This is a genomic window from Roseovarius sp. EC-HK134 (assembly GCF_902498815.1).
Classification (GTDB): domain Bacteria; phylum Pseudomonadota; class Alphaproteobacteria; order Rhodobacterales; family Rhodobacteraceae; genus Roseovarius; species Roseovarius mucosus_A.
In genome coordinates this window covers 538,963-594,471 of record NZ_LR701544.1, presented here as the reverse complement: position 1 = coordinate 594,471, position 55,509 = coordinate 538,963, and the positions used below count along the sequence as shown (strand labels likewise).

Here is a 55,509-nt window from a genome sequence, read left to right as displayed (position 1 = left end):
GCCAGATCCCATATTCCTTTTCGCGATAGGCCGGTCTATCGGCAAATCGCGTGGCGTTACGTTGCAAGAGCGCCGGAACGGAATCCATCCCGTCCGTCGCTTGTGACGGCTGTGCCAAGTTATATCCTCCCTTTGCTCGCCTGCGCGAACATCCGACCGCCTAGGGGCGATTCTTCTTCCCCCAGAGGGTGCGAGAATCACACTCGCCGTCAACTTTTTCCTGAACATTTCGCAATCCTTACGAATTGTAACAGGCCCAAGATTGGCCTTTGCGGACCGGTTTTCCGGTGTTAGCCAAGATGCGGGAGGAGACTGTAATGGGTACAAGCCGCGCCGATCATGACGCCATGACGATGGCCGGCCTGAACCTCATTCAGCAGGCGCTGACGATCTATGACCGGGATTTGCGCCTTGCGGTCTGCAACCGACGGTTTCAAGAAATGTTTGCCCTGCCTGATGTGCTGGTGACACCGGGCGCCGATTTCGCGGATACGATCCGCTATCTGGCAACGCGCGGCGATTATGGCGACGTGGGCGATGTGGAAGGATTCGTAACGACCCGCGTCGATATCGCCCGCGCGTTCGAGCCGCATTACATGGAGCGCACGCGCGCCAATGGCCGCACCATCAGCGTCGAGGGCACGCCGCTGCCGCAGGGGGGATGGGTCACGGTCTATACCGACATCACCCGTGCCAAACGACAAGAGGCGTTGTTGCGCGCCCGTTCAGAAGAGTTGTCCGATCAATTGGTCGGTTATTCAGAAGAGCTGTCTGCCACCAACCGACAGTTAGAGGCCACAATCACGGCCCTAGAAGAGGCCAAGCGCCAGATTTCCGAGGCCGAGGCCCGCACCAGAATGACCGCCGAAATGATGCCCGCCCATATCGCGCATGTCGGCCCAGACCGTTGCTATACCTATTCCAACCGGCGCCTGACCTCGGTCATGCCCGGATCACGCGCCGACCTGATCGGGGTGCACGCGGCGCAGGTGCTCGGACCACAGCCGTGGTCGATTATAGGTCCCGAATTGGACAAGGCCTATGCCGGACAGGCTTCGGTGTTCGAATTCACCCATGAGCCCAGTTCACGGCGCATCCGGGTCGCGCTGACCCCGGATCACACCAGTGGCGGGGTTTACATCCTGTCGATGGACATCACCGAAGAAAGCCAGACGCGCGCCGCCCTGCAACAGACGCGGCGGCGGGAAATGGCGGCACAACTCACTTCGGGCCTTGCGCATGATTTCTCAAACCTCTTGACGATCATCCTTGGGATGCAGTCGCGCCTTGGCCGCATGGGCCTAAAGCCCGAGGCGCAGGAATTGATCAACGCCACCCTCGCGGCGGCGCGGCGAGGTGGCGGGCTGCTCAATCGTATCGCCGACATGACCGGCCCGCGCGAGCATGAACCGGTGCCCACCGATCTTGCCGCCTTTCTCGACGATCTAGAGACACTGGCGCGCTCGGCCCTGCCCACGGGTATCGCTTTTGAGATCATCTGCGTCGGCCTTGCGGATCGCTATCTGCTGGATCCCGGCATGTTGCAGGACTCGCTGCTCAATCTGGTGCTGAACGCCCGCGATGCCTGCGCCGGAAGTGGTGCAATCACCCTTACAGCCCAGCCGGTGCAGGATACATGGCTCGAGCTTGCCGTGGACGACACCGGGCCCGGGTTCAGCCCCGAGGCGCTCAAACATGCGCTTGATCCGTTTTTCACCACGAAGGGTGGCGAGGGATCTGGGCTTGGCCTGCCCATGGTCTATGACATGACCAAGCTGGCGGGTGGGCGTATCCTAATGGGCAATACCGACACAGGCGGGCGCGTGGCGCTGCGCTTGCCCCTGCGCCGCGCGGCGGCGGCGCGTCCTCCGGGCCTTGTTCTTTTGGTCGAAGACAGCCCCGATCTGCGCTCTACCCTGCGCGATATGTTGCGGGGCGCAGGCCATAGCGTGATCGAGGCCGCCAGCGTGGACGAGGCCGCAGCGCTGATCGCCAATCTGCCGGAAATCTCGGCCGTTCTGTCGGATATCGTGCTTGAGGGCAATCGTACCGGGATTGATCTGGCGCGACTGCCCCGACGCGGTGATTGCGCGCTCGTGCTGATGACCTCGTTGCCCCCAGACGATCCGCTACACCGGCAAGCGGCAGACCTTGCCCCGGTGCTGCGCAAACCCTTTTCCGCCGCACAGCTTGACGCGGCCCTCAACACCGGAGCGCAGCCATGACAGCGCCGCTTGTGGCCATTCTTGATGATGAACCGGCGATCCGTTCAATGCTGGCGCAGGCGCTTTCCGAGGCGGGATTTCGCACCATGGCCTTTGGCCGCGCCACAGAGTTCGAGGCCGCCTTGCGCAGCACCACGCCCGATGTTTGCCTTGTCGATCTGTCGCTGCCAGATCGTGACGGGCTGAGCCTTGTGCATCGGTTGGCATTGGAGCAGGGGGCAACGGTGATCATCATCTCGGGCCGCGCACAGGTGCAGGACAGGGTGACAGGGCTGGAACTGGGCGCGGATGACTATATCATCAAACCGTTCGATCCCGCCGAAGTAGTGGCACGCGTCCGCGCCCGACTGCGCCGGGGCATTCCCAGTACACAAACCGGCGAGGTGGCGCGGTTCAACGGCTGGGTCGCACATTTTGACCGCTACATGCTTGAAGATGATACGGGAACGGAAACGCCCTTTTCCCATGCCGAAGGAGAGGTGCTGCGCCTCTTTCTGGAACGTCCCAAGCGCTTGATCTCCCGCCAGACAATGCAAGAGACGCTTGGCGGCGCGGCAGGCGAAAGCTTTGACCGCGCCATGGACGTGCGCATCTCGCGCCTGCGCACCAAACTGCGCGAAGACCCCAAGAACCCGCGCCTGATCAAAACGATCTATGGCGCGGGCTATATTTTTCTGGGGGATGTAAGTTGGGGCTAAGGCTCCGTTACGGGTGCCGCCCTTCCATGATCTGATTGGCAAAGCCGTGGTTGGTGTCACGGTGATGCGCCTCATCAGCACGCACAGCGATGACGACGTCGCGCAAGCGCGCGTCTTGGGACAGCTTCCAGTAGTCGATCGCGATTTGCGGTGCCGGCACATTGTCCTGCCGTCCGGCATCAATCTCTGCCAGATATTGCGTATAGCTGACCACCGCCTCTTCCTCGAGGTAGCCCACAATCCGATGCGCCGTGCGCGGAGCAAGGAGGTAGGTGAAGAAGAACACGTTATAGAAAATCGCCTGCGCTATCATGATCAACCACCGCTCGCCGCGTGACGGCTGCGCGATTTGGACAAAGGTCATCAAATGCATGCGCTCATTCTCGGCCTCATCTAGCAATTCGCGGATCCAACCCTGATCTTCGCGGATGTGCCGTAATGATTTGAGATGCTGCAAGAGCCCCCCCACCATCCCCGGCACGGCAGCCACAGTTTCAAGCACCACAGCACGATGCCCGTAGCGCTTTGAGAAAAAGGCGTCGGCAAAAACCCGCATGATTTTCACAATCCGCAGCGCGATCCGATCATGGATATCGCGCGGACTATGGTGAACCTCCAGTGTTGCGGTCTCGTCGGTCTCAAATTGCCTTTCGGGTCTCATCTTTCACTCCATTCATGGCTAACTGTCAGATGGGGATGAAAGATGACTCTTGAATGCGACATATCGTGCCGCCCACAAACGCGTCAAACGTCAGCCAGCGCGCTGCCCTAGGCCGTCGCCCTTCAGAATGCGTTCCAACCCAAGCCGCGTTTCCTTTGTCAATTCGATGGCTCCACGGGTGCAGACATCGGCGCAGAGGCCACATCGGCCGCAAGCGTCAATCGCGGTCACAACTGGCAAAACCTCTTTATCAAGGGCGACAATCGCCTTTGGGCACACCGCAACGCAATCGCCGCACCCCGTGCACATATCGGCCAGCCGCCATTCCCGCACCGTTCCGGGCGGGCGCGGCAAGACAGCATGACCTTCGGAACTTGGCAGGGAACGATCCCGCAATTCGTACCACATGGCCTCCAGCCTCCTCCGTCCAGACCGTCAAACCTCTCAACCTCGTCAAAATGAAAAAACAGGACGACCGACTCGCCCATGATGTAGATCAATCCATACTGCGGAAAAAATTTGATCTGTCACGCGGCGGCGCGGCGTTTGCGATACCACAGGGCGTATAGCGCTTGGATGTTCCTAACCTTTGCCGCCTGCGTTAGGTAAACTAAAGTCTTTTCAGGGTCAGAGAGGCGTTGTGATGGATGATTTTGCGAGCGATGTCAGCACCACCGGACGTATTGAACCGGGGGAAGCGTAACCGGCACCATTGACAACCAAGACGACCGCGATTGGTTCGCCATTAGCCTGCAAGAAGGCACCGCCTACAGGTTTGGTCTCAAAGGCGCGCCCTCGGGGCAAGGAACATTGCTCGATCCTTTTCTGGGGCTGTACGATGCGGATGGACACCCGCTTGTCCAACCGCTCGCAGCCGTCAATTTGATCGGCAGCGATGATGCCGAGACGCTGACAGGCGGCTTGGGGATGATGCGTTGTCGTGACTTGACGGCGATGGGGATGACAGTATCCGCGTCGGGCAGGGCAATGATTTCGTATCAGGCGGCGAGGGCGCAGATCGTATGTCTGGCGGCGCAGGCCGGGATATTGTCTTGGGTGGCTACGGCAACGACATGATCGGTGCCGGTTTTGACGCTGATCTTGTCCATGCCGGACGTGGTAACGACAGCGTTGGCGGCGGTTCCGGGGGTAACATCCTGTTTTTGATCGCGGGCAATGACACCCTCACCGGTGGCCAGTCTTCTGATGTGTTTGTCTTCAATACTGTCACTGCGGGCGAAATCGACACGATTACGGATTTCAATCCAATCGCATTTAACACCAGCGCTTTCTTTACTCCGCCATCAAGCCGGTTGCAGTTTCATAACGGCGGCGATCCTGACGAACTTGATCCGTTGACCGCACTCGCCAGTCTTGACATCAGCGACGCGGACACAGGCGCGACGATTGCGATCGCGGAACATACAGTTATTCTTGAGGGCGTTTTTGCCGCCGACATTTCGGTCGGAGATTTCATCTTTTTATAGGGTCCGATGGACGCGGGCATCTTGGAAAAACCCATGCTCCGGGTGCCAGCGCCGAACGGGGCGGATGTTGGCACTCACATGGTTTTCAGAGCCGGGGGAAACATCCGCTTTCGGGGCGCCGATTTTGGCGTTCATTGCCGTAACCATTCCCTGCCCCTGCGGGCAAGTGGCATGATCGCGGAATTTACTAGATTTAACTGGTGCTGCTGGGGAGGATTGAACTCCCGACCTCGTCATTACCAATGACGCGCTCTACCACTGAGCTACAGCAGCACGTGTGGCGCGCTGATTAGACGCTAATCGCTGATGGCGCAAGGGGTAACTGGACGGTTTTTCACACCTCCTGTAAGAGAGAGCCATGAGCAAAAAACAAACACCGGATAAAGGCGCGAAACAGAGCCCAAGCCGCGAGGACAGGCTGAAATCGGCGTTGAAGGCCAATCTCGCACGGCGTAAGGCGCAGGTACGCGCCAAGGCGGACGGCCTGTCCACGCCAAAGCCAACCGGTACAAAGGATGAGGGGTAGAGCAGATGGATTCGATCGTCGTCACAGGCAATGGGCCGCTTGAAGGACAAATTCCCATCGCGGGGGCCAAGAATGCCTGTCTGACGCTGATGCCCGCCACATTGCTCAGCGATGAGCCGTTGACCCTGACCAATGCGCCGCGTCTGTCGGATATCAAGACAATGACAACGCTGCTGCAATCCTTGGGCGCAGAGGTGGTGCAGATGCAGGGTGGTCAAGTTTTGGCGCTGTCGTCGCATAATCTGAACAACCACGTCGCCGACTATGACATCGTGCGCAAGATGCGGGCCTCGATCCTCGTGCTGGGGCCAATGCTGGCGCGGGATGGTCATGCTGTGGTCTCGCTGCCGGGCGGATGCGCCATCGGAGCGCGGCCCGTTGATCTGCATTTGCGCGCATTGGAGGCGATGGGTGCCGAACTTGACCTGCGCGAAGGCTATGTACATGCCAAGGCCCCCGGCGGCCTGAAGGGGGGAATGTTCGAATTCCCCATCGTCTCGGTCGGGGCCACGGAAAACGCCCTGATGGCGGCGACCTTGGCCAAAGGTACGACCGTGCTCAAGAATGCTGCGCGTGAGCCTGAGATCGTTGATCTGGCCCACTGCCTGCGCCGCATGGGCGCGCAAATCGAAGGCGAAGGCACAGGCACGATTACCATTCAGGGGGTAGACCGGCTGGGAGGTGCGACGCATCCCGTGGTGGTCGACCGGATCGAGCTTGGGACCTATATGTTGGCCCCGGCGATCTGCGGAGGTGAGGTAGAATGCCTCGGCGGACGGCGGGATCTTGTGGGCGCTTTTTGTGACAAACTTGAAGAGGCGGGCATCAGCGTCACCGAAACTGACGCGGGTCTCAAGGTCAGCCGCAAGAATGGCAAAGTGCGCGCTGTCGATGTAGTGACAGAGCCGTTTCCGGGTTTCCCCACAGACCTGCAAGCGCAGATGATGGCGCTGATGTGCACCGCCGAAGGCACCTCGGTACTGGAAGAGCGTATCTTTGAAAATCGCTTCATGCATGCACCGGAACTGATGCGGATGGGTGCGAAAATCGACGTGCATGGCGGCACCGCCACCGTAACCGGCATTGATCGCCTCAAGGGCGCGCCGGTGATGGCCACCGATCTGCGCGCCTCGGTGTCGCTCATTCTTGCGGGGCTGGCGGCAGAAGGCGAAACCATCGTCAACCGGGTGTATCACCTTGATCGCGGCTACGAGCGGGTCGAGGAAAAGCTGGGCAACGTCGGCGCCAAGATCGAAAGGATCAGTGGCAAATGACCGAAGACGCCAAATTCGAAGACGGGCGCGAAGCCCCTCTTAATCTGGGCGCGATAGAAGAGGACGACCTAAAGGTCATCTCATCGCTCGCACAAGACGCGGTCTTTCCTATCACCGAGATGACGTGGCGACCGGGCCAGCGGCGCTTTGGCCTTTTGCTCAACCGCTTTCGTTGGGAAGATCAGGGCCTTAAGCGACATGGGCCGGAGCGGGTGCAGGCGCTCTTGGTGGTGGACAATGTGCTGCGCGTGGCCAGCCAAGGCATCAACCGGCATGACAAAGACACGATCCTGTCGTTGCTCGCGATCACCTTTGAGCCGGGATCGGAGGGGGCGGGTCATGTGCTTTTGACGCTGGCGGGTGACGGCGCGTTGCGCCTGGAGGTCGAGGCGCTTGAAGTCACGCTCAAGGATGTGACGCGGCCCTACCGCGCGCCATCAGGCAAGGTGCCGCACCACGAGAGCTGAGACGCTTGGCATAGCGCAGAATTTGAGTATTTGGACCAAGAAGAAGACCGGGGCTTGAGACAGTGGCCACGCACCGCTATGTCCCCCGGCGAAAGGAACCGCAATGCCAATCACGCTTGACGCCACCGCGCCCGATTTCGAAGCCCGCTTTGCGGAGTTACTGAGCGCCAAACGCGAAGACAGTCCCGATGTAGACGATATCGTCGCGGGCATCATCGCGGATGTGCGGCAACGGGGGGATGCAGCAGTGATTGCATTGACCGAGCGCTTCGACCGTGTCGCGCTGACACCTGAAACGCTGCGCTTCTCGCCCGAGGAAATCGTGCAGCTTATTGGCGAAGTGCCCCCCGCTGAGCGGGACGCGCTGGAACTTGCGGCAGAGCGCATCCGCGCCTATCACGCGCGGCAGATGCCCGAGGATGCCAGCTGGACCGAAGAGAGCGGCGCGATGCTGGGCTGGCGTTGGACGCCGGTCTCGGCGGCGGGGCTTTATGTTCCCGGTGGCTTGGCCTCTTACCCTTCCTCCGTGCTGATGAACGCCATTCCCGCCAAGGTGGCTGGGGTGGAACGGCTGGCGATCGTCGTTCCCACGCCAGATGGCAAGGCGAACCCGCTGGTGCTTTTGGCCGCGCAGATCGCGGGCGTAGATGAAATATACCGCATCGGCGGCGCACAGGCGATTGCAGCGCTTGCCTATGGCACCGAGAGCATTGCCCCGGTGGACAAGATCACCGGACCCGGTAATGCCTTTGTCGCCGCCGCCAAGCGCCGGGTGTTTGGCAAAGTGGGCATCGACATGATCGCTGGTCCCTCGGAAATCCTTGTGATTGCGGACAGGGGGCAGAACCCAGACTGGATCGCGCTCGACATGCTGAGCCAAGCTGAGCATGACGAAAGCGCGCAAGCCATCCTGATCACGGATGATCCCAATTTGGCCGAAGCGGTCAGCGCCGCCATTGACCGCCACCTCGAAACGCTGGAACGGCGCGCCATCGCAGGGGCAAGCTGGCGCGACTACGGCGCGATTGTTCTGGTGCCCGACATGGCCACCGCAGCCACCCTCTCGAACCGCATTGCGCCAGAGCATTTGGAGCTGTGCGTGAGCGATCCTGACGCCTTGTCGGCGCAAATCACTCATGCCGGAGCGATATTTCTCGGGGCGTGGACGCCTGAGGCGATCGGCGATTACGTCGGTGGCCCCAATCACGTTTTGCCGACTGCGCGCTCGGCCCGGTTCTCGTCTGGTCTGTCGGTCATGGATTTCCTAAAGCGCACCACTTTGGCCCGGATGACACCGGAAGCCCTGCGCGCCATTGGCCCCGCCGCCGAAACCCTGGCCATCTCCGAGAGCCTTGAGGCGCATGGCCTGTCGGTGCGGGCAAGATTGGACCATCTCAACGGCTGAAACGGCGACAAAACCCATATTACGAGCGTGACATCGCCAAACTTGCGGAATGGGGTTGCAATCTTGCCGTGCACTTGCCGTGTGGTTAGCTTAGTGAGGCTGAGCGGTGCAAATTGATCTTCTTGGGAAGAGTGTTCATGAGTGGTGTGTCCATAGAAATCCGCACAGACGCCGAACTCTCTGAAATTCTCGCCCCAGATGAACAGGTCTTGTGGAGCGGGCGGCCAGATTTTGGACGTGGATTTTTTCAGCCAATCGGCGCAGAGCGGACCTATGACATCGCCATGTGCATTGGTGCCTTGGTGATGTGGGGCACCGTTCCTTATATCGCCTCTACCACGGACCATGAACTGCTGAACGTCTATGTCGTCTATGGTGTGACGTCACTGGTCTTTATGTTGGTCGCGTTCGTGATGGCTTCCAACCGGCAGTATGTCCTTTGCAACTTGATTTACTTTATCACGACCAAGCGGGCGATCCTTTGTCGCCGTGGGCGAAATTGGCGATTTAGCGTCCGGCTCTATGTCCTTTCCAATCCACATTCTCCCACATATCCGTATGAAATCAGCCCGACGCGTCCATATCCGTCACTAAAGATCGGCGCATTGCATGACGAACAGGAAATCCAACCGCTCGGTCTTGGTTTATCGCATCCAGGTCAGCCGCCCCATTGGGGGAAACATACCCTGCCTGTCGCTTTCGAGCAGGTTGCCGAAGCCAATGATGTGTTGGACAGCATTACGTCCTGCACGCGAGCGAAAACCTAAGACCAACAATAAGAGCTTGTACCGATGGCCACGATAAAATCCTCCGCGTGATGCGCTGACCCGTTGGTATTTGCCCAATCTTGCGGAATTGGCCGCGACACTTTCGCCAGTCCAGTGCGTGAACTCCGTGTTAGCGGCGGTTTGGTGCTTACAGGTCCGAAACTGCCCCTTTCGCCCCTGCGGCACGCCCACTATAAGGACAGATGCCCCGGACCCCCGAGTCGCGGGGCTCATCATTATTTCGGGCGACAGGGCACAGGCGCATATGTCTATATTTGATAGGATTCCCAGTCTGTTTTCATCAGACATGGCGATTGACCTGGGCACGGCCAACACGCTGGTTTACGTCAAGGGGCGCGGGATCATCCTGAGCGAGCCTTCGGTTGTTGCCTATCACGTCAAGGACGGAGTTCGCAAAGTGCTGGCCGTGGGCGAGGATGCCAAGCTGATGCTGGGGCGGACCCCCGGCAGCATCGAGGCCATCAGGCCGATGCGCGAAGGTGTGATCGCCGACTTTGACACCGCCGAAGCGATGATCAAGCATTTCATCCGCAAGGTGCACAAGCGTTCAACCTTTTCCAAGCCTAAGATCATCGTCTGCGTGCCCCATGGTGCGACACCTGTGGAAAAGCGCGCGATCCGGCAATCAGTGCTCTCTGCGGGCGCGCGCCGGGCGGGTTTGATCGCAGAACCCATTGCCGCCGCTATTGGTGCCGGCATGCCGATCACAGATCCCACCGGGAACATGGTGGTTGATATCGGCGGCGGCACGACCGAGGTCGCGGTGCTCAGCCTTGGCGATATCGTCTATGCGCGCTCGGTGCGTGTTGGGGGCGACCGGATGGACGAGGCGATCATCAACTATCTGCGTCGCCAGCAAAACCTGCTGGTGGGTGAATCCACGGCTGAGCGGATCAAGACCAGCATCGGCACGGCCCGTATGCCCGACGACGGGCGCGGCACGTCGATGCATGTGCGCGGGCGTGACCTGCTCAATGGCGTGCCCAAGGAAATCGAGATCAGCCAAGCGCAGATCGCCGAGGCGCTTGCCGAACCCGTACAACAGATTTGCGAGGCGGTGATGACCGCGCTTGAGGCGACACCGCCCGATCTGGCGGCGGATATCGTAGACCGTGGCGTGATGCTGACCGGCGGGGGCGCGCTTTTGGGCGATCTTGATCTGGCGCTGCGCGAACAAACCGGGCTGGCCGTATCCATTGCGGATGACAGTCTCAATTGCGTGGCACTTGGCACTGGCAAAGCGCTTGAGTTTGAAAAGCAGTTGCGCCACGCGATTGACTACGACAGCTGAACCACCCACCTTTGCCTAAAAGGGGGATTTCGTGGCGAGAGACCGCGGACAAGGCGAGGATTACAGTGGCCCGCTGAAGCGCCTGCTTCTGGGGGTCCTCCTGTTGTGTCTGCTCGGCATCTTCCTGGTCTGGCGGATCGACAGCCCGCGGGTCGAAAGATTTCGCGCGCAGGTGGTGGATCGGGTCGTGCCCTCATTCGACTGGGCGATGGCACCGGTCACCGGGGCGGTGAATATCTTGCGCGATTTCCAGAGCTATCAGCGCATGTATCAGCAAAATCAGGATCTACGCCGCGAGTTGCAACAGATGAAAGCGTGGAAAGAGGCCGCGCTGCAGCTGGAGCAGGAAAACGCGCGCCTCTTGGACCTCAACAATGTGCAACTTGACCCGCGCCTGACATTTGTGACGGGCGTGGTCATGGCCGACAGCGGGTCGCCCTTTCGGCAATCCGTATTGATCAACGTGGGCGCGCGCGATGGCATCAAGGATGGCTGGGCGGCGATGGACGGTCTGGGGCTGGTGGGGCGGATTTCCGGCGTCGGGCGGAACACTGCGCGGGTAATCCTGCTGACCGACACCTCGAGCCGTATCCCCGTCACGATCCAGCCCTCGGGACAGCGTGCGTTGATCATTGGCGACAATTCCATCGCACCGGTGGTTGATTTCGTTGAAGCCCCGGATCAGGTACGCCCCGGCGATCGGGTGCTGACCTCGGGCGATGGCGGGGTGTTTCCGGCGGGCTTGCTGGTCGGTCAATTGGCCGAAGATCCCGGCGGGCGGATGCGCGTGCGGATCTCCGCAGATTACGAGCGGCTGGAATTTCTGCGCGTGCTGCGCAGTTACGAGAACGAGCGCCTGACCGACCCCGGACGGCTGATTTCCCCATCAAGCCTGCCCGGCAGCGAGAATCCCGAGACCGCCCCAGATGCGACCGAAGCGGCGGAGGCTGAGAATGGTTGATGCGCTCTTGCCTCGTTCCTGGGTCATGCGTGCGCTTTATCTGGCGCTTTGTATTGCCCTTCTGTTTCTGCATCTTTTGCCGTTGGCGCATACGCCGCCGAAATGGGCCGGGCCCGATCTGGTGATGGCGCTGACCTTTGCTTGGGCGGTGCGCCGACCTGACTATGTGCCGGTGCTGTTGGTTGGACTGGTGGCACTTGGACTTGATCTTATGTTGCAGCGCCCACCGGGCCTGTGGGCGGCACTGATGGTGATCGGCACGCAGACCCTACGCAATCGTGCATCCGCATTGCGCGATCTGACATTTGCGGCAGAATGGGCCTCGGTCGCCAGTTCCATGATCGTGATGACCGTGGCCAACCGCGTTATCCTGGCCATTCTGATGGTGGATCAGGCACCGCTCGGTCTGAGCCTCATGCAACTGATGTCTACCTTGATCGCCTATCCTGCCATCGCCTTTCTGTCACATGCCCTGTTTGGTGTGCGGAAACGTGCGCCCGGTGATCTTGATCCTGCGGGGATGCGGCCATGAGGCGCCCGCCCCGCGATACCGCCGAGAGCCAGCGTCGGATCACCCGGCGCGGGCTGGTCGTGGGCGGGCTACAACTGGGCGTGATGGGCGCGCTTGCGCTGCGCATGCGGTATATGCAGTTGGAACAGGCCGATCAGTTCCGCCTCTTGGCTGACGAGAACCGCATCAACATTCAACTGATCCCCCCCACGCGCGGGCGGATTTTTGACCGCGAAGGTCGGATCATCGCCGAGAATGTGCCCAGCTACAGGATCACCATGATCCGCGAACAGGCGCGGGACGTGGACGAGGTGATCGCCCGCCTGGCGCGTTTGGTCGAGTTGGACCCCGGAGAGCTGGAAAAGGCCCGTCGCGAGTTAAAAGAGCTGCGTGGCGATACCCCTGTGACAGTGGCAGATCGTGTCACCTGGGAGGATATCAGCCGGGTTGCGGTCAACGCCCCTGCTTTACCCGGTGTTCATCCAGAGGTGGGGCTGTCTCGCCGCTATCCGCTGCGGGATGATCATGCCCATGTGGTGGGCTATGTCGGGCCAGTCAGCGACCGCGATCTGGATCGGATCGACGCGCCAGAACAGCTTTTGCGCTTGCCTCGTTTCCAGATCGGCAAGATCGGGCTTGAAGCGCAGCGTGAGAACCTCTTGCGTGGCTCTGCGGGCACGCGACGGGTTGAGGTGAACGCCGCCGGGCGCGTGATGCGCGAATTGGACCGCCAAGAGGGGCAACCCGGCTCGGATATCCAATTGACGCTCGACAACGAATTGCAAACCTATGCCAATGCCCGCCTAGATGGCGAGAGCGCCGCCGTGGTGATGATCGACTGTGAGACAGGCGATATTCTGGCCTGTGCCTCTTCGCCCAGCTACGATCCCAACCTCTTTGTGCGTGGTATCTCGGTTGCGGATTATCGCGCCTTGCTGGACGATCCCTATCGCCCCCTGCCCAACAAGGCAGTGCAGGGCATCTATCCTCCGGGCTCTACCTTTAAGATGGTGACAGCGCTTGCGGCGCTTGAGGCGGGGGATGTCTCGCTTCAGGATACGGTCTATTGCCCCGGCCATCTGGAAATCAGTGGCCGCCGCTTTCACTGTTGGAAACGCGGCGGGCACGGCAACATGGACCTCCACCTTTCGTTGCGCGAAAGTTGCGACGTCTATTACTACGAACTCGCCCTGCGGACCGGTATCGAGAATATCAGCGCGATGGCCGAGAGGCTTGGTCTTGGGGTGCAGTTCGACCTACCCATGACCAGTGTTGCCAAAGGGTTAGCACCGACCCGCGAATGGAAAGTGGCCAATCGTGGCGAGCCGTGGGTTGTGGGGGACAGCGCCAATGCCTCGATCGGACAGGGATTCGTGCTGGCCTCGCCGCTGCAACTGGCGGTAATGACCGCACGTTTGGCCACCAGCCGAAGCGTGACGCCCCGACTGGTCAAATCCATCGACGGGGTCGAGCAGCCCTCAGGCCATGGCGAGCCTATGGGCCTGAACGAGAACCTTCTGCGCGAGGTGCGGCGCGCGATGTATGCCGTCACCAACAGCAACCGTGGCACCGCCTATCGCAGCCGCATCATCGAGGATGCCTTTCGCCTTGCGGGTAAGACCGGCACAAGCCAGGTGCGCAACATCTCGACCGGTGAGCGGGCGACAGGCGTGCTCAGCAACGATGCCCTGCCCCGCGAACAGCGCGATCACGCGCTTTTTGTCAGCTTTGCACCCTATGATGCCCCAAAATATGCCGTGGCAGTTGTGGTGGAACATGGCGGCGGCGGTTCAACGGCGGCAGCACCGATTGCCCGCGACATCACCCTTCAAGCGCTCTATGGCGAGGACCCACCGCTGGCCGCCTATCCCGAGGCAGACCGCCCCCGGATCAAGGCACAACAGGAAAAACTGCGCGCGGCCCGCTCTCGACCGACACCAGAGGACAGCGACCGCGCATGAGCTATCTCGAGCACTCCATCAAGACAGCCCCGTCTGGCGCACGCAAGATCCTGTACCTCAACTGGCCACTGGTGCTCTTGCTCTGCACTGTTGCGGGCGTGGGATTTCTGATGCTCTACTCGGTTGCGGGCGGGAACCTGTCAATCTGGGCAGAGCCGCAAATGAAACGCTTTGCCCTCGGGTTGGCGGTGATGCTGATCGTGGCGATGGTCCCAATCTGGTTCTGGCGGAACATGTCGCTGCTTGCCTATCTCATTTCCCTGGCCCTGTTGATTGCCGTGGCGCTGGTCGGGGTGGAGGGCAAGGGCGCACAGCGCTGGATCGACCTTGGGTTTATGCGACTTCAGCCCTCGGAGCTGGTCAAGATCACGCTCGTGATGCTATTGGCCGCCTATTACGATTGGTTGCCGATGTCGCGGGTATCGCGGCCCATTTGGGTGTTGATCCCGGTGGGGCTGATCCTGACCCCGGTGGCTCTCGTGCTGCGTCAGCCTGACCTTGGCACCTCGATCCTGCTGTTGGCGGCAGGAGGGGTGGTTATGTTTGTGGCGGGGGTGCATTGGGCCTATTTCGCCACGGTCATCCTCGCGGTGGTCGCGCTTGTGTTTGCAGTGTTCGAAAGCCGCGGCACAGATTGGCAACTGCTTGAAAATTATCAATATCGCCGGATCGACACCTTTCTCAATCCCGACAATGATCCACTTGGCGCGGGCTATCACATCACCCAATCCAAGATCGCGCTTGGCTCTGGCGGCTGGACCGGGCGGGGCTTTATGCAGGGTACGCAATCGCGGCTCAACTTTCTGCCAGAGAAGCATACGGACTTTATCTTCGTGACCCTAGCCGAGGAATTCGGTTTTATCGGCGGGATTTCCATTCTGGGACTTTATACGCTGATCCTTGTGTTCTGCGTCTCTGCGGCATTCAGCAACAAGGACCGCTATTCATCCCTGCTCATTCTCGGGGTCGCGATGACGTTTTTTCTGTTCTTCGCCGTTAATATGGCGATGGTCATGGGCCTTATGCCCGTGGTCGGGGTGCCGCTGCCACTGGTCAGCTATGGCGGATCGGCGATGCTTGTGCTCATGGTCGGTTTTGGCCTTGTCCAGAGCGCGCATATTCACAAACCAAGGTAGGACAAATGACACCCAATATTCTTTTTGCTGCTCGGCCCGAGCAGTGGGACATCTATGAAAACCCTTTGAAATCAGCCCTCTCTGAGGCAGGTGTCACGGCGAACCTCGCGCTTGATCTGCCCCCCGAAGAGGTGGACTACATGATCTACGCGCCCAATAGCGCAGTGCAGGATTTTACCCCCTATACGCGCCTCAAGGCGGTTCTGAACCTCTGGGCTGGGGTAGAGAATATCGTTGGAAATCAAACGCTAAAGGTTCCGTTGGCGCGGATGGTCGATCATGGGCTGACGCAAGGGATGGTGGAATGGGTCACGGGCCATGTGCTGCGGCATCATCTGGGGATGGATGCGCATATTCTTGGGCAGGACGGGGTCTGGCGCAAGACCATCCCCCCTCTGGCCGAGGATCGCCCGGTTACCGTGTTGGGGCTGGGCGTTCTGGGGCAGGCCTGCGCCAAGGCGCTGCGCGGTCTTGGGTTTCCGGTTACGGGCTGGAGCAGAAGCCCGCGCGAGGTGTCGGACATCGCCTGTCTTTCGGGGGATGATGGGCTGATCAAGGCGTTGCAAAGCGCTGAAATTCTTGTGCTTTTGCTGCCTTTGACAGCTGAGACCGAAAACCTTTTAAATGCCGAACGGCTGGCCCTTCTGCCAGAGGGCGCGATGATCGTGAACCCTGGACGCGGGCCACTGATAGACGATGATGCGCTTTTGGCTGCGTTGGACGCAGGGCATATCGGACATGCCACGCTGGATGTGTTCCGGGTGGAGCCGTTGCCGCCCGCGCATCCCTATTGGGCGCATCCACGTGTGACGGTAACGCCGCATATCGCCTCTGAAACGCGGGCCATCACGGCGGCGCGGGTGATCATCGAGAATGTCCGGCGCGGTGAGGCAGGTGAGCCGTTCTTGCATCTGGTGGATCGCAGCAAAGGGTATTGAACCCAGCTAACTATCTGAGAAGTGGCGGTTTATCCGGGTCAGAGCCGGGTGCCGCGCGGACCGTTGGCCGGGGCGGTTCGGGCAGATCAAAGCGCAATCCGCAGTGTGCCAGACGTGCCGCGACCGGATCGGAGGCGGCAAAGAAGGCCACATCAAGTGCGGCCGCCTCAAGCCCCGAAAAGATCAGCACCTCGGACACGGCGCGGGCCAAGGCGCTTTGCGCCTGCGGGTCCGCCCCGACAAAGCCCAGCAAATGCCCCTGCGCACCGGTGTCATAGGTCACGCGGGCGAGATAGGCGAGGTCCGCGAGCCCCGCCATCGTGGCCAGTCGCGCATCGAGTGCAATCAAGAGGTTTTCGGGCAAGCCTTTGGGCGCGCTTAGCTTTTCCGGCTTCGCCTCGATCTCTGAGGGGGCGTCGGAGAGGGTTTCGGCCAGCCAATCCACCGCCTCTGGCGGAAGCAGGATAGAGGAAGATGCCACGTCGAGATTGACACCAAGGCCCACCCCCTGCCCCGCCAGCATGGTCGCGATACTGCGCCCACTGAGCGCCGCGTAGGGCACGATCCGGCCTGCGAATTGCGCCAAGCGGTCTTCGCGATCAAACACGAGAACGAAAGAATGATCTGATAAATCAAATACTTCCGGGTCGAGTTGGTCGCCATCTACCTCGGATTTTAGCAAGAGATACAGCTCGCTTGCCACCAAGGTCTCGTAAAACCGCAAGCGGGCGGTGGCATCCTCGGGGGCCGCCTCCATCGCGGCATGGGCGATGTCGAGCGGGGTCAGGTCAGTCATGGATAACCCTTTGAATTTGTGCGCGTAATTCCGGCAGAACGTCGGCCTCGAACCACGGATGTTTCTTGAGCCAAGCGGTATTGCGCCACGAGGGATGCGGCAAGGTGAAAATCCGCGGTGCATGGTCGCGCCATGCCTGAACGGTTTGGGTTACACCGGTCTTGACGCCTAAGTGATACTTGTGGGCATAGCCGCCGACAAGCACGGTTAATCTCACGTTTTCAAGGGCTTGCATGACGCGCTCATGCCATGTGCGGCCACAGATGCGCGGCGGCGGCAGATCTGATCCCTTGGCATCGTAGCCCGGAAAGCAAAAGGCCATTGGCACGATCGCGACGCGGGATTTATCGTAGAATTCACAGGCACTTAGCCCCAGCCAATCGCGCAGCCGGTCCCCCGAAGGATCATCAAATGGCTTGCCCGATTGATGCACCCGCAGCCCCGGTGCCTGTCCGGCGATAAGCAGTCGCGCCGTGGGTTGAAACCAGACCACGGGGCGGGGCGCATGCGCGGTGTGCGTGGCTGCGAAACGGTCCGCGCAGAGGCGACAGGCGCGGATCTCGGCGGTGAGGTCGGACATGACGAACCTTACGTTTTGTAAGGTGATTTTGTAAGGTTGGCCCTCATAAGAGGGTCACCCCCGCCGCCGTCATCCCCGCCTCTGCCTCCGCCAGTGATCCGCCAAGGTCGATGCCGCGCGCCAGATCGCGCCGGACGGTGACGCGGTAGCCCAGCCGGGCGGCGTCGAGCGCTGAGTAGTTGACGCAGAAATCGGTGGCGAGGCCGACCATGGTGAGGTCGGTGATACCGCGCGTTTGCAGATAGCCATGCAGCCCGGTCGGGGTGGCGCGGTCATTCTCGAAAAACGCCGAATAGCTGTCGATGGCGGGATTATACCCTTTACGCAGGATGAGGTCGGCGCGCGCTGTGTTCAGATCTTGGTGAAAGGCGGCCCCATTGCTGCCCTGAACGCAATGGTCAGGCCAGAGCACTTGGGGGCCATAGGGCATCTCGGTCATTTCATAGGCAGATTTTCCGGGATGCGAGGACGCGAAGGAGGAATGGCCCGAGGGATGCCAATCCTGTGTGAGGATCACTGCCCGGAATTCCGGCATGAGGGCGTTGATGCCGGGCACGATCTGATCCCCCTCTGGAACGGCGAGCGCGCCACCGGGGCAGAAATCGTTTTGCAGGTCGATCACGATGAGGGCAGATGTCATGGCATGGCTCCTTCAAGCGCAGAGGTAAGGGCCATGGAAACGGGCGTCAATCACCTCGCGCCGTCTATTCTGCCGCGTGCCGACCGGTGTGATACCCTCAAAGTTGCCCCGCAATGCAGAACATGCCAGTCTGAACGCAACTATTCGGGATCGTCATTTTCAGCAGGGGAAAAACATGAAACGCATTCTAGCCATGATTTTTGGGGCATGTCTGACCGCATCGCCCAGTGTCGCGCAAGAGTTGATCGCGGAATATTACACCTCTCTCGGGGTCGAGGATATGCGGAATTCGCAAGGGCAACGATTGGGGGATTTCTGCGCGGTTGTTCAGCAAGACCGGGCAAATTTTCACCGCTTTGGCATCCGCCATGACGGCGATCAATCGGACCCGGTCTTTGCCTCGCGCGAGATGCGCGCCCGAATTGCCGGGCGCTGTCGCATCATGCCCGGTTCTGAATATCTGCCCGAGTGGGTGCTGACAGGGCGGAGCCGCTATATCTGGGTGCGGGTTTATGGAATTGGCGGCCAGCCGACAGAGCTTTTGATCTCGGAAGGGGCGGGGTGACGCGCGGCCCTTGCAGGCCAAAAGCGTCGGAATGCCCTCTTGCGAGGGCCTGCGCGGGGGCGTAAATCGCGCGGCATGTACAAGATTGCAGCCCTCTATCATTTCACCCGCTTTGACGATCCCGCCGCTGTGCAGGGGCCGTTGCAGGCGCTGTGCGACGCGGAAAAGATCAGCGGGTCGCTCTTGCTCGCGCGCGAGGGCATCAATGGCACGATTGCCGGGCCTGCGGCGGGGATTTCTGCTGTGCTGGCGCATATCCGCGCCCTGCCCGGCTGCGACGGTCTGGAATGGAAGGAAAGCGCGACGGCAACGCAGCCCTTTCGCCGGATGAAGGTGCGGCTGAAGAAAGAGATTGTGACCATGGGGCAGCCGGATGTCGATCCGCGCGCGCGGGTCGGGCATTATGTTGAGCCTGCCGGATGGAATGATCTGATCCGCAGTCCGGATGTGGCGGTGATCGACACGCGGAATGATTACGAGGTGGCAATTGGCACCTTTGAGGGGGCGGTTGATCCGCAGACGGCGACATTCCGCGATTTCCCGGCGTGGTGGGAGGAAAACAAGCACCGCTTTCACAACAAGCGGATCGCGATGTTCTGCACGGGGGGCATTCGCTGTGAGAAATCCACCAATTACCTTTTGGGACAGGGGGTGGAGGAGGTCTATCACCTCAAGGGCGGTATTCTGAAATATCTCGAAGAGGTGCCTGAAGCGGAGAGCACGTGGCGCGGGGAGTGTTTCGTGTTTGATGGGCGCGTGTCGGTGGGGCACGGGCTGAAAGAAGGGCCGCATCGGTTGTGTCATGCCTGTCGGCGGCCGATCCTGCCTGCCGATATGGACCGGCCCGAGTATGAAGAGGGCGTCGCCTGTCATCACTGCGTGAACGAGACCAGCGACGAGGACAAGGCGCGGTTTCGTGAGCGGCAAAAGCAGATGGGTCTGGCCGAGGCGCGGGGCGCGCGGCATATCAAGATTGTTCACGAGGGGTGAGAGGCGGTGCGTCTTGCCGCAAGCTGCGCGGTGCCTGACCGCCGGGTGGGCGCAGCAACAGAAGTGATGGGCAGTTTATGCCTGCCAACTCTTCCGCGTTCTCGCTGAGGCGATACGTTGCAAAAGCGCCCGCCCGAGGGGGCGGTCGGGCGCTGCGCGGCGGTGATTGGGGCGAATGTCCGTTAAAACCCCCCGCGCGGAACAAGGCGCGAAGCGCCGCCGCGCGGATCGCTGGGCCGTCCCGCGGCCCAGCGATCCGCGCGGCTTAGCGATTGGGGATGAGGCGCTAATCCGCCCCCTACCCCTTTTGCCCGATCTTCGGCTCTGTGCCCGCCTTGATCCGGGCGATATTGTCGCGGTGCCGCCAGAAGACCATCAGCGACAGCACGAAGGCCAGCACCATGCCCGTGCCGTATCCCAGCACCACCATCCAGCCGGTCGAGAGCGCCGCCGCCATGATCGCGGCCTTGGACGAGACCCGCGTGACCAGCGCCGTCACCAGCCATGTGGCGCAGCAGGCCAGACCCACGGGCCATGCGAGGGCGAGGAAAATTCCCAGAAAGGTTGCCACCCCCTTGCCGCCGCGAAACCCGATCCAGACCGGGTAGCAATGGCCAAGAAAGGCGCTGAGCGCCGCCAGTTGCGCCGCATCCTCGCCGGCCATGGCCCGCGCCAAGAGCACCGCCACAGCCCCCTTGCCACCATCGAGAAGAAGGGTGAGCGCGGCGGCGGTTTTGTTGCCGGTGCGCAAGACATTCGTGGCCCCGATATTGCCCGATCCGATCTCGCGCAGGTTGCCAAGCCCCATGACCCGCGCCAGCACCATCCCAAAGGGGATGGAGCCCAAGAGATAGCCGATCACGGCCCAGAGGATCAGAAAAGTGGTGGTGGTTTCGATCAGGGGCATGTGTCGGCCTCATATACGCGGGTGCCTGCGACATAGGTTGCGCAGACCTTACCTTGCAGGCGCGCGCCATCAAAGGGGGTGTTCTTGGATTTTGAGCGGAGCGCGAAGCGGTCGAGCACGAAGGGTTTCATCGGATCAAAAAGCACCAGATCGGCAGGCGCGCCGATGCTGAGCCGCCCCGAGGCCAGCCCCAGACGTTTGGCAGGGTTGAGCGACATGGCGCGAAAGAGGGCGGGCAAATCGAGCGCCTCGGCATGGTACAGCCGGAGTGCGACGGGCAGCAGGGTTTCAAGCGCCACGGCACCGCTCGCCGCTTCTTCAAAGGGCAGGCGTTTGGATTCCTCGTCCTGCGGCGTGTGCATTGAGGAGATGATGTCGATCAGCCCTTCGCGCAGCGCCTCGATCACCGCTTGGCGATCATCCTCGGAGCGGAGCGGCGGTTTGAGTTTGAAGAAGGTGCGGTAATCCGACACGTCGAGTTCATTGAGCGTGAGGTGGTGGATGGACGTGCCTGCGGTGATATTGAGCCCGTTCTTCTTGGCGCGGGCCAAGGCGGGCAGCGCGCGGGCTGTGGTGATCTGGTCGGCGTGATAGCGCGCGCCGGTCATTTCCAAGAGGGCGATGTCGCGGTCGAGCCCCATCCGCTCGGCCATGGGCGAGACGGCAGGCAGGCCGCGCAAGCTCGCGAATTTGCCAGAGGTGGCCGCCGCACCGGCGCTAAGGCCAGGATCTTGGGGATGGCCGATGACGAGCGCGCCCAGACTGCGGGCATAGGTCAGTGCGCGGCTGAGAACCTTGGTATCGCTGACCACATGGTCGCAATCGGTAAAGGCCACGGCCCCTGCGTCCATGAGAAAGCCGATTTCGGTCATCTCGCGGCCCTGCCGCCCCTTGGTCAGCGCGGCCATGACCAGCACATTGACGGGTGCGGCCTCATTGGCGCGGCGGGCGACGAATTCCAGCACCTCGGGGCTGTCGATGGCGGGGGATGTATCGGGGCGCGTGACCATCGTGGTCACACCGCCCGCCGCCGCCGCAAGGCCCGCAGAGCGATAGCTTTCCTTGTGCCGCTCGCCCGGTTCGCACACCTTGACGCCGATATCGACGATACCGGGGGCAAGGCAATGGCCGCTGCAATCCATCACGACCTCGGCCTGCGGTGGGGCATCCGTGCCGCGCGCGGCAATCACGCCCTTGTCGATCAGGAGCCAGCCGGGAGCATCCGTTCCTGCCTCGGGATCAATCAGGCGGGCGTTTGTGAAAAGGGTTTGGGTCATACGGTTACTTTCTCTCGACTGCGGATCAGATCCCGCAGCAATTCGCGCGTCTCAGCCGCGTTCTCAACTTTCATCAGTCTTACGTTCATCCAGCCCGTATCGGGCCGTATCAAGACAACGTCGTGCCCCCATCCACGGACATGGCTTAAATCCGCGATGGAAATATTGGGCCGATTGTTGAAATGAATGGCGGATGCCGTGATCGCCCACTCTCGCCCAGCGTTCCATCGAATACGGCGAGAGAGGACAGGCACGCCAAACAGGAAGAAAAGAAAAAGCGCCATCGTCTTTCCCCAGAACCGATCTAGGCGCTCGGGCGCGTTCTGCGAAATGTACAGCCACCCAAGAAAAAGGATAAACAGGCCAGCCACGATTTCGAGCGCGGTTCGCCAAAGCGGCGGGACATAAGAATTGCTGGCCCCGCGCAAGAGGATGTCTTGCGGGTCAAGATGCGCGTCCCACCGCGACCCCTCGCTCATCCCGCCACCCAGACCATGACCACGGTCAGCGCCGCGATCACCAGAAGGGCGGCCATGGCGATCTTGCCGGACATGCGTGGGTCTTTGGGTTCCTGCATCCTGTCCTCTTATAGTCCTGCGGCGGCGCGTATACGCGCCTCGGTGCCGGCGCGGTCGGCCTGATATTTGATGAGGTGCTTGTCGCCCGTGGCGGTGATCACCTGAACGGCGCTGCCCAAGCCCCGGACCGTCTTGATCTCTGAGAGCCGCACAACGCGGGTTTGGGGGCCAAGGAGCCGCCGGTCGGTCAGATCCCAGCGTGCCTTCAATTCATCCGAGGCGACATAAAACCCCCGCACGGCAATCGCGGCAAGCCCGCCCACAGCCCCGGTCCAGACATGCGGATTGCCAATAGCCCAAAGGATCGCCATGCCCAGCGCCATGGCCCCCGCCGCAAGCCAAGCATGGTCACGGCGATAGGCGGCACGGTCGGGGTGAAAGCTTGTGATCACGTGCTCACCCTCTGCCAGCGGGGAGGTGGGGGTCATGGAATGAATGAGCCCCTCGCTCATAGTTTCACCGCAAGGCCAATGGCGACGGCCGCGCCGATGGCCATGAGCGCCAGCACGGCAAAGGCCATGAGCCGCAACCGCCCCGCACCCTGCGGGCGGGCATTGGCGCGGGGGGTGAGCAGGCCCTCGGCGCTGCCGGTAGGCAGGGGGGTGAAACGCACCGGCGCCACCTCTTCGGAAAAGCGCGCGACAAGGCGCAGGGGCGCGCGCGGTCGCATTTCCTGAGCGCGCCCTTCAAAGGCGCGTGAGGGCAGGATCAGCACGCGACCCTTCAGGCCATTGACCTGAGGCTGCATCGGGGAAAGTTCGGCGGCGGCGATGCCGTGACCCTCGGCCAGATAATCGGTGAGCGTCATGCCTTGCAAATCCGCCAGATCGAAAAGCTCGATTTCCGACGTCTTGAGCGGGCCTGCGCCCAGCGCGGCAAGGATGGCATCATCGGCATGGGGGTTGGCGCGATCCTCGTCCACGGCAAAGAGGCGCACGACATGCGCCTCACCGGCGGGGATGCGCAAAACCGTGCTCATGCCGCCGCCCGGCGGGCGCGCAGGTTGCGCGCCAGAAGGTCCATCGCGGCCATGCGCACGGCGACGCCCATCTCGACCTGATCCTGAATGACCGAGCGGTTGATGTCGTCGGCAATCTCGCCGTCGATTTCAACGCCGCGATTCATCGGGCCGGGATGCATGACGATGGCGTCGGGCTTGGCATGGGCCAGCTTTTCAGCGTCGAGCCCGTAGCGGTGGTAATATTCGCGCTCTGACGGGATAAAGCCGCCATCCATGCGTTCCTTTTGCAGCCTCAGCATCATCACCACATCAGCGCCCTCTAGCCCACGGCGCATGTCGTCATAGACTTCGACGCCAAAGGCGTCGATGCCAGCAGGCATGAGCGTGGGCGGGCCGATGAGGCGAACGCGGTTTTCCATCCGGCCCAGCAACAGGATATTCGAGCGCGCAACGCGGGAATGGGCGATGTCGCCGCAGATGGCGATGGTCAGCCGGTGCAACCGCCCTTTGGCGCGGCGGATCGTCAGCGCATCCAAGAGCGCCTGAGTGGGGTGTTCATGCCGCCCGTCGCCCGCATTGAGCACCGCGCAGCGCACCTTTTGCGCCAAGAGGTCGACCGCGCCGGAATGGGGATGGCGCACCACCAGAAGATCGGGGTGCATGGCGTTGAGCGTGAGGGCGGTATCAATCAGGGTTTCGCCCTTTTTGAGGCTGGAGGCCTGCATCGCCATATTCATCACATCCGCGCCCAGACGCTTGCCTGCCAGCTCAAAACTGGCCTGTGTGCGGGTGGAATTCTCGAAGAACATATTGATCTGCGTGAGCCCCGCCAAGGCATCGCCATGTTTGGTGGCGCTGCGGTTGAGGGTCACGTATTCCTCGGCCAGATCAAGGATCGCGGTGATATCCGCCGGGGATAGCGGCTCGATCCCCAGAAGATGCGCGTGTGGAAATGTCATGCCGCCCTCCAGAGCCGTTCCGCCCTGCTTTGTAAGACCGCAGGTGTCGCAGGGCAAGGCGCGGATTGCGCGCAGGTGATTGCCTTTCGTCGTTCTGCAGATACTCAAATTTCTGACGGGCCAAAGCTGCGCGATCATGGCTCTTTCACCGGGGCGCGCCACGGGGTAGCGTCTGGCGCATGGAATCGATGCTCAGCCCCCATGATGCCTTGGCCAGTCTGATCTGGCAGATCGAGCTTGGCGCGACCGAGGCGATTGGCGATGCGCCCATCAATCGGTATGAGCTGCCCGAGAAAGTCGCAAAGCCGGCGGCGGTGCCCAAGACAGAGGCCAAACCCGCCGCGCTGACAGCGCCAAGCCTGGGCGCGGGCGTTGATCCGGTAGAGGTTGCGCGCGCAGCAGCGGCGGCGGCCATGGATTTGGAGGGGCTGCGCGCGGCCCTTGGGGCCTATCCGCATTGCGACCTGCGGCGCGGGGCGCGCAATCTGGTGTTCAGCGATGGCAATCCTGCGGCGCGGGTGATGATCATCGGTGAAGCGCCGGGGCGAGATGAGGATCAGCAGGGCAAGCCCTTTGTCGGTCGCGCGGGCCAATTGCTGGACCGGATGGTGCAGGCGATTGGGCTGAGCCGTGGGGCGCAAGCGCCACAAGACGCGGTCTATATCACCAATGTCCTGCCGTGGCGCCCCCCCCAGAACCGCGATCCCAATGCAGAGGAAATCGCGATGATGCGGCCCTTTGTGGCGCGGCATGTGGGATTGGTGAACCCGGCAGTGATCGTGCTGATGGGCAATATCAGTTGTGAGGCGGGATTGGGCCAACGCAGGATCACGCGGCTGCGCGGGCAGTGGGCCGAGGCCTATGGCAAACCGGCCTTGCCGATGTTTCACCCGGCCTATCTGTTGCGCAACCCTGCGGCCAAGCGCGAGGCCTGGGCGGATTTATTGGCACTCAAGGCGCGGTTACGGGAGGCGGGCGCGTGATCGTCGATCCTTTGACCCTTTTGGCATTCATCCCGGCGGGTCTTGCGCTGAACCTTACGCCGGGGGCGGATATGATGTTCTGCCTCGGTCTGGGGTTGCGGTCGGGGCCACGTTCGGCGCTGGCGGCAAGTGCCGGGATTTCGGCGGGGGGCATAGTGCATGTGACCCTTGCGGGGCTGGGGTTGGCCGCCGCGATTGCCGCCTTGCCGGTTCTGCTCGACATTATTCGCTGGCTGGGGGTGGGCTATCTCTTGTGGCTGGCTTGGGGCGCGCTGCGGATGGGGCCGATGCGCCCGGATGCGCCTGCTTTGGGCGTGGCCCGCGCCTTTCGAGAGGGGATGCTGGTGAACCTGCTCAATCCCAAGGTTATCCTTTTTGTGCTGGCCTTTGTGCCGCAATTCATCGACCCGGCGCGCGCGATCCTGCCGCAGTTTCTGATCTTTGGTCTGATCCTTGCGGTGGGCGGGTTTGTGATCAATGGCGCGGTCGGGGTTTTTGCCGGAGGGTTGGGGCGTCGATTGGCCACCTCGCCGAGGTTCACGCGCGGGCTGGGCCTTGCCTCGGCCACCATCTTTACGGCGTTGGCCGCGCGCCTCGCGTTCATGCAAAGGAGTTGATCCCATGTCCCGTATTGACGAGAGCAAGGAGTTCATCCCTGTCCGTATCGCGGTTCTGACCGTATCGGACAGCCGCGATATGTCTGATGATCGCTCGGGCGATACGTTGGTGGCGCGGATCGAGGAGGCGGGGCATATCCTCGCGGATCGCATGATCGTGCGCGATGAGCGGGATCAGGTGGCCGAGCAATTGCGCGAATGGATCGCCGATCCTGAGGTTGATGTGGTGATTTCCACCGGCGGCACGGGCCTGACGGGGCGTGATGTGACGGTTGAGGCGCATCGCGATGTCTATGAGAAGGAAATCGACGCCTTCGGCACGGTCTTTACCATTGTGTCGATGCAGAAGATCGGCACCTCTGCGGTGCAGAGCCGCGCCACGGGAGGCGTGGCGGGGGGCACGTATTTGTTTGCGCTGCCCGGAAGCCCGGGGGCGTGCCGGGATGCCTGGGACGAAATCCTGAAATATCAGCTCGATTATCGGCATCGGCCCTGCAATTTTGTGGAGATCATGCCGCGACTTGACGAGCATAAGCGCCGGAAGTGACGGGCGGCGGCGTATGACCTGTGCGCCCGGCTTGGCATTCTGTAGGTCGGGGTTACATTACAGGGGTCAGCCCGTCTGCAGGGCCGGTTCAAGAGGTTGCGCACTATGCGGTTTTTGCGTCAGGGGCTGATCGGGCTCTTTCTGGTCTCGCTCACCTTGGGCCTGTTGGCCTATGCCGGACAGACCGTTGTCAGCGCCGTGCAAGAGCGTATGGCACGCGAGGTGCGGGTGCCTGAGCGCAATGAGCGCAGTTTTACCGTGCGCACGGTGCGCGCGGTTGAGGCCGAGATCGCGCCCACCCTGACAGCCTTTGGCCAGATCGAAAGCCGCCGCACGCTAGAAATTCGCGCGCAGGCGACGGGGGTGATCACAGAGTTGGCGCCCGAGTTTGTCGAAGGCGGCATGGTGCGCGCCGGGCAGTTTCTAGCGCGGATTGATCCCGCCGATGCCCAGAGCGCGTTGGAGCGGGCGCGCACCGACCTGATGGATACCCGCGCCGAGGCGCGCGAGGCGGCGCGCGCGCTGGAACTGGCGCGCGACGAGTTGGCCGCCCGGCGCGAGCAGGCCGATATTCAAGACCGTGCCTTGGCGCGGCAACGTGATCTGGAGGCGCGCGGCGTGGGCACGCTGACCGCTGTGGAGAGCGCCGAATTCAACGTGGTGCAGGCGCGTCAGGCGGTGCTGGCCAGCCGTCAGGCGCTGGCCTTGGCCGAGGCGCGGATAGATCAGGCGGCGACCGCCACGGCGCGGGCCGAACTGGCGCTGTCAGAGGCGGAGCGGCGGTTGGCCGAGACGCGGATCACCGCCGGATTTACCGGCACGCTGAGCGAGGTGAGCGTGGTTGCGGGCCGTTTGGTGGCGGCCAATGAGCAACTGGCGCAATTGGTGGATGGCACAGCGCTGGAAGTGGCGTTTCGCGTCTCGACCGCGCAATATGCGCGGCTTTTGGATGAGAGCGGCGGGTTGATTGACGCGGTGGTGACGGTGACGCTGGATACCGGCGGGGTGGATCTGAACGCGGTGGGGCGGATCACGCGGCAGGGCGCGGCGCTGGCCGAGGGCGAAAGCGGGCGGCTGATCTTTGCCACGCTGGAGACGGCACCTGCGATGAAGCCCGGCGATTTTGTAACTGTCAGCGTCGAGGAGCCGGTGTTGGCGGCCGCCATTCGCCTGCCTGCCACGGCGCTGGGGCCGGATGGGCAGGTGTTGGTGATTGATGCCGAAGAACGGCTGGAGGCGGTGGCGGTCACGCTTTTGCGGCGGCAGGGCAATGACATTCTGGTATCGGCGCCGGGATTGGCGGGGCGCGATGTGGTGGCCGAGCGCACGCCGGTTCTGGGCGCAGGGATCAAGGTGCGCAAGCTGGAGAGCGCCGAGGCCGTGCCAGAGGCGGGCACTGTCACCCTCAGCCCAGACAGGCGCGCGCGGCTGAGGGCCTATGTTGAGGCCAGCACCGATATGCCCGAAGAGGCCAAGCGCCGCCTTTTGGCGCAGTTGGAACAGCCCGAGGTGTCGCTGAGCACGGTGGAACGGCTGGAACGCCGCATCGGGGGCTGAGCGGGATGGCGGGGCTGATTTCATGGTTCACGCGGCACCGGACGGCGGCCAATCTGTTGTTGGTGCTGATGGTGGCCTTGGGGCTGATGGCCTTGCCGAAAATGCGGGCGCAGTTCTTTCCCGATGTGGTGATCGACAATGTAAGCGTGTCGGTCGCATGGGAGGGGGCAAGCGCCGAAGATGTGGACGGCGGCATCGTGCAGGTGCTGGAACCGGCGCTCTTGGCGGTTGAGGGGGTCGAAGCGGCCACTTCGCTCAGCCGTGAGAATAGCGCGCTGGTCACGCTGGAATTCGAGCCGGGCTGGGATATGGGCCGCGCGGCGGATGAGGTGCAGGCCGCGCTTGATATCATCACCACCCTGCCCGAAGAGGCCGATGAGCCGGTGGTCCGGCGCGGGGCATGGCGCGATCAGGTGACGGATGTGGTGATCACCGGGCCGGTCGGCACCGAGCAATTGGCGCGGCTGGCGGATGAGTTGGTCACGCGCCTGTTCGATGCGGGCGTGACCCGCACCACGATCGAGGGCGTGGCAGCCCCTGAAACGGTGATCGAGGTGCCGGGGCAGGCGTTGATCGCCCATGACATCACCATGGCCGAGATTGCCGCCGCTATCGCCGCCGAGATCACCACCGATCCAGCAGGGGATATGACCGGGGCCAATACGCGCCTGCGCACCGGCACGCAGAAACGCAGCGCCCGCGATATTGCCGCGATCACCCTGCGGATTGCCCCCGATGGCAGCGCGCTGACAGTGGGCGATGTGGGCCGGGTGCGGGTTGAGGGCGCGACGCGGGCGCTCGCCTATTATGTGGGCGAGGCCCCGGCGATGAGCGTGCGGGTGGACCGCTCTGCGCGGGGCGATGCGCTCGATATTCAGGCCGAGGTGCAGCGGGTGGCTGACCGCATGGCCGACACCCTGCCCGAGGGCGTGAGCATCGACCTGATCCGCACGCGGGCCGAGGCGATTTCCGGCCGGATTGCGATGCTGGTGGAAAATGCGCTGACGGGTTTGGCGCTGGTGGTGGGGCTTCTGTTTTTGTTCCTCAATGCCCGCACCGCATTCTGGGTGGCGGCGGGGATTCCGGTGGCGATGCTGGCGGCGATGGCGTTCATGTATGCGGCCGGTCTGACGCTCAACATGATTTCGCTGTTCGCCTTGATCATCACGCTGGGGATTGTGGTGGATGATGCCATCGTGGTGGGCGAACATGCCGATGCGCGGCATCGTCGCCTGCGCGAGCCGCCGATGGTTGCGGCGGAGCGTGCCGCCGCGCGCATGGCACTGCCGGTCTTTGCCGCCACGCTGACCACGCTGATTGCGTTTTTCGGGTTGGCGGTGATTGGCGGGCGGTTCGGGGATCTGATCTATGACATTCCCTTTACTGTGATTGCCGTGCTGGTGGCGAGCCTGATCGAGTGTTTCCTGATCCTGCCCAACCATATGGCGCATGCGCTGGCCCACTCCGCCCGCGAGCATTGGTATGACATTCCAAGCCGGGTGGTGAACCGGGGGTTCCGCGTGTTTCGCGACCGTGCCTTTCGCCCCCTCATGGGCTGGGTGATCCGAGGCCGCTATGCCGTGTTGGCGGCGGCGGTGCTGCTGTTGGCCACGCAAGTGGCGAGTTTCGTGCGCGGCGATGTGACATGGCGGTTTTTCAACGCGCCCGAGCAGGGCAGTGTTACGGGCAATTTTGCCATGCTGCCGGGGGCCACGCGAGAGGATACGCTGGCACAGATGCGCGCGTTGCAGCGCGCCGCCGAAGAGTTGGGCGCGGAGTATGAGGCCGAGCATGGGGCAAACCCGCTTGCCTATGTGGTGGCGCAATTGGGCGGCGCTGCGGGGCGCGGGCTGTCGGGGTCGGACACGCGCGAGGCGGATTTGCAGGGGGGGATTTCCATCGAGTTGATTGATGCCGATCTGCGGCCCTATTCCAGTTTCGCCTTTGTCGCCGATCTGCAGGAGCGGGTGGTGCAGCATCCGCTGACCGAAACGCTGAGCTTTCGCGGATCGCGGGCGGGGCCGGGGGGCGATGCGCTGGATATCCAGCTTTATGGCGCGGAGGCGGAGCAGCTCAAATCCGCCGCCGAGGCGTTAAAGGCGGCATTGGCGCGCTATCCGGAGGTGTCGGGGCTGGAGGATTCGCTCGCCTATGACAAGGCCGAGTTGATTTTGGACCTGACACCGCAGGGGTCCGCGCTTGGCTTTACCATCGACGATTTGGGGCAAACCCTGCGCAACCGGGTGAGCGGGATCGAGGCCGCCACATACCCGGACGGGCCACGGTCGGCAGAGGTGCGGGTTGAACTGCCCGAGGGCGAATTGACCGCCGATTTTCTGGAACGGATGCAGTTGCGCACGCCGGGCGGGCAATATGTGCCGCTGGTCGATGTGGTCAGCGTTGAGGCGCGCACCGGCTTTGCCTCGGTCCGGCGGGAAAACGGCCTGCGGCTGGTGACGGTGACGGGCGATATCTCCGAGGATGACCCCGCGCGCGCCGCCGAGATTTCCCGCGCGCTGGAGGCGGAAATCCTGCCCGATGTCGCGGCGCGCTATCAGGTGGAATACCGGCTGGCGGGGCTGAATGAGCAAGAAAATGAATTCATGGCCGATGCGCGGCTGGGGCTGATGGCAACCCTTTTGGGGGTGTATCTGGTGCTCTCGCTGGTCTTTGCCAGTTGGACCCGGCCCATGGTGGTGATGGCGATCATTCCCTTTGGTCTGGTGGGCACGATCTGGGGCCATGCGCAATGGGACGTGCCGCTGTCGATGTTCACAGTGGTGGGATTGCTGGGCATGACGGGCATCATCATCAACGATTCCATCGTTCTGGTCACGTCGATTGACGAGCATGCCAAGACGCGCGGGCTGATCCCGGCGATTATCGAGGGCACCGCCGACCGGCTGCGCGCGGTGGTGCTGACCACGCTGACGACAGTTCTGGGGCTGGCCCCGCTGCTTTTTGAACGATCCACACAGGCGCAATTCCTGAAACCTACGGTCATCACGCTGGTTTACGGTTTGGCCTTTGGCATGATTTTGGTGCTGTTGGTGGTGCCTGCCCTTTTGGCCATCGGGCAAGACCTGTCACGGCCTGTGACCGCGCTTCGGCGGGGATTGCGCGGGCGGCGCGCCGGGTTGCAGGGGGTGCTGGGGGCAGCGTTGGCGATGGTGCTGGGCTGGTTCGGGGCGACGATGGGATGGGTCGTGGTGACAGGGGATTTGCCGGGGCTGCTGGCGGGGATGATACCGCTGCCGCCAATGGGCGCGGCGCTGGTGTTCTTTCTGTTGGGCAGCGCGCTTGGTCTCGTGCTGGTCTATCTTGTGACCGCAGTTCGCCGCCCGCGCAGCGCTTGAACGCTCTTGCACCGGCGGCGCTGCGGCGCTACCCCTCTGGCCATGCGTATCATCCGTGATTACACCTATGTCACCGACGCCGACCGGGGCGCGAGCGTCGCCATCGGCAATTTCGATGGTGTCCATATTGGCCATCGGTCGGTGATCGAACTGGCGCGCGCTGCGGGAGAGCGCATCGGTGCGCCTTTGGGTATCCTGACATTCGAGCCGCATCCGCGCGAGTATTTCGCGCCTGATGCGCCCCCCTTTCGCCTGATGGGCCGCGAGGCGCGGGCGCATCGGCTGCAAAAGCTGGGGGTTGAGCGGCTTTATGAGATCAAGTTCAACGCGGGTCTGGCGGCGCTGAGCCCGCGCGCCTTTGCGGAAAATGTCATTCGTGATGGGCTGGGCCTGAAGCATGTGGTGGTGGGGTCGGATTTCTGTTTTGGCAAGGGACGGGCGGGCAATGCCGCGATACTGCAAGAGTTTGGCCGTGAGATGGGGTTTGGCGTGACCATCGCCACGCTGTTGGAGGGCGAAAGCGGGCAAGTGTCCTCGACCGCGATCCGTGCCGCGCTGAGCGAAGGTGCGCCACGCGCCGCTGCGGCCATGCTGGGCCATTGGCACCGGATCGACGGGCCGGTGATTGGCGGCGAGCAGCGGGGGCGCACGCTGGGCTATCCCACGGCCAATATGTCGATCAAGGGGCTGCATCCGCCCAAGTTCGGGATTTATGCGGTGCTGGTCGATGTGCTGGATGGGCCGCATAAGGGGCAGTATCACGGCGCGGCCTCCCTGGGCGTGCGGCCGATGTTTCAGGGCGAAGAGGCCAATATCGAGACCTTCATCTTTGACTTTACGGGCGATCTTTATGGGGCCAACCTGTCGGTCGGGCTGATAGAATACCTGCGCCCCGAGGCCACATTCGACAGCCTGGAAGCGTTTATCGCGCAGATGGATGCCGATTGCCTGCGCGCGCGCAGCGTGTTGGCTGCATTATGAGTGAGCCTATCAACCGCAGCGGATTGCGCCCGCGCTATTGGGAGACAACCCGCCTTGACCGCATGACGCGCGCGGAATGGGAGGCGCTGTGCGATGGGTGCGGCAAATGCTGCATGAACAAGCTGGAGGATGAGGAGAGCGGCGAGGTGGCCTTTACCCGCGTGGCCTGTCGCCTGTTTGACGATACCAGTTGTCTCTGTGCGCAATATCCTATCCGGCATCAATTCGTGCCCGAATGCATCACGCTCAAGCCGCATACGATTGAAAGCCATGCCTATTGGCTGCCTGAAACCTGCGCTTATAAGCTGCTGTATCTGGGCAAGCCGCTGTTTGACTGGCACCCGCTGATTTCCGGGGATGCGAACAGCGTGCATGAGGCGGGCGTGTCGATGCGGCACCGCACCCTGCCCGAATTCGAGGTGCCCGAAGAGGATTGGGAAGATCACATCATCGAGGAGCCACTCTGATGCAATTCGCCTCTGACAATTCCGGTCCGGCGCTGCCCGGTGTGATGCAGGCGATGGCGGAGGTCAATATCGGGCATATGCCCTCTTATGGCACAGACGCACCGATGAACGAGGTGCGAGACCGGCTGCGCGATGTGTTCGAGGCCCCGCAAGCCAGCGTTTATCTGGTGGCCACGGGCACAGCGGCCAATGCGCTGGCATTGGCCACGCTGTCCGAGCCCTGGCAGACGGTGTTTTGCACGCCGCTGGCGCATATCCACACCGATGAATGCAACGCGCCCGAGTTTTTCACCGGCGGGGCCAAGCTAAGCCTTGTGGGCGAGGCGGACAAGATGACGCCCGAGGATCTGGCCCGCGCGATTGCGCTCTGGCCCGCGGGCGATGTGCATAATCCGCAGCATGGGCCGCTGGCCCTGACGCAGGCAACAGAGCGCGGGCGCATTTACACCTGCGCCGAGATTGCGGCGCTCTGCGGGATCGCGCGCGATCACGGGCTGCCCTGCTATATGGACGGGGCGCGCTTTGCCAATGCGGTAGCGGCCTTGGGCAGTACCCCTGCGGAAATGACATGGAAGGTGGGTATTGACGCGGTATCCATGGGCGGCACCAAGAATGGCTGTCTGGGCGTTGAGGCGGTGATTTTCTTTAACCCCGAGAATGCCTGGGAATTCGAGTTGCGGCGCAAACGGTCGGCGCATCTGGTGTCAAAGCATCGGTATTTGTCGGCGCAGATGCTGGGGTATCTGCGCGAGCACCTGTGGCTGCGCACCGCGCAAGAAGCCAATGCCCGCGCCGCGCTGTTAGAGGCTGGATTGCGCGATGTGCCGGGGGCTGAGATGGTGTTTGGGCGCGACGTGAACATGATCTTTGCCCGCCTGCCCCGTGCCACGCATCAGCGCCTCAAGGCGGCAGGGGCGGTCTATGGGCTCTACGAAGGGCCGCTAGAGAGCGGGGCCGCGGACGAGCCCTTGATGGCGCGGTTCGTGTGCGATTGGTCTGTGACAGAGCAACAGATCGCACGGTTTCTGGAGATTGCGCGAGGCTGAGGCGACCGACGGGCACCCGACACCGATCGGCGCGCGCATGGGTTTTCAGAAAGTGTAACCGCATCAAGCTGCGTAAACCCCCCCGCCATCCGTGCGGCGGAGGGGCAGATCCCGTGCCAGTGTGGGGGTATTACTTTGGCACGAGAACAGCGTTGATCACGTGGATCACGCCGTTGGATTGGTCTACATCCGCCACCGTTACACGGGCCGCATTGCCGCTTTCATCAAGGATGTAGACGTTGTTGCCTTTGACCTGCGCCGACAGGGCGTCGCCCGACACGGCGTTGAAGTGGTAAAAGCCATCTTTGCTGGCGCGCGCGGCGGCGATGATATCGGCGGCAGACCAGTCACCGGCAACCACATGAGCCGTCAGGACCTTTTGCAGCATGGCCTTGTTCTCTGGCATCAGCAGCGTGTCGACCGTGCCGGCGGGCAGGGCCGCAAACGCATCGTTCACCGGCGCGAACACGGTAAACGGCCCCGGCCCCTGCAATGTGTCGACCAGATCGGCGGCTTTCACCGCCGCAACCAGCGTCGTGTGGACCGGCGAATTGACAGCATTCTCGATGATGTTGCGCTCTACGAGCATCGGCGCGCCGCCGACTGTTGGATTGGCGGCATAAACGGCAGTGCCAAGGGCAATGGCGGTGGCCGTGCTCAGAAAAGTCTTGAAGGTCATTTGTCGTTCTCCCTTGTTGTCAAAGGCTCGTCTGAGCCGCTGATGGGAAAGCCACGTCAGCCAAGACGCAAAAGTTTCAGACCGCCCAAAGTTTATTTCACCGGAGCATCCGAACCGCGCCTTACAAGGCGAGATTTGTAGGAGTTGAAGCGCTGATCATTGGGCAGACGAAACGATCTGGAAGACATTGCGGGGCCCTTGACCCGGAAGGATCGCACAACGACCCTGACGCCTGACCCGAGTTTGCGCGGCACGCCCAAAGCTGCCATGCGGGCGCAGACGGAGACACACCATTGGCAAAGAACAGTAAATCCCTGCGCGACTAGCGAAGAGGGAAGTGCCAAGCATATGAAACCATTGAGAAAGTGGGGATGGTGGGTGATGAGAGACTCGAACTCCCGACATCTTCGGTGTAAACGAAGCGCTCTACCAACTGAGCTAATCACCCGTGGGCTGCGTGATAGCCAAGCGGCGGGGCCAACGCAAGGGGTTTGAATGCGGCGGGCACAGGGTTTTGTGCCGGCCCGCCGCGTAGGGCGTGGGGCCTAGACCCGTGCGGGGCTCTTGGCAAGCAGGGTGTAGATCCCGCCGCCCAAGACTGCGCCGATCACCCAGTTATAGCCCGAGAGAAAGCCGAACCACGGCACCCAGACGGTTGCCACCGAAAAGACCGCCGCGAGGCCAAAGGCCATCACCGCCGTGCGGTTCCAGCCGTCCTGATAGTGATAGCGCCCGCCTTGCATGTCATAGAGATCGTCAAGGTCGAGATGGCCTTTGCGGTGAACATAGTAATCCACGATCATAATGCCAAAGATCGGGGCCAGTGTCGCACCCAATGTGTTGACAAAGCCGCCGATGCCGAATTCGCTGATGAAACTTGTCCAGAGCCCGCCGATGATAAGCGCGAAGGCCGACGTAATCAGCCCCGCCTGTCGAAAGCTGATCTTGCCGGGGGCGAGATTGGCGATGCCGTTTACAGCCGGGATGAAATTGGCAACAAGGTTGATGCCAACGGTTGCGGCAAAAAAGGTGATCGCGGCGATGATGCCCAATAGCACAGAATCGGTGCGCTCGACAATCTCGCTCGGGTTGGTGATTTCCTCGCCAAAGACCACCGCGGCCCCCGCCGTGGTCAGAAGCGCCAGTGCCGAGAAGAGGATCATGTTGAAAGGTAGGCCGGTGAGGTTGCCCAAGAGCATGGTGGGTCGGTCCTTGGCATAGCGGGAAAAGTCGCTGAAGTTGATCATCACGGCTGCGAAATAGGCCACCATGGTGCCGACGATGGCGACAAACCCGTTGAATTCACTGGCAAAGCTCGCGTCGGGATTGGCAAAGATCGTGCCTGCGGCAGACAAAAGCTGCCCGTCAGAGCGTTGCCAGAGCACGATAACTAGGCCGATCATCACAAGATACACGAAGGGGCCCGCGATGTTGAGAAAGGTCTCGACCCAGTTCATGCCGCGCCAGAAGATCACGATGTGAAAGGCCCAGACGATGAAGAACGACAGCCAGTCGATACCGGTGAGACCAAGGATTTCCGCGCCGCCGCTCGCGCCGGTGATCGAGCGGATCAGGAGTGCCACCGCCGTTGAGGCAAAATAGACCTGCACGCCGTACCAGAACACCGCCACGGTCGCACGCAGGATCGCGGGCAGTTTCGCGCCGCTGGTGCCAAGGCTGGCACGGGCCAGCACCGGATAGGGGATGCCGTATTTCTCGCCCGCAGCGCCTGAGAGGTTGACCATCCACATGGTAAAGAGCCCCGCCGCAATGAGGGCGGCAAAGGCGGTCCAGCCGCTGACCCCGTACGAGATGAAAAGCGACGCCACGAGCGAATAGCCAAAGAGCGACTGCACATCATTGGCCCAAACGTTGAAGATGGCGAACCAGCCCCATGTTTTCTCATTCGCGCCAACCGGATTGAGGGTGTTTCCCTCTGGGTCCATCGTGTTGCCTGTGGGCACATGCCCATGGTCTATGCTTGTCATTCCGTCCTCCCTGACCGATCGTATTCTGGATTTTCTCTGACGTTTCATCTGGCCCGAAATACCTCGGGGGTCCGGGGGCAGCGCCCCCGTATCACAACGCCATATGCCGGTTCACATCCTTGTAGAGCAGGTAGCGAAACGGCCCTGGACCGCCCGCGTAACAGGCCTGCGGGCAGAAGGCGCGCAGCCACATGAAATCGCCCGCCTCGACCTCGACCCAATCCTGATTGAGGCGATAGACCGCCTTGCCCTCCAGCACATAAAGCCCGTGTTCCATCACATGCGTTTCGGCAAAGGGGATCACTGCGCCGGGCTGAAAGGTGACAACGGTGATATGCATGTCGTGACGCAGGTCGGCGGGGTCCATGAAACGGGTCGTGGCCCAGCCGCCATCGGTGTCGGGCATCGGCACTGGGGCGATGTCGTTTTCGTTGACGACCATCACCGGCGGATGGTCGAGACCGGACACCGCTTGATAGGCCTTGCGCAGCCAGTGGAACTTGACCGGCCTGTCGGCCGTGTTGCGCAGCGTCCACGGGATGCCCGGCGGGATATAGGCAAAGCCGCCCTCGGTCATCTCATGCGCCTGCCCGTCCACTGTCAGGCGCAGCGCGCCTTCGACCAGGAAAAGCGCGGCCTCGACCCCCTGTTCCGTTTCGGGCTGATCCGAGCCACCGCCCGGCTGCACCTCGGCGATATATTGCGAGAAGGTCTCGGCAAAGCCCGAGAGGGGCCGCGCCAGAACCCAAAAGCGCGCCTTGTCCCAGAAGGGCAGATAGCTGGTGACGATATCGCTCATGGTGCCGCGCGGGATCACGGCATAGGCCTCGGTAAAGACGGCGCGCCCGGTCAAAAGCTGGGTTTGCGGCGGCAGGCCGCCTTGGGGGGTGTAATAGCTGTGCTTGGTCATGGCTGTGGTCCTTCCACGGTCAGAGGCTTGTCAAAGTGATATTCTTCGAGATTGTCACCGGGGCCGATCCGGTCGATCACCGCATAGCGCCCGGCCCGCCCGATGGGGGCCAGCACGCCGTGCCAGACATTGCGCAGGAGATTGATCCCCTGCCCCGGCTGGCTGAGAAAGGCGCGCGGGGTGGTGGGGCGGCCATGGGTATCCTCGGCCACGCAGATCAGCATTGGCACGTTGTCGAGCGGGATGAACGCCTGAGAGCCCAGAGGGTGCCGTTCCATCAGGTCGAGCGCATAGGGCAGGTGCCGGGCCTCGGCATCAAAAAGGCTGATACCGGCGCGGCCATCCAGAAATTCGAGCCGCGCACGATCATGGAACCGCCCGCAGAGGCCCGCATTGATCATCCGGTCGGGGGCGCCCGCCACCTCAAGAACATCGCCGTAGGGGGCAAAGGCGGCGGCGGTCAGCGGTTGGGCCATGAGGCCTGCGCCGGTCATGGCAAGAGCGCCTGCAAGCGGGGCAAAGTCTGCGCCTGAAGCGCGGCACAGGTCAGGTCGCCGCGTTCGGACGGGGTGGCCTGTCGGAGTATCCGGCTAAAGGCGTTGAGCAGACCAACAGCGCTATCATGGGCGGGGCCAAGCTCTATCTGCCATGCGCGGTCCGCGATCCACGGGGCGGGCAGCAGCGGGCCGAACACCTCTACAAAGCGCGCGTGGTCCATCTGGCTGGGACGCTCAAAGCGGCGGTGCGGATGTGTGGCCGCCCAGTGATCGGCAATGTCGATCCGACGGGGGCACCAAACGTCTGTGTGACGCTGCACATGGTCGATAAAGCGGCGCAGGCCCGCTATTTTGCCCGGCCGGCCAATCAGGCGGCAATGCAGGCCCACGGTCATCATCCGGGGGGCACCCGCCTGCCCTTCGGCATAGAGCGTGTCAAAGGTATCGGTCAGGTAGGATTCAAAGTCACGGCCCGTGACCCATCCGGGCGACGCGGCAAAGCGCATGTCGTTGCATTCAAGCGTATAGGGGATCATCAGCTGATCGCGGGTGCCGAATTCCATCCAATGCGGCAGGTCATCGTCATAGCAATCCGAGATGTAATCAAAGCCGCCCTCTTCGGCGACAAGGCGCACGGTATTGACGCTGCATCGGCCTGTATACCAGCCGCGTGGGCGGGTGCCGGTCACCTCTGTATGCAGGCGCACCGCCTCGGCGATGGCGGCACGTTCCTCGGCCTCGGGCATGTCCTTGTGATCGACCCATTTAAGACCATGGCTGGCGATTTCCCAGTCGGCCTCTTGCATGGCGGCGACCTGTTCGGGGCTGCGCGCAAGGGCTGAGGCGACGCCGTATATGGTCAACGGAACGCCCATCCCGGTGAAGAGGCGATGCAGCCGCCAGAACCCGGCGCGCGCGCCGTAGTCATAGATCGATTCCATATTCCAATGGCGCTGACCGGGCCAAGGCGTGGCCCCCGGAATATCCGACAGAAATGCCTCTGACGCGGCATCGCCATGCAGCAGGCAGTTTTCACCGCCCTCTTCGTAGTTGAGCACGAATTGCACCGCGATCCGCGCCCCACCGGGCCACTGCGGATCGGGGGCGTTTGGGCCGTAGCCACGCAAATTTCTGGGATAGCGGATCATGTCATCACCTCCGGGGGTCGTGTCTTGGGGGAAACGAAAGGACAGGGGGCGATTGGCCCCCTGCCTTTTGTCAGACTGCGCCTCAGCGGTCGAGGAACCGCTGTGCGGCGGGCAGGTGCCGCATCAGCAGGTAATAGGTGACACCCGCCGGGATCAAGCTGGCATACCATGACACCGCCGAAAAGGTCAGCGCCGCGATCACGCCTACCGCCATGGCGATCAGGGCTGCCGGGTTATAGCCCGCATAATCGCCGCTCTCGTCATAGAGTTTCTCGAGATCGAGCGTCTGACGCCGCAGCACGTAGTAATCCACCACCAAAATCGCAAAGATTGGCCCCAAGAACGCGCTGTAGGTCTGGATAAAGAGATTGAGACCCGCGGCGGATTCGTTCTTGACCAATTCCCACGGGAAGGTGGCGAAGGCCAAGAGACCGACGACCACGGCAGCGGTCTTGTAGTTGAGTTTGAACACATCCATCAGCGCATAGGCGGGCGGCACGACATTGTTGAGAATATTGGTCGTGACCTGTGCAAAGGCGATGAAAAGCAGGGTAACGACGAGCAAGAGCTTGTTGTCGACCGCGTTCGAGAAGACGCGGATGGGATCAACCTCGCCTGTCGCGCTGGAGACCATGAGACCGATGAGGCCCATGAAGAGCGTCGCGGGCAGAATGGAATTGGCATAGATCACCACTTGGCGCACGCGCCCGACATCCTGCCGCAATTCGCGGCTATAGTCCGAGACATTGAGCATCATCGTGGCATAGATGCCCAGAAAGAGCATGGTCGCCCCCCAGAATGGCGCGCCCCATGTGCCCTCGACATTGATGAGGTTGGTGCTGATTTCTTCGCCATATTTGCCGATGACAGAGGTGAACATGTAAATCAGCGCGCCGATGATGAAGACCGAGCCGATATTCTCCAGCCATTTGATGCCGTGAAAGCCCAGAACCGACAGCATGATTTGCAGCGCCTGAAAGCCTATGAAAAAGACGACGATGTTGGAGTAGCCAAAGAGCGTCTCGCTTACCAGATTGAGCGCGCCGGCACCGATCCAGCTTTGGAAGCCGAACCAGACGAGGGCGGGGACAGAGCGCACCAGCGCCGGGATGCGCGCGCCGGAAAAGCCGAAGGCCGAGCGCAATTGCACCATCATCGGGATGCCGTATTTGTGCCCCGCCGCCCCGTTGATCATCAGAGCAAGACCGATGACGGTGCAGCCGATGGCGATGGCCAAAAACACCTGTAGCAGATTGAGCGTGCCCACGAGGCCCGAGCCGATGGTAAAGGTGCCAATCGACACACAGCCACCGAGCCAGGCAAAAAGATAGGACCACGGGTCCATGATCCGCGTTTTCTGGGGGGCCAGCGATTCCTCGCCCAGACCCTTGTGTTCAATCACCTCGGGCATTTGCCCGTCATGCGGCAAAACACCCCCGTTTGTATCTGAAATTGTCATGACTCTCCTCCCTGAGATGCATTATTTCGGGTTTGGTGGCGCGTAGGCGCCGATCTTGCTGGTCTTGATGCCGGCCCCAACCAAGGCTTCGGCAAATTTCGTGGCGACGGTCACACCGTCGATCACGGGAATTCCGGTTTCTTCAGTCAGCCATGCGGCAAGATCCGCCATGCCGGCACAGCCCAGAACCACGGCCTCGCAACGATCCTCCTCGATCGCCCTGAGGATTTCGGCGCGCACCAGAAGGCGGGCGTTTGATCCGGGTTCTTCCAGCGCCAGCACCGGGATCGCCGCCGAGCGCACGCGGCGGCATTGGTGATCGAGCCCGTAGCGGCGTACCATTTCCTCGATAATAGGGACCGAGCGCGGCAGGGTCGTGACCACGCTGAAGGAGGTGGCCACCATGCTGGCCGCCTTGACCGCCGCCTCGCAGATGCCGATCACCGGGCCGGTGGCAATCTCGCGGCACGCGCCGATGCCGGGGTCGTCGAAACAGGCAACCACGATTGCATCGGCCTTTTGTGCCTCGGCCTCGCGGACCTGATCAAGCAGGCGCGGCACTGCCATTGCCTCGTCATAATGGCCCTCGATGCTGGCGGGGGCACCTATGCCCGAGCGCGCCTCGATCACAACGCCCGGTGCCGTGACCGCCCGCGCGGAGGCCGCGATCTTGTCGGTCATGCTCGTGGTCGAGTTGGGGTTGATGACAAAAATTTTCATGGGCTCCTCCACTTGAGTCCTCACTTTAGTAACATAAATTGTTAACAATTTAAACAGACAATTTTTATGGTCGATTCTGATCCTCAAAAATGCCATTTTCCGAGAAACACAGCCGGGAGCCTCAGAATGTCCGAAACGCCGGAAAACGTGCTGGTTGAGCATGTGCTGGATGCCATCTCGGACCAGCGGCTTCGGGCTGGGACCAAGCTGGGCGAACAGGCGCTGAGCGACCTTTTTTCCTGTAATCGCGCGCATGTACGCCGCGCGCTTGCGACGCTTGCGGCCTATCAGGTGGTTGACCTGATCCCCAACCGGGGGGCGTTTGTCTCTACCCCCTCTGAGGACGAGGCGCGGGACGTGTTTCAGGCCCGGCGCGCCATTGAGGCCACGATCATCCGCAATGTCGTCCGCCGTGCTGACGAGGCGGATATCGAGCGACTGCGCGCGCATTTGGCGACCGAGGATGAGATTCGGCAGCACAATGACCGTCCCAAGGCGATTCGCGCCTCACGGGCGTTTCACATGCTGTTGGCGCGGATCGGGCGCAATTCGGTCTTGGAGCATTACCTTGCGGAACTGACCATGCGCACCTCGCTGATCATCGGGCTGTATGGCTCCAAAACCGCGAGCCTTTGTTCGGATGACGAGCATGCGCGCATTGTCCAGAGCATCATAGACCGGGATGAGGCGCGCGCGCAGGACATGGTGGATCATCACCTGCGCCATATCGAAGGGGAAATCGCATTTGGCGACGAGGCCCCGCGTGTCGGGCCGCTGTCGATGATCTTTCCCCCGGATCGCGCGACCGAATAGAATGTGGGGCCTTTTAGCCTGCGCCAATATCTGTTGCGGCGACCGCAACGGCCTTGACCACGGCGTGCACGTCTTGGCCCACCGCAAGACCCATTGCCGTTGCCGAACGGCGCGTGACGCGCGATAGAATCCGGCCAGCGGCGGTATCAATCGCCACGATGGCACCGGGCCCACCACCGGGACGGATTTCGTGGATGAGGCCGGGCAGAATATTCAGCGCCGAAAGCCCCTCGGGCCGGGTATGCGACAGGATCACGTCATGGGCGGCGATGCGGATGCGCAGGCTGGCACCGGGGTTGGCTGCGACGCGCGGTAGAAAAAGGGGGATACCCCCCGCCGAAAGCTCGGATAGCCCGTCGTCGTGATGGGCGATGACCCGCGCGCTAAGCACGGCCCCGGCATCGCGGGCACCGGTGGGCAGCACGGCGGGATTGCTCAGCACTTCGGCGGCGGGGCCCTGTGCAATCACACGCCCGGCCTCAAGCGCAACAACGGTTGTTGCCAGACGCGCCACCTCAGAGGCGGAATGGCTGACATAGAGGATGGGCACGCCCGCCGCGTCGCGCAAACGCTCGAAATAGGGCAGGATCTCGGCTTTGCGGGCCTCATCAAGGGCGGCCAACGGCTCATCGGCAAGGATGAGCTGCGGCGCGGACAAAAGCGCGCGGCCAATGGCAACGCGCTGCTTCTCTCCACCTGAAAGGGCACCGGGCCGCCGATCCAGCAGCGCACCAAGGCCCAAAAGATCGACGACCTGCGCCAGATCGGCGCGCGCGGCCCCCTTGGGGGCGAACCATGCGCCATAGTCGAGGTTCTGGCGCACGGTGAGATGAGGGAACAGCCGCCCTTCCTGAAAGATATAGCCCAAACGGCGGCGGTGCGGTTTCAGGCGGACCCCGGCGGCCGTATCGAGCAGCACCCGGTCGCCAGATACGATCCGGCCGTGATCGGGCATGAGCAGCCCCGCCACAGCGTTGACGATGGTGGTCTTGCCAGAGCCGGAGCGGCCAAAAAGCACGGTGACACCCGGTGGTGCCCGAAACTGTGCATCCAGCGTGAAGGCCCCAAGGCTATGGCGCAGCGCGACATCCAGCATCAGCGCCCCCCGACCCGTGCCGCGACACGGCGCCCGATCCCCTCGGACAGCAAGAGCGCGCCCATGGCCACCACCACCGAGACGATGACCAGTTTCATGGCCGACCCTTCACCGCCCGGCACCTGAAGAAAGGCGTAGATCGCCGAGGGGATGGTGCGCGTTTCCCCCGGAATATTCGAAACAAAGGTGATCGTGGCCCCAAATTCGCCCATCGCCTTGGCAAAGGCCAAAATCGTGCCTGCAACGATGCCCGGAAGGGCCATGGGCAGGGTTACGGTGAAAAAGACCCATAGGGGTGCAGCCCCCAGCGTGGCGCTGGCCTCTTCCAGTTTGGGATCCACCGCCTCGATCGAGAGGCGGATCGCCCGCACCATCAGGGGGAATGCCATGATCGCTGCCGCCACCGCCGCCCCTGTCCAGCGAAAGGCAAAGACAAGGCCCCAATCCGCCAGCACAGAGCCCACCGGCCCGCGCGTGCCCAGCACCAGCAGGAGCAGGTAGCCCGTGACAACCGGCGGCAGGATCAGCGGCAGATGCACCAGCCCGTTGACGATCTGCTTGCCCGGAAAGGACCAGCGCGCCAGCGCATAGGCCGTGAGAATTCCCAAGGGCAGGCTGGCCAGAGTGGCCCAGAAGGACACGCGAAGGGACAGGGACACCGCCTTCCATTCTTCGGGGCCAAGCCAGTCTGTCATGGGTCAGCGCGCAAGGACGGTAAACCCCTGCCGCTCAAAGACGGCGCGCGCCTCGGGGCTGCGCAGATAGGCGAGAAAGGCGTTTTCAGCGGGCGTGTCGCGGTTGGCAAGATCGGCGACCGGATAGACGATAGGGGGGTGGCTGTTCTCGGGGAAGGTGCCGACGATGGTGACACGCTCCTCGGCGGTGGCGTCTGTTGAGTAGACGATGCCATAAGGAGCCTCGCCGGTGGCGACAAAGGCAAGGGCGGCACGCACATTGTCGGCTTGGGCCACCTGCGGTGCGATGCTCTGCCAGAGGCCCAAGTTTTGCAGCGCGGCCTTGCCATAGATGCCTGCAGGCACGGAATCGACCAGCGCCATGGCCAGCCGCCCCTCGCCCAAGAGGGCGGCCAGATCAAGGTCTGGGCCGATGTCGCGCGGTGCGGCATCCGCATGGGACACCAGCACAAGGCGGTTGCCCAAAAGGTCAAAGCGCGCGCCCGGCTCGATCAGCCCGTCCGCTTCGATCTGGTCCATCCAGTCGGCACTGGCGGAGATGAAAATATCCGCAGGCGCGCCCTGCTGGATCTGACGGGCGAGGGATGAGGAGCCCGCGAGCGCTGTCACAAGGTCATGATCGCTGGCCGCCTCGAACCCTGCCTCGATCTCGGCCAAGGCAGTGGTCAGGCTGGCGGCGGCAAAGACCGTGACGGTGTCGGCGCGGGCGGTGGTTGCGAGGATGGGCGCAAGGGCAAGCAGGCAAGCGGCTAACGTGATTGGAGGTTTTGGCCGGATCATCCCTGTTTCCCTGCGCTGATATGGTTCCAAAAACATATCGCAAGGCGGGGGATCAGAGGCAAGCGTTATTTTCCACCGGGAATATCCCTAAGCAAGGATTGGATCGCAGCAATCCGTGCGGCCCCGGCCTCGGCCATGATATCCTCAAGTTTGCGATACTGGGCCAACACTTCGATGCCTGTGTCGGTCAGATGGGCACCGCCGCCCTTAGCGCCCCCTCGGCTCGAGTCCACAAGCGGTTCGCGAAAGGCTGCATTCATGGACTCCACCAACATCCAAGCGCGCTTATAGCTCATGGACATGCTGCGCCCGGCGGCGGCAATGGAGCCTGTATCGCGAATACGCTCTAACAGATCGGCCTTGCCGGGGCCCAGCATTGCCTCGTCACCAAAGACGATACGAATCCGAAGGCTGGGTGGCTCTGGCTGTGTCATGATGCGGGTATGCCAAATTTTCGTTAAGTCTTACAAGACATATCGAAAACCCTCAACTCTGTCGATAGAGGCCTGCACCTCAAAGATCGGCAGGGGCCGCGCCATCCGCCATGGGCGGCACGTCTAGGGGCATCGACCAGTCGGCGGGGTCGGTACATTCTGCCTCGGGACGCGCCAGAAGGATCTGCGCGTGGAAGTGACCGGTGGTTTCCACGCCTTCGGTGTCATGCCCTGCGGCCTGCGCATTGGCGATGGCACGGGCCTGTTCCTCGGGGCTTTCAAATCGGCGGTGGATAAAGGCCGGGATCGGCAGACGTTCAACCACAAGACCGTGGGCGCGCAGCACCTCTGTTGCCTCGGGCCGCTCGTTGCCCCGGATGGGCGACGTCATGACCCAAGGCTTGACCGGGCCGCAAGCCGCCAGCATCCGGTCGAGCGCGCGGGGCATAAGCTGGGCAACAGAGCCGCATTCGACGATCATGTCACAGCGCGCCAGTTCCCGGCCAAGCCCCTCGGATGGTTCTGCACGTTCCAGATCCTCGACAAAGCCGGATTGAAAGAGGCCAACCGCGCGCCCATAGGCAACCGCGTTGGGCATCACGTCAATGCCGGTGACATGCAACGCGGGCGCAGGGCGGCGCAGCCCCGCCAGCCAGCCGCGATCCAAATCAATCACCTCTGCGGAAGACGCGCTGTCGAACACTGGCTGACGGTAGCGGGCAAACACCTGTTCGAGGCTCAGCTCATGCGCCATGAGTGCGGAAACGATGCCATAGCTGCTGGCGAAATCAACGATCCTTGCCTGCTCAAGACCACGCAGGCGCATCATTTCCGCCAGTCCGGCCCGAAACCCCGCGACCGCATGATGTTGGTTGCGATAGCCCAGCCGGTCCATCATGCGGAAATAGGCCCGACAATCGGGTTGATCATAGGTGTCGTCAAAGATGGTGACAAAGCCGGAGGTAGGCGTATCAGAGGGGGCGGTCATGGAAATGTCCCTTGGGGATCAGGGGGGCACATGGCCCGATGGTGCGCAAACTTGCCTCCCGCGCCGTGATTTACAACAGAAATCACGAGAATTTTCACTGTTTCCCACGCAAGCGTGACCCGCGCGCCGTCGTTGAAACAATATTTCGCGGCCATCAGAGGAACGTGACCATCTGTGCGCGGGCGTGGATTGCACCAACCACGGTTAGGGCGCAAGGTAAAGTCAGGTTTCGGTATCACGGTTCAGGAGCGCGCCATGACTAACGCCAGCACACAGATTGTTCCCGATGCCTCCAAGGTCATGATGGGTGCCACGCTCGCTTGGGTCGCGGTGTTGATCTATGCTTCGTCAAATTCCCTCGTCTCGCTGTTGGCCGATATCGGATCACAGAACCTCGTGATGGGGCGCAATGTCATCACCTATTGCAACCTGCTGTTTGTCGGCTCGCTTATGTCGATGGTGCCGATGATTTTCATGTTCTGGCGCGACTGGACTTTTGAGAACCTGCGCGCGCTGACACGGAAAAACTGGGCGATCCTGACGCTTTCGGCGTTCTTTTCCTCCGCTTTGACACCGGGGCTGTTCTTTTACGCGCTGGAGCATACCACGGTCACGAATGTTGTGTTGATGGGCCGGATCGAACCGCCACTTTTTTTGCTGGCGGCCTGGCTGGTCTTGCGCGAGGAGTTCGAGCCTTGGGCCTTTGTTGCCGGTCTGGTGGCGCTTTGCGGGGCGGCGGTGATGATCCTGATGAACAGTGAGGGCGCATCGCTCAACCTTGGCAAGGGCGAGATTGGCGCGCTTTTGGCGACGCTGTCCTATATTGCCTCGACTTTGATTGCCCGCACAGGTCTGCGCGACATTCCTATGGGGATTTTCGCGATCTACCGCACGGCGGTGGGCACGACGGTCTATTTCTTTGTGGCCCTATACCTGTTTGGTCCGAACCATTTTCAGGATGTGTTTGATCCGGTGGTCTGGCAATGGGTTTGGATCTATGCGGTGGTCGTGATCATGGGTGGGCAATTCGCCTGGGCGTTCGGGCTTAAATATGCGCGCTCGGGTGATGTGTCATTGGCCACGTCATTTTCGCCGCTGGCGGCAATTCTGATCGCGATGGTGATGCTGGGCGAAGACCCCGGACCGGGGCTGATCCCCGGCGGCGCAATCATCCTTTTGGCGGTGGGCATCGGCCAGTATGGCCGCCTGCGCCGCCGCCGTCGCGAGGATGACACGATGCGCAAACAGGCGCAGGAGCGCGCGCTGGAACATGAGGGCGCGGTAAACTTCAAAGGGGTCTGAGGACGGGCTCAAAGGCAAACGCCCCGATTGTCACGGGGCGTTTTGCACTTTTCGGCAGGCAAGATTGGCTGTCAGAAATTCCCGACCGAAGGGTGACGGTGCCCGGCAAGCGACCCATAGGCGGGACGCAGGGCATCAGGCAGGGAGGCATAGCTCTGAAAAAGTTCGCGGGCGAGACCGGCAAGCGGCGGAATAGAGACACCCAACGCACCAAGCGCGGCTTGCTTGAGCGCCAGCCCATCCGCCACCTCAGGCAGCATATCGGGTGCAAAGCCAGTGATCTCGCGTCCGGCGTCATGGACTGGCATCAACCAGACAGCGCCGGGCAGGTGATCATGGTTCGCCTCAAACAGAGCAACCGCCTCAGACAAGGCCGATCCCCCGCCTGCGCGCGGATAGGGGGCCAGCACACACAGCCCGGTGGCATTGGCATGGGCAGAGAATGCAGACCTGTCGTCAAGCGGCAGCACCCGGACGGTGGGATAGGCCCCAAGCAGCTCGTGCAGCACGCGCGACCCAAGAGCATTCATATCCTCAAGATAGACCGTGACGCGAACACCTGCTGCAAGCCGGTGGCCAATAGTCCCCAGCGCGTGATGGATCACCTGCGCACCGTCCTGCGCCAGAACAACCATCTCGCGGGTCAGCATCCGGGGCTGGCGGCTGAGGAAAAAGGCAAAGATCTGTTCAGCCATGCCATTGTAATGCGTGACATCACGGGTGTCGTGGACGATGCGGCCAATATCCACCTCGGCCACGTCATACCCCGCCGCATGCACCCGCAGCATGATATCAAGATCGACCGCGTAATCAGTCGCAAGACCGTTGTAGGCGATCAGAGACCGATCAAAGACATAGAGCCCGGAATTGGGTGCGCGCAGATGCGACAAGCCCGGAAACATCTGATGCAGGGCCGGCCGCACCAAAAGGCGGGTCATCGGCATGTTATCGGCGGGGTCGTGCCACGCCCCCTTGATCAAGCCCACGCCGGGGCCGCGGGCAGCGGGCATCTGTGCAAACAGATCAGTGTCAAACCTGTCGAGATCGGCATCGACCTTCATCACCCAGTCATGGCGGGCGGCGGAGACACCTGCGCGCACCGCGTGGCCCATGCCGGTTTGTGTCTCTGAGATAACTGTCGCACCCGCCCCGCGCGCCAATTCTGCCGTCGCATCGGTCGAGCCGTTGTCGACCACCACGACCTCGCCCACATCCGGCATATCCGCAAGCACCGACACGACGCGGGCAATGGTTTGCGCCTCGTTTCTGGCCGGGACAATGACGCTGACCGGGGCGGTCATGGCAACTCCTTGGGAAACAGGAAATACATTCCTTTGTCGAGAACCTAGTCTTTGGCGGCCTTGATCACAATATGAGACGTGTCACGAGAGTAAAATCTCTCGTGAAAGACTGTAACCTGAGCAGAAGGTTAGAACAACTAAAAGGCGAGTGTGGCCGAAACCGCGCGTGTCCAACCCTCAACCTTGGCGGTGCGCAGCTCGGTCGACATCTTTGGCAGAAACTGCTGTTCCAATGCCCAAGTATCGGCAAATCCGGCCTGATCGGGGTATAGACCGATCTGCATCCCCGCCAGCCAAGCCGCCCCAAGCGCTGTGGTTTCCAGCACTTGCGGACGATCCACAGGCGCGTCGATAATGTCTGACAGGAACTGCATGGCCCAGTCAGAGGCGCTCATTCCGCCATCCACCCGCAATACCGCATCGGCCCCGTGCCCGGCCCAATCATCGCGCATCGCCCGCAAGAGATCGCGGGTCTGGAACCCCACGCTTTCCAGCGCCGCACGGGCCAATTCCGCAGGCCCGGTGCTGCGGGTAAGCCCAAAGATCGCCCCCCGACAGTCAGGCCGCCAATAGGGCGCACCAAGCCCGGTAAAGGCAGGCACCAGAACGACTGTTTGATTGGGGTCGGCCTGTTCGGCGAGGGGCTGCGTTTCACTGGCGTGGCGGATCATCTTGAGCCCGTCGCGCAGCCATTGCACCACGGCCCCCGCAACAAAGATCGAGCCTTCGAGCGCATAGGTCGGCTTGCCATCCAATTGATAGGCAATGGTGGTCAGCAGCCGGTTTTGCGAGACAACCGGCGTATCGCCCGTGTTGAGCAGTGCAAAACAGCCGGTGCCATAGGTGGATTTGAGCATCCCCGGCTTGAAACACGCCTGCCCAACTGTGGCCGCCTGCTGATCGCCCGCCACACCGCGAATGGGGATTTCGCGGCCAAAGAGATCGGCGCGGGTGTGGCCATAGTCATCGGCACTGTCGCGCACCTGAGGCAGCATTTGCATCGGGATGCCCAAGAGATCGCAGATCGTGGCGCTCCAGCGCCCTTTGCGGATATCGTAAAGCAGGGTGCGCGCGGCATTTGTGGCGTCGGTTGCGTGCACGCGACCGCCGGTGAGTTTCCAGATAAGATAGCTATCGACGGTACCAAAAAGCAGATCGCCCGCTTGGGCGCGGGCGCGTGCGCCCTCGACATGATCGAGAATCCAGCGCAGTTTTGTTCCGGAAAAATAAGGATCAAGCAAAAGCCCGGTGCGCCCGGCCACCATCGGTTCGTGGCCTGCGGCGCGCAACTCGGCGCAATACTCTGCCGTGCGCCGGTCTTGCCAAACAATCGCGCGGTGAATGGCCTGCCCGGTGTGGCGATCCCAGACCACCGTTGTCTCGCGTTGATTGGTGATGCCGATGGCGGCGATGGCGGCCCCGGTCAGCCCGGCCTTTTCGATCACCGCGCGGCAGGTGCCCGCTGTGGTCGACCACAGATCATTCGCGTCATGCTCGACCCAGCCCGATTGCGGAAAATGCTGGGCGAATTCCTCTTGTGCCGTGGCCGTGATGCGCATCTGCGCATCGAACAGGATCGCGCGGCTCGACGTGGTGCCTTGGTCGATAGCGAGGATATGGGTCATTGGAGTGGGTCCGTAGGTTTGAGTGGTCATCCTCGGGCTTGACCCTAGGATCGCCCTGCCCCGTCATCCTCGGGCTTGACCCGAGGATGACGGAAAGGTCCGGGGCGCGCGGCACGCGCCCCGATGCATTTCACTTACTGCCAGGACTTGATCAACTCGTCATAGGCGATGGTGACCGGCTCTTCGTCCTCGTTCTCAAGTTTGGCCTTGGGCGCGCCGGGCTGGCTCAGCCAATGCTCGGGGTCCATTTCCTCGTTGAGTTTGGGGCCGATGTCGCCTTGGATGCCGGCACGTTCAAGCCGCTCAAGCACGCGCTCTTGATCCGCGCAGAGCGCATCAAGCGCCTCTTGCGGGGTTTTGGCGCCCGACATGGCATCGCCGATATTCTGCCACCAAAGCTGGGCCAGTTTCGGATAGTCGGGCACGTTGGTGCCGGTGGGCGACCACTGAACGCGCGCGGGTGAGCGGTAGAATTCCACAAGGCCGCCCAGCTTGTCGGCGCGCTCGGTAAAGCTGTCGTGCTGGATCGTCGACTCGCGGATGAAGGTGAGGCCGGTGTGGGCCTTTTTCACATCCACGGTTTTCGAGGTCACGAACTGCGCATAGAGCCACGCCGCTTTAGCGCGGTCAACGGGGGTGGATTGCATCAGGGTCCAGCTACCGGCATCCTGATAGCCCACTTTCATGCCCTCTTCCCAATAAACGCCATGTGGGCTGGGGGCCATGCGCCATTTCGGCGTGCCGTCTTCGTTCATCACCGGCAGGTCGGGTTTAACCGAGGCTGCGGTAAAGGCGGTGTACCAGAACATCTGTTGCGCAACGTTGCCCTGCGCGGGGATTGGGCCCGCCTCAGAGAAGGTCATGCCAGCGGCGGCAGGGGGCGAGTATTTCTGAAGCCACTCAATCGCCTTGGTGACGGCATAGACCGCCGCAGGGCTGTTGGTGGCACCGCCACGCGCGACACAGGACCCCACAGGCTGCGAATTTTCATTCACACGGATGCCCCATTCATCGACCGGCAGGCCGTTAGGTTCACCCTTGTCGCCCATCCCGGCCATGGACATCCACGCGTCGGTATAGCGCCAGCCAAGGCTGGGGTCTTTCTTGCCATAGTCCATGTTGCCAAAGACTTCGCCCTCGACGCCCAAATGGCTGAGGTCACGGCCGGTAAAGAATTCGGCGATATCCTCATAGGCCGACCAATTGACCGGAACGCCCAGATCATAGCCGTATTTCTCTTTGAAATCGGCCTTGTTCTTGTCGTCGTTGAACCAATCGTAGCGGAACCAGTAGAGGTTGGCGAATTGCTGGGTTGGCAGTTGATAGACCTTGCCATCGGGGCCGGTGGTGAACGACAGGCCCACGAAATCGTCGATATCAAGCGTCGGGCTGGTCACATCCGCGCCCTCGCCTGCCATCCAGTCGGTCAGGTTGCGTACCTGCTGATACCGCCAATGGGTGCCGATAAGGTCACTGTCGTTGACATAGCCGTCATAGATATTCTCGCCCGACTGCATCTGGGTTTGCAGTTTTTCGACCACATCGCCTTCGCCGATGAGGTCATGCGTGACCTTGATGCCGGTGATGGCGGTAAAGGCCGGGGCCAGCACCTTGGATTCGTAGCTATGCGTGTCGATGGTTTCCGACACAACCTTGATTTCCATGCCGGAAAAGGGCTGAGCGGCGTCGATGAACCACTGCATTTCCGCCTCTTGCTCGGCGCGGGAGAGCGACGACAGATCGCCGATTTCCGCATCGAGAAACGCCTTTGCCGCCTCCATATCGGCGAAGGCGGGCGAGGCCATCAGGCCCAGCGACACCAGCGCGGTGGTTGTTTTCATTCGAAAGTTCATGGTTTCCCTCCCTAGGTGAACTTTGTTGGTGATTGATCCCGGTCTAAACCCAGCGAAACACCGCCGCGGCATAGATCAGGCAGAGGATCAGCGCATAAGGCTGGTTCGCGCCGACAATTCCGAGCCAGGCCAGGTTGAGAAAGGCCGAGCCGAGAAGCGTGATGAAAAGACGATCGCCGCGCGTCGTCTCGATCCGAAGGATGCCAACACGCGGGGTTTCGGGGAATTTGATCGCCAGCACCGTGAAGGTGATGAGCAGCGCCGCGATGACCCCGAAGAAGATCGCGGTGGGGAGTGTCCAAGCCATCCAGTCCATGTTTAGTCCTCCCTCAGACGCGGCCTAGGGCGAAGCCCTTGGCGATGTAGTTCCGCACGAAATAGATCACGAGCGCGCCGGGCACGATGGTGAGCACCCCTGCCGCCGCCAGAACGCCCCAATCGAGACCGCTTGCCGACACGGTGCGGGTCATGGTGGCGGCGATGGGCTTGGCATCAACGCTGGTCAGCGTGCGGGACAAGAGCAATTCCACCCATGAGAACATGAAGCAGAAGAACGCGGCCACGCCTACGCCCGATGCAATCAGTGGCATGAAGATTTTCACGAAGAACCGCCCGAAGGAATAGCCGTCGATATAGGCGGTCTCGTCGATCTCTTTGGGGACGCCGCGCATGAACCCCTCTAGAATCCACACGGCCAGCGGCACGTTGAAGAGGCAATGCGCCAGCGCCACGGCGATATGCGTGTCAAACAACCCCACGCTTGAATAAAGCTGAAAGAACGGCAGGGCAAAGACCGCAGGCGGGGCCATCCGGTTGGTCAAAAGCCAGAAGAAGAGATGTTTGTCGCCCAAGAAACTATAGCGCGAGAACGCATAGGCGGCAGGCAGGGCCACGGCAATCGACAGAACCGTGTTCATCACCACATAGATCAGCGAATTGACATAGCCCATATACCAACTGGCATCGGTGAGGATGGTGGCATAATTCGCCAGCGTCGGGCTCTGCGGCCAGAGCGAGAAGGTGCCAAGAATCTCGTCATTGGTCTTGAAGCTCATGTTTACGAGCCAATAGATCGGCAAGAGCAGGAACACGAGGTAAAGCACCATCACCACGTTGACGCGCGGCAGGGCAAGGCCACGTGTGGTGCTGCGGGTCGCGGTCAGATCGGCCATCACTTGCCCTCCCGTTTGTCGAGATTGACCATGACTGTGTAAAACACCCATGAAATCAGCAGGATCACGAGGAAATACATGATCGAAAAGGCGGCGGCTGGGCCGAGGTCGAACTGCCCGAGCGCCATTTTCACGAGGTCGATGGAGAGGAACGTCGTGGCATTGCCCGGACCGCCGCCCGTGACCACGAAAGGCTCGGTATAGATCATGAAACTGTCCATGAAGCGCAGGAGGATGGCGATCATCAGCACCCCCGTCATCTTGGGCAATTCGATATAGCGGAACACGGCCCAGCGGCTGGCCTGATCAATCTTGGCGGCCTGATAATAGGCGTCAGGGATAGATTGCAGCCCGGCATAGGCAAGAAGGGCGACCAGCGATGTCCAGTGCCAGACATCCATCACGATCAGCGTCACCCAAGCATCCACCGCATCCTGAGTATAGTTATAGTCCACCCCCAGCGCCGCCAGCGTATGCCCCAAGAGGCCGATATCGACCCGGCCAAAGATTTGCCAAATGGTGCCCACCACGTTCCACGGGATCAAGAGCGGCAAGGACATGAGCACAAGGCAGACCGACACCCAGATGCCGCGCTTGGGCATATTGAGCGCCACCAGAATGCCCAGCGGCACCTCGATGGCGAGGATGATCGCAGAAAAGATCGCCTGCCGTTGCAGCGCGTCCCACATCCGCTCTGAGGCGAGCATTTCTTCAAACCACTCCAGCCCCGCCCAGAAGAACTGGTTGTTTCCAAAGGTATCCTGCACCGAATAGTTGACCACGGTCATCAGCGGGATCACGGCGGAGAACGCCACGAGGATCAGCACAGGCAGGACAAGGAACCATGCCTTTTGATTGACGGTCTTCTCCATCACGCGGCCTCCTGCGCCTGAGATTTCGGCGTGACGCGCCAGTCATCGGCATAGACGTTGATCGCCGCCGGATCGAAGGTAAGGCGCGTCATCTCGGGCGAAATCAGCGCGCCCTCGGCGGCAATGGCGTTGATCTGAACCCCGGCCAATTCGCAGCGGACGATCTTGTGACGGCCCACATCCTCGATCCGCCGCACGGTCACTGGCAGGCCATCAGCCCCCGCCGTCAGACGCACGAATTCCGGCCGCACACCGATTTGCACCCGGCCTGTGGGGCGGGCATAGTCGGCCCCCAGCGGGATTTCGACGCCCTGCACCACGGCCTTGGTGCCGGAAACCTCTGCGTCGAGCAGGTTCATGCCCGGCGAGCCGATGAAATAGCCCACGAATGTATGTTCTGGCCGCTCAAAGAGTTCCTGTGGGGTGCCCATCTGAACGACGCGACCGTCATGCATGACCACCACCTTGTCGGCAAAGGTCAGCGCCTCGGTCTGATCGTGGGTGACGTAGATCATCGTATGGCCAAACTCGTGATGCAGCGCCTTGAGCTGCGTTCTGAGTTCCCATTTCATATGCGGGTCGATCACCGTCAGCGGTTCATCGAAGAGAAGCGCGTTGACGTCTTCGCGCACCATGCCGCGCCCAAGGCTAATTTTCTGCTTGGCATCTGCTGTAAGGCCGCGCGCCTTGCGGCCTAGCTCTGCCTCCATCCCGATCATGCGGGCGATGGTTTGAACCCGCTCGGCGATATAAGACGCCTCTGCCCCGCGATTGCGCAGCGGAAAGGCCAGATTGTCGCGCACGGTCATGGTGTCATAGACCACCGGAAACTGGAACACCTGCGCAATGTTGCGCGCGGCGGTGGCCTGATCGGTGACGTCCTGATCGTTGAAGAGGATACGGCCTTGGCTAGGGCGCAAGAGGCCTGAAATGATGTTGAGCAGCGTGGACTTGCCACAGCCTGACGCCCCCAAGAGCGCGTAAGCCTCGCCATCGCCCCAGACGTGATTGAGTTCCTTGAGCGCGAAATCCGCCTCGGAC

General features: G+C 61.8%; 56 protein-coding genes, 2 tRNA genes and 2 pseudogenes (2 of these 60 cut by a window edge). 27 read left to right on the top strand and 33 right to left on the bottom strand.

Translation table 11 applies throughout. The features are described from left to right. On the bottom strand, positions 1-88 hold the start of the coding sequence (locus tag GC127_RS06895) for an AMP-binding protein (RefSeq protein ID WP_151979660.1). 1,859 nt of this gene lie to the left of the window's left edge; the window shows 88 of its 1,947 coding nt (coding positions 1-88); its start codon is at positions 86-88; the stop codon falls past the left edge of the window. A 229-nt stretch (positions 89-317) separates the two neighbouring features. Here GC127_RS06895 and GC127_RS06890 point away from each other — a divergent pair, with 229 nt between their 5' ends. Together GC127_RS06890 and GC127_RS06885 are read left to right on the top strand one after the other, a co-directional pair. Further along, on the top strand, positions 318-2,225 hold the full coding sequence (locus GC127_RS06890) for a PAS-domain containing protein (RefSeq protein ID WP_008279183.1): 1,908 nt from the start codon (positions 318-320) through the stop codon (positions 2,223-2,225). Beyond that, positions 2,222-2,923, top strand: a complete 702-nt coding sequence (locus GC127_RS06885; protein WP_008279184.1) for a response regulator transcription factor — start codon at positions 2,222-2,224, stop codon at positions 2,921-2,923. Before GC127_RS06890 ends, GC127_RS06885 begins: the two co-directional genes overlap by 4 nt. 7 nt (positions 2,924-2,930) lie before the next feature. Here GC127_RS06885 and GC127_RS06880 read toward each other — a convergent pair whose 3' ends face one another. Continuing rightward, positions 2,931-3,584, bottom strand: coding sequence for an alternative oxidase (locus GC127_RS06880; RefSeq protein ID WP_008279185.1), 654 nt, complete (start codon positions 3,582-3,584; stop codon positions 2,931-2,933). A gap of 90 nt (positions 3,585-3,674) precedes the next feature. Beyond that, positions 3,675-3,992 (bottom strand): 4Fe-4S dicluster domain-containing protein, encoded by a 318-nt coding sequence (locus GC127_RS06875; protein WP_008279186.1) that lies wholly within the window; start codon positions 3,990-3,992, stop codon positions 3,675-3,677. 554 nt (positions 3,993-4,546) lie between these two features. Here GC127_RS06875 and GC127_RS23235 point away from each other — a divergent pair. Together GC127_RS23235 and GC127_RS06865 are read left to right on the top strand one after the other, a co-directional pair. After that, a pseudogene (locus GC127_RS23235) lies at positions 4,547-4,624 on the top strand (calcium-binding protein); the annotation flags it as partial. After that, complete coding sequence (locus GC127_RS06865; protein ID WP_151977227.1) at positions 4,607-5,071, top strand: calcium-binding protein; 465 nt, start codon at positions 4,607-4,609, stop codon at positions 5,069-5,071. The pseudogene GC127_RS23235 and the gene GC127_RS06865, both read left to right, overlap by 18 nt. Before the next feature lie 198 nt (positions 5,072-5,269). On the opposite strand, the gene GC127_RS06860 is transcribed toward GC127_RS06865, so the two are convergent. Further along, positions 5,270-5,344, bottom strand: a tRNA-Thr gene (locus GC127_RS06860). Positions 5,345-5,429: 85 nt separating this feature from the next. Here GC127_RS06860 and GC127_RS22765 point away from each other — a divergent pair. From GC127_RS22765 to GC127_RS06810, 11 genes are all read left to right on the top strand, one after another. Further along, the gene (locus tag GC127_RS22765) at positions 5,430-5,597 is read left to right on the top strand and encodes a hypothetical protein (protein WP_008279228.1); all 168 of its coding nucleotides are present in this window, start codon (positions 5,430-5,432) and stop codon (positions 5,595-5,597) included. Between the two features lie 5 nt (positions 5,598-5,602). After that, positions 5,603-6,871: a UDP-N-acetylglucosamine 1-carboxyvinyltransferase gene (murA, locus tag GC127_RS06855; RefSeq protein ID WP_008279229.1), complete on the top strand. Its 1,269-nt coding sequence runs from the start codon at positions 5,603-5,605 to the stop codon at positions 6,869-6,871. Beyond that, on the top strand, positions 6,868-7,338 hold the full coding sequence (locus tag GC127_RS06850; RefSeq protein WP_008279230.1) for a DUF2948 family protein: 471 nt from the start codon (positions 6,868-6,870) through the stop codon (positions 7,336-7,338). Before murA ends, GC127_RS06850 begins: the two co-directional genes overlap by 4 nt. 103 nt (positions 7,339-7,441) lie before the next feature. Further along, positions 7,442-8,743 carry a histidinol dehydrogenase gene (gene hisD, locus GC127_RS06845; RefSeq protein WP_151977225.1) on the top strand — a complete coding sequence of 434 codons (1,302 nt, stop codon included), beginning with the start codon at positions 7,442-7,444 and terminating at the stop codon, positions 8,741-8,743. Between the two features lie 137 nt (positions 8,744-8,880). After that, the gene (locus tag GC127_RS06840; RefSeq protein ID WP_151977223.1) at positions 8,881-9,510 is read left to right on the top strand and encodes a hypothetical protein; all 630 of its coding nucleotides are present in this window, start codon (positions 8,881-8,883) and stop codon (positions 9,508-9,510) included. A 265-nt stretch (positions 9,511-9,775) separates the two neighbouring features. Beyond that, on the top strand, positions 9,776-10,822 hold the full coding sequence (locus GC127_RS06835) for a rod shape-determining protein (RefSeq protein ID WP_037245879.1): 1,047 nt from the start codon (positions 9,776-9,778) through the stop codon (positions 10,820-10,822). Between the two features lie 31 nt (positions 10,823-10,853). Further along, positions 10,854-11,783 (top strand): rod shape-determining protein MreC, encoded by a 930-nt coding sequence (gene mreC, locus GC127_RS06830; RefSeq protein WP_008279233.1) that lies wholly within the window; start codon positions 10,854-10,856, stop codon positions 11,781-11,783. After that, a complete protein-coding gene (locus GC127_RS06825; RefSeq protein WP_199861206.1) occupies positions 11,776-12,315 on the top strand; it encodes a rod shape-determining protein MreD in 540 nt (179 codons plus the stop codon). The genes mreC and GC127_RS06825 overlap by 8 nt, the downstream gene beginning before the upstream one ends. Beyond that, positions 12,312-14,255 (top strand): penicillin-binding protein 2, encoded by a 1,944-nt coding sequence (gene mrdA / locus GC127_RS06820; protein ID WP_008279235.1) that lies wholly within the window; start codon positions 12,312-12,314, stop codon positions 14,253-14,255. Before GC127_RS06825 ends, mrdA begins: the two co-directional genes overlap by 4 nt. Then, positions 14,252-15,391: a rod shape-determining protein RodA gene (gene rodA, locus GC127_RS06815; RefSeq protein WP_008279236.1), complete on the top strand. Its 1,140-nt coding sequence runs from the start codon at positions 14,252-14,254 to the stop codon at positions 15,389-15,391. The genes mrdA and rodA overlap by 4 nt, the downstream gene beginning before the upstream one ends. 5 nt (positions 15,392-15,396) lie before the next feature. Further along, positions 15,397-16,329 carry a glyoxylate/hydroxypyruvate reductase A gene (locus tag GC127_RS06810; RefSeq protein WP_151977221.1) on the top strand — a complete coding sequence of 311 codons (933 nt, stop codon included), beginning with the start codon at positions 15,397-15,399 and terminating at the stop codon, positions 16,327-16,329. A 10-nt stretch (positions 16,330-16,339) separates the two neighbouring features. On the opposite strand, the gene GC127_RS06805 is transcribed toward GC127_RS06810, so the two are convergent. The 3 genes from GC127_RS06805 to pncA are packed head-to-tail and all read right to left on the bottom strand — an operon-like array spanning position 16,340 to position 18,345. Beyond that, positions 16,340-17,125, bottom strand: a complete 786-nt coding sequence (locus tag GC127_RS06805; RefSeq protein WP_151977219.1) for an SseB family protein — start codon at positions 17,123-17,125, stop codon at positions 16,340-16,342. Then, complete coding sequence (locus GC127_RS06800) at positions 17,118-17,705, bottom strand: uracil-DNA glycosylase family protein (RefSeq protein WP_151977216.1); 588 nt, start codon at positions 17,703-17,705, stop codon at positions 17,118-17,120. Before GC127_RS06800 ends, GC127_RS06805 begins: the two co-directional genes overlap by 8 nt. 43 nt (positions 17,706-17,748) lie before the next feature. Continuing rightward, positions 17,749-18,345, bottom strand: coding sequence for a bifunctional nicotinamidase/pyrazinamidase (gene pncA, locus GC127_RS06795; RefSeq protein ID WP_151977214.1), 597 nt, complete (start codon positions 18,343-18,345; stop codon positions 17,749-17,751). Positions 18,346-18,520: 175 nt separating this feature from the next. Here pncA and GC127_RS06790 point away from each other — a divergent pair, with 175 nt between their 5' ends. Both GC127_RS06790 and GC127_RS06785 read left to right on the top strand, forming a co-directional pair. Further along, entirely contained in the window at positions 18,521-18,910 is a 390-nt protein-coding gene (locus tag GC127_RS06790; protein WP_237183450.1) for a hypothetical protein, read from the top strand. A gap of 75 nt (positions 18,911-18,985) precedes the next feature. Further along, entirely contained in the window at positions 18,986-19,900 is a 915-nt protein-coding gene (locus GC127_RS06785; protein ID WP_151977212.1) for a rhodanese-related sulfurtransferase, read from the top strand. 298 nt (positions 19,901-20,198) lie between these two features. Here GC127_RS06785 and plsY read toward each other — a convergent pair whose 3' ends face one another. From plsY to GC127_RS06755, 6 genes are all read right to left on the bottom strand, one after another. Further along, the gene (plsY, locus tag GC127_RS06780) at positions 20,199-20,807 is read right to left on the bottom strand and encodes a glycerol-3-phosphate 1-O-acyltransferase PlsY (protein ID WP_151977210.1); all 609 of its coding nucleotides are present in this window, start codon (positions 20,805-20,807) and stop codon (positions 20,199-20,201) included. After that, the gene (pyrC, locus tag GC127_RS06775) at positions 20,798-22,084 is read right to left on the bottom strand and encodes a dihydroorotase (RefSeq protein WP_151977208.1); all 1,287 of its coding nucleotides are present in this window, start codon (positions 22,082-22,084) and stop codon (positions 20,798-20,800) included. The genes plsY and pyrC overlap by 10 nt, the downstream gene beginning before the upstream one ends. Next, on the bottom strand, positions 22,081-22,563 hold the full coding sequence (locus GC127_RS06770) for a hypothetical protein (protein ID WP_151977206.1): 483 nt from the start codon (positions 22,561-22,563) through the stop codon (positions 22,081-22,083). The genes pyrC and GC127_RS06770 overlap by 4 nt, the downstream gene beginning before the upstream one ends. A gap of 107 nt (positions 22,564-22,670) precedes the next feature. Next, the gene (locus tag GC127_RS06765; RefSeq protein ID WP_254700023.1) at positions 22,671-23,090 is read right to left on the bottom strand and encodes a hypothetical protein; all 420 of its coding nucleotides are present in this window, start codon (positions 23,088-23,090) and stop codon (positions 22,671-22,673) included. A gap of 20 nt (positions 23,091-23,110) precedes the next feature. Next, positions 23,111-23,641 carry a hypothetical protein gene (locus GC127_RS06760; protein WP_151977203.1) on the bottom strand — a complete coding sequence of 177 codons (531 nt, stop codon included), beginning with the start codon at positions 23,639-23,641 and terminating at the stop codon, positions 23,111-23,113. Beyond that, positions 23,638-24,582, bottom strand: coding sequence for an aspartate carbamoyltransferase catalytic subunit (locus tag GC127_RS06755; protein WP_037296930.1), 945 nt, complete (start codon positions 24,580-24,582; stop codon positions 23,638-23,640). The genes GC127_RS06760 and GC127_RS06755 overlap by 4 nt, the downstream gene beginning before the upstream one ends. Before the next feature lie 179 nt (positions 24,583-24,761). Between GC127_RS06755 and GC127_RS06750 the strand changes: the two genes are divergently transcribed. From GC127_RS06750 to GC127_RS06715, 8 genes are all read left to right on the top strand, one after another. Continuing rightward, positions 24,762-25,565 (top strand): uracil-DNA glycosylase family protein, encoded by an 804-nt coding sequence (locus tag GC127_RS06750; protein ID WP_151977201.1) that lies wholly within the window; start codon positions 24,762-24,764, stop codon positions 25,563-25,565. Continuing rightward, positions 25,565-26,182, top strand: a complete 618-nt coding sequence (locus tag GC127_RS06745) for a LysE family translocator (RefSeq protein ID WP_198133561.1) — start codon at positions 25,565-25,567, stop codon at positions 26,180-26,182. Before GC127_RS06750 ends, GC127_RS06745 begins: the two co-directional genes overlap by 1 nt. 4 nt (positions 26,183-26,186) lie before the next feature. Further along, positions 26,187-26,729 (top strand): molybdenum cofactor biosynthesis protein B, encoded by a 543-nt coding sequence (gene moaB, locus GC127_RS06740; protein ID WP_008279251.1) that lies wholly within the window; start codon positions 26,187-26,189, stop codon positions 26,727-26,729. Between the two features lie 105 nt (positions 26,730-26,834). Next, positions 26,835-28,286: an efflux RND transporter periplasmic adaptor subunit gene (locus tag GC127_RS06735; protein ID WP_151977199.1), complete on the top strand. Its 1,452-nt coding sequence runs from the start codon at positions 26,835-26,837 to the stop codon at positions 28,284-28,286. Positions 28,287-28,291: 5 nt separating this feature from the next. Further along, the gene (locus GC127_RS06730; RefSeq protein ID WP_151977197.1) at positions 28,292-31,642 is read left to right on the top strand and encodes an efflux RND transporter permease subunit; all 3,351 of its coding nucleotides are present in this window, start codon (positions 28,292-28,294) and stop codon (positions 31,640-31,642) included. A gap of 42 nt (positions 31,643-31,684) precedes the next feature. After that, a complete protein-coding gene (locus GC127_RS06725) occupies positions 31,685-32,623 on the top strand; it encodes a bifunctional riboflavin kinase/FAD synthetase (RefSeq protein ID WP_151977195.1) in 939 nt (312 codons plus the stop codon). Further along, positions 32,620-33,090, top strand: coding sequence for a YcgN family cysteine cluster protein (locus GC127_RS06720; protein ID WP_008279255.1), 471 nt, complete (start codon positions 32,620-32,622; stop codon positions 33,088-33,090). The genes GC127_RS06725 and GC127_RS06720 overlap by 4 nt, the downstream gene beginning before the upstream one ends. Next, on the top strand, positions 33,090-34,136 hold the full coding sequence (locus GC127_RS06715) for a low specificity L-threonine aldolase (RefSeq protein ID WP_151977193.1): 1,047 nt from the start codon (positions 33,090-33,092) through the stop codon (positions 34,134-34,136). The genes GC127_RS06720 and GC127_RS06715 overlap by 1 nt, the downstream gene beginning before the upstream one ends. Before the next feature lie 130 nt (positions 34,137-34,266). On the opposite strand, the gene GC127_RS06710 is transcribed toward GC127_RS06715, so the two are convergent. From GC127_RS06710 to GC127_RS06675, 8 genes and pseudogenes are all read right to left on the bottom strand, one after another. After that, positions 34,267-34,815: a fasciclin domain-containing protein gene (locus tag GC127_RS06710; protein WP_081507628.1), complete on the bottom strand. Its 549-nt coding sequence runs from the start codon at positions 34,813-34,815 to the stop codon at positions 34,267-34,269. Between the two features lie 372 nt (positions 34,816-35,187). Beyond that, positions 35,188-35,263 (bottom strand) — tRNA-Val (locus tag GC127_RS06705). Between the two features lie 97 nt (positions 35,264-35,360). Continuing rightward, positions 35,361-36,803 carry an NCS1 family nucleobase:cation symporter-1 gene (locus GC127_RS06700; RefSeq protein WP_151977191.1) on the bottom strand — a complete coding sequence of 481 codons (1,443 nt, stop codon included), beginning with the start codon at positions 36,801-36,803 and terminating at the stop codon, positions 35,361-35,363. Positions 36,804-36,894: 91 nt separating this feature from the next. Continuing rightward, a complete protein-coding gene (locus GC127_RS06695; protein ID WP_151977189.1) occupies positions 36,895-37,713 on the bottom strand; it encodes a bifunctional allantoicase/(S)-ureidoglycine aminohydrolase in 819 nt (272 codons plus the stop codon). Further along, the gene (locus tag GC127_RS06690) at positions 37,710-38,207 is read right to left on the bottom strand and encodes an ureidoglycolate lyase (RefSeq protein ID WP_151977187.1); all 498 of its coding nucleotides are present in this window, start codon (positions 38,205-38,207) and stop codon (positions 37,710-37,712) included. Before GC127_RS06690 ends, GC127_RS06695 begins: the two co-directional genes overlap by 4 nt. 62 nt (positions 38,208-38,269) lie before the next feature. Further along, a pseudogene (gene puuE / locus GC127_RS06685) lies at positions 38,270-39,358 on the bottom strand (allantoinase PuuE); the annotation flags it as partial. Positions 39,359-39,440: 82 nt separating this feature from the next. Next, complete coding sequence (locus GC127_RS06680) at positions 39,441-40,817, bottom strand: NCS1 family transporter (RefSeq protein ID WP_232279147.1); 1,377 nt, start codon at positions 40,815-40,817, stop codon at positions 39,441-39,443. A 21-nt stretch (positions 40,818-40,838) separates the two neighbouring features. Continuing rightward, positions 40,839-41,537 carry an aspartate/glutamate racemase family protein gene (locus GC127_RS06675; protein ID WP_008279263.1) on the bottom strand — a complete coding sequence of 233 codons (699 nt, stop codon included), beginning with the start codon at positions 41,535-41,537 and terminating at the stop codon, positions 40,839-40,841. Between the two features lie 126 nt (positions 41,538-41,663). On the opposite strand from GC127_RS06675, the gene GC127_RS06670 reads away from it, so the two are divergent. After that, positions 41,664-42,350, top strand: coding sequence for a GntR family transcriptional regulator (locus GC127_RS06670; protein WP_081507623.1), 687 nt, complete (start codon positions 41,664-41,666; stop codon positions 42,348-42,350). 13 nt (positions 42,351-42,363) lie between these two features. Here GC127_RS06670 and modC read toward each other — a convergent pair whose 3' ends face one another. The 5 genes from modC to GC127_RS06645 all read right to left on the bottom strand — a co-directional run bounded on the left by modC (position 42,364) and on the right by GC127_RS06645 (position 46,343). Continuing rightward, a complete protein-coding gene (gene modC, locus GC127_RS06665; RefSeq protein WP_151977183.1) occupies positions 42,364-43,446 on the bottom strand; it encodes a molybdenum ABC transporter ATP-binding protein in 1,083 nt (360 codons plus the stop codon). After that, the gene (gene modB / locus GC127_RS06660; RefSeq protein WP_081507621.1) at positions 43,446-44,141 is read right to left on the bottom strand and encodes a molybdate ABC transporter permease subunit; all 696 of its coding nucleotides are present in this window, start codon (positions 44,139-44,141) and stop codon (positions 43,446-43,448) included. The genes modC and modB overlap by 1 nt, the downstream gene beginning before the upstream one ends. Before the next feature lie 3 nt (positions 44,142-44,144). After that, positions 44,145-44,921, bottom strand: coding sequence for a molybdate ABC transporter substrate-binding protein (modA, locus tag GC127_RS06655; protein ID WP_151977181.1), 777 nt, complete (start codon positions 44,919-44,921; stop codon positions 44,145-44,147). Positions 44,922-44,986: 65 nt separating this feature from the next. Next, positions 44,987-45,355, bottom strand: coding sequence for a winged helix-turn-helix domain-containing protein (locus GC127_RS06650; RefSeq protein WP_037296936.1), 369 nt, complete (start codon positions 45,353-45,355; stop codon positions 44,987-44,989). Positions 45,356-45,434: 79 nt separating this feature from the next. Then, the gene (locus GC127_RS06645) at positions 45,435-46,343 is read right to left on the bottom strand and encodes a hypothetical protein (protein ID WP_151977179.1); all 909 of its coding nucleotides are present in this window, start codon (positions 46,341-46,343) and stop codon (positions 45,435-45,437) included. A 255-nt stretch (positions 46,344-46,598) separates the two neighbouring features. Between GC127_RS06645 and GC127_RS06640 the strand changes: the two genes are divergently transcribed. Then, the gene (locus GC127_RS06640; RefSeq protein WP_008279270.1) at positions 46,599-47,645 is read left to right on the top strand and encodes a DMT family transporter; all 1,047 of its coding nucleotides are present in this window, start codon (positions 46,599-46,601) and stop codon (positions 47,643-47,645) included. Between the two features lie 71 nt (positions 47,646-47,716). Here GC127_RS06640 and GC127_RS06635 read toward each other — a convergent pair whose 3' ends face one another. The 7 genes from GC127_RS06635 to GC127_RS06605 form a co-directional block, all read right to left on the bottom strand. Next, positions 47,717-48,946 carry a glycosyltransferase gene (locus tag GC127_RS06635; RefSeq protein WP_081507617.1) on the bottom strand — a complete coding sequence of 410 codons (1,230 nt, stop codon included), beginning with the start codon at positions 48,944-48,946 and terminating at the stop codon, positions 47,717-47,719. A gap of 137 nt (positions 48,947-49,083) precedes the next feature. Continuing rightward, positions 49,084-50,571 carry a glycerol kinase GlpK gene (glpK, locus tag GC127_RS06630; RefSeq protein WP_151977177.1) on the bottom strand — a complete coding sequence of 496 codons (1,488 nt, stop codon included), beginning with the start codon at positions 50,569-50,571 and terminating at the stop codon, positions 49,084-49,086. 134 nt (positions 50,572-50,705) lie between these two features. After that, a complete protein-coding gene (locus GC127_RS06625) occupies positions 50,706-52,424 on the bottom strand; it encodes an ABC transporter substrate-binding protein (protein WP_199861205.1) in 1,719 nt (572 codons plus the stop codon). Positions 52,425-52,467: 43 nt separating this feature from the next. After that, the gene (locus GC127_RS06620) at positions 52,468-52,740 is read right to left on the bottom strand and encodes a DUF2160 domain-containing protein (RefSeq protein ID WP_008279274.1); all 273 of its coding nucleotides are present in this window, start codon (positions 52,738-52,740) and stop codon (positions 52,468-52,470) included. A gap of 13 nt (positions 52,741-52,753) precedes the next feature. Continuing rightward, positions 52,754-53,596, bottom strand: a complete 843-nt coding sequence (locus GC127_RS06615; RefSeq protein ID WP_008279275.1) for a carbohydrate ABC transporter permease — start codon at positions 53,594-53,596, stop codon at positions 52,754-52,756. After that, positions 53,596-54,468 carry a carbohydrate ABC transporter permease gene (locus GC127_RS06610; protein WP_008279276.1) on the bottom strand — a complete coding sequence of 291 codons (873 nt, stop codon included), beginning with the start codon at positions 54,466-54,468 and terminating at the stop codon, positions 53,596-53,598. Before GC127_RS06610 ends, GC127_RS06615 begins: the two co-directional genes overlap by 1 nt. Then, on the bottom strand, positions 54,468-55,509 hold the 3' portion of the coding sequence (locus GC127_RS06605; RefSeq protein WP_151977173.1) for an ABC transporter ATP-binding protein. 53 nt of this gene lie beyond the right edge of the window; the window shows 1,042 of its 1,095 coding nt (coding positions 54-1,095); its start codon lies off the right edge, out of view — the gene reads right to left on this strand; the stop codon is at positions 54,468-54,470. Before GC127_RS06605 ends, GC127_RS06610 begins: the two co-directional genes overlap by 1 nt.

Excerpts from the sequence above, each read along its gene's own strand:
- GC127_RS06890 (WP_008279183.1), top strand. The coding sequence starts at position 318 with ATGGGTACAAGCCGCGCCGATCATGACGCCATGACGATGGCCGGCCTG.
- GC127_RS06885 (WP_008279184.1), top strand. The coding sequence starts at position 2,222 with ATGACAGCGCCGCTTGTGGCCATTCTTGATGATGAACCGGCGATCCGT.
- GC127_RS06880 (WP_008279185.1), bottom strand. The coding sequence starts at position 3,584 with ATGAGACCCGAAAGGCAATTTGAGACCGACGAGACCGCAACACTGGAG.
- GC127_RS06875 (WP_008279186.1), bottom strand. The coding sequence starts at position 3,992 with ATGTGGTACGAATTGCGGGATCGTTCCCTGCCAAGTTCCGAAGGTCAT.
- GC127_RS06865 (WP_151977227.1), top strand. The coding sequence starts at position 4,607 with ATGTCTGGCGGCGCAGGCCGGGATATTGTCTTGGGTGGCTACGGCAAC.
- GC127_RS22765 (WP_008279228.1), top strand. The coding sequence starts at position 5,430 with ATGAGCAAAAAACAAACACCGGATAAAGGCGCGAAACAGAGCCCAAGC.
- murA (WP_008279229.1), top strand. The coding sequence starts at position 5,603 with ATGGATTCGATCGTCGTCACAGGCAATGGGCCGCTTGAAGGACAAATT.
- GC127_RS06850 (WP_008279230.1), top strand. The coding sequence starts at position 6,868 with ATGACCGAAGACGCCAAATTCGAAGACGGGCGCGAAGCCCCTCTTAAT.
- hisD (WP_151977225.1), top strand. The coding sequence starts at position 7,442 with ATGCCAATCACGCTTGACGCCACCGCGCCCGATTTCGAAGCCCGCTTT.
- GC127_RS06840 (WP_151977223.1), top strand. The coding sequence starts at position 8,881 with ATGAGTGGTGTGTCCATAGAAATCCGCACAGACGCCGAACTCTCTGAA.
- GC127_RS06835 (WP_037245879.1), top strand. The coding sequence starts at position 9,776 with ATGTCTATATTTGATAGGATTCCCAGTCTGTTTTCATCAGACATGGCG.
- GC127_RS06825 (WP_199861206.1), top strand. The coding sequence starts at position 11,776 with ATGGTTGATGCGCTCTTGCCTCGTTCCTGGGTCATGCGTGCGCTTTAT.
- mrdA (WP_008279235.1), top strand. The coding sequence starts at position 12,312 with ATGAGGCGCCCGCCCCGCGATACCGCCGAGAGCCAGCGTCGGATCACC.
- rodA (WP_008279236.1), top strand. The coding sequence starts at position 14,252 with ATGAGCTATCTCGAGCACTCCATCAAGACAGCCCCGTCTGGCGCACGC.
- GC127_RS06810 (WP_151977221.1), top strand. The coding sequence starts at position 15,397 with ATGACACCCAATATTCTTTTTGCTGCTCGGCCCGAGCAGTGGGACATC.
- GC127_RS06805 (WP_151977219.1), bottom strand. The coding sequence starts at position 17,125 with ATGACTGACCTGACCCCGCTCGACATCGCCCATGCCGCGATGGAGGCG.
- GC127_RS06800 (WP_151977216.1), bottom strand. The coding sequence starts at position 17,705 with ATGTCCGACCTCACCGCCGAGATCCGCGCCTGTCGCCTCTGCGCGGAC.
- pncA (WP_151977214.1), bottom strand. The coding sequence starts at position 18,345 with ATGACATCTGCCCTCATCGTGATCGACCTGCAAAACGATTTCTGCCCC.
- GC127_RS06790 (WP_237183450.1), top strand. The coding sequence starts at position 18,521 with ATGAAACGCATTCTAGCCATGATTTTTGGGGCATGTCTGACCGCATCG.
- GC127_RS06785 (WP_151977212.1), top strand. The coding sequence starts at position 18,986 with ATGTACAAGATTGCAGCCCTCTATCATTTCACCCGCTTTGACGATCCC.
- plsY (WP_151977210.1), bottom strand. The coding sequence starts at position 20,807 with ATGCCCCTGATCGAAACCACCACCACTTTTCTGATCCTCTGGGCCGTG.
- pyrC (WP_151977208.1), bottom strand. The coding sequence starts at position 22,084 with ATGACCCAAACCCTTTTCACAAACGCCCGCCTGATTGATCCCGAGGCA.
- GC127_RS06770 (WP_151977206.1), bottom strand. The coding sequence starts at position 22,563 with ATGAGCGAGGGGTCGCGGTGGGACGCGCATCTTGACCCGCAAGACATC.
- GC127_RS06765 (WP_254700023.1), bottom strand. The coding sequence starts at position 23,090 with ATGACCCCCACCTCCCCGCTGGCAGAGGGTGAGCACGTGATCACAAGC.
- GC127_RS06760 (WP_151977203.1), bottom strand. The coding sequence starts at position 23,641 with ATGAGCACGGTTTTGCGCATCCCCGCCGGTGAGGCGCATGTCGTGCGC.
- GC127_RS06755 (WP_037296930.1), bottom strand. The coding sequence starts at position 24,582 with ATGACATTTCCACACGCGCATCTTCTGGGGATCGAGCCGCTATCCCCG.
- GC127_RS06750 (WP_151977201.1), top strand. The coding sequence starts at position 24,762 with ATGGAATCGATGCTCAGCCCCCATGATGCCTTGGCCAGTCTGATCTGG.
- moaB (WP_008279251.1), top strand. The coding sequence starts at position 26,187 with ATGTCCCGTATTGACGAGAGCAAGGAGTTCATCCCTGTCCGTATCGCG.
- GC127_RS06735 (WP_151977199.1), top strand. The coding sequence starts at position 26,835 with ATGCGGTTTTTGCGTCAGGGGCTGATCGGGCTCTTTCTGGTCTCGCTC.
- GC127_RS06730 (WP_151977197.1), top strand. The coding sequence starts at position 28,292 with ATGGCGGGGCTGATTTCATGGTTCACGCGGCACCGGACGGCGGCCAAT.
- GC127_RS06725 (WP_151977195.1), top strand. The coding sequence starts at position 31,685 with ATGCGTATCATCCGTGATTACACCTATGTCACCGACGCCGACCGGGGC.
- GC127_RS06720 (WP_008279255.1), top strand. The coding sequence starts at position 32,620 with ATGAGTGAGCCTATCAACCGCAGCGGATTGCGCCCGCGCTATTGGGAG.
- GC127_RS06715 (WP_151977193.1), top strand. The coding sequence starts at position 33,090 with ATGCAATTCGCCTCTGACAATTCCGGTCCGGCGCTGCCCGGTGTGATG.
- GC127_RS06710 (WP_081507628.1), bottom strand. The coding sequence starts at position 34,815 with ATGACCTTCAAGACTTTTCTGAGCACGGCCACCGCCATTGCCCTTGGC.
- GC127_RS06700 (WP_151977191.1), bottom strand. The coding sequence starts at position 36,803 with ATGACAAGCATAGACCATGGGCATGTGCCCACAGGCAACACGATGGAC.
- GC127_RS06695 (WP_151977189.1), bottom strand. The coding sequence starts at position 37,713 with ATGACCAAGCACAGCTATTACACCCCCCAAGGCGGCCTGCCGCCGCAA.
- GC127_RS06690 (WP_151977187.1), bottom strand. The coding sequence starts at position 38,207 with ATGACCGGCGCAGGCCTCATGGCCCAACCGCTGACCGCCGCCGCCTTT.
- GC127_RS06680 (WP_232279147.1), bottom strand. The coding sequence starts at position 40,817 with ATGACAATTTCAGATACAAACGGGGGTGTTTTGCCGCATGACGGGCAA.
- GC127_RS06675 (WP_008279263.1), bottom strand. The coding sequence starts at position 41,537 with ATGAAAATTTTTGTCATCAACCCCAACTCGACCACGAGCATGACCGAC.
- GC127_RS06670 (WP_081507623.1), top strand. The coding sequence starts at position 41,664 with ATGTCCGAAACGCCGGAAAACGTGCTGGTTGAGCATGTGCTGGATGCC.
- modC (WP_151977183.1), bottom strand. The coding sequence starts at position 43,446 with ATGCTGGATGTCGCGCTGCGCCATAGCCTTGGGGCCTTCACGCTGGAT.
- modB (WP_081507621.1), bottom strand. The coding sequence starts at position 44,141 with ATGACAGACTGGCTTGGCCCCGAAGAATGGAAGGCGGTGTCCCTGTCC.
- modA (WP_151977181.1), bottom strand. The coding sequence starts at position 44,921 with ATGATCCGGCCAAAACCTCCAATCACGTTAGCCGCTTGCCTGCTTGCC.
- GC127_RS06650 (WP_037296936.1), bottom strand. The coding sequence starts at position 45,355 with ATGACACAGCCAGAGCCACCCAGCCTTCGGATTCGTATCGTCTTTGGT.
- GC127_RS06645 (WP_151977179.1), bottom strand. The coding sequence starts at position 46,343 with ATGACCGCCCCCTCTGATACGCCTACCTCCGGCTTTGTCACCATCTTT.
- GC127_RS06640 (WP_008279270.1), top strand. The coding sequence starts at position 46,599 with ATGACTAACGCCAGCACACAGATTGTTCCCGATGCCTCCAAGGTCATG.
- GC127_RS06635 (WP_081507617.1), bottom strand. The coding sequence starts at position 48,946 with ATGACCGCCCCGGTCAGCGTCATTGTCCCGGCCAGAAACGAGGCGCAA.
- glpK (WP_151977177.1), bottom strand. The coding sequence starts at position 50,571 with ATGACCCATATCCTCGCTATCGACCAAGGCACCACGTCGAGCCGCGCG.
- GC127_RS06625 (WP_199861205.1), bottom strand. The coding sequence starts at position 52,424 with ATGAACTTTCGAATGAAAACAACCACCGCGCTGGTGTCGCTGGGCCTG.
- GC127_RS06620 (WP_008279274.1), bottom strand. The coding sequence starts at position 52,740 with ATGGACTGGATGGCTTGGACACTCCCCACCGCGATCTTCTTCGGGGTC.
- GC127_RS06615 (WP_008279275.1), bottom strand. The coding sequence starts at position 53,596 with ATGGCCGATCTGACCGCGACCCGCAGCACCACACGTGGCCTTGCCCTG.
- GC127_RS06610 (WP_008279276.1), bottom strand. The coding sequence starts at position 54,468 with ATGGAGAAGACCGTCAATCAAAAGGCATGGTTCCTTGTCCTGCCTGTG.